This window comes from Streptomyces afghaniensis, from assembly GCF_044327915.1.
In the GTDB taxonomy this organism is placed as follows: Bacteria; Actinomycetota; Actinomycetes; order Streptomycetales; family Streptomycetaceae; genus Streptomyces; species Streptomyces afghaniensis.
This window is the reverse complement of sequence record NZ_JBIRGJ010000010.1, coordinates 133,666-191,336: the sequence shown is the minus strand read 5'-3', so window position 1 is coordinate 191,336 and position 57,671 is coordinate 133,666. Positions and strand designations below refer to the sequence as shown.

Below are 57,671 nucleotides of genomic sequence, written 5' to 3'. Positions count from 1 at the left end.
AGAACGCCTGCGCCTTCTGGTCGGGCATCTTCATGCTCAGGTAGTACGGCGGAACCGCGTTGCCCGACCGGTTCGTCGGGTCGTCCGGCACCTGCCACACCTCGCTGCCGCTGAGGAACGTCGTCGCGTCCCTCACGTGGTAGCGCGTGAGCAGCTCCCGCTGGACCTTGAACAGGTCCTGCGGGTAGCGCAGGTGGTCCATCAGGTCCTTGGAGATCTCGCCCTTGGGCTTCACCGTGTCCGGGAAGGCCTTCATCCAGGTCTTCAGGACCGGGTCCTTGGTGTCCCACTGGTAGAGCTTGACCTCGCCGGTGTACGCGTCGACGGTCGCCTTCACCGAGTTGCGGATGTAGTTGACCTGGTTCTGCTGGGCCACCACCGCGCGGTTGTCGTTGGTCGCGGTCAGCGAGTCGGCCGTGGTGTCACCGAGGGTCGTACGCGAGGAGTACGGGTATCCGTTGGTCGTCGTGTACGCGTCGACGATCCACTGGATACGGCCGTTCACCACCGCCGGGTAGGCGTCGCCGTCGATGGTCAGCCAGGGGGCGACCGCCTCGACGCGCTCCTTGGGCGTGCGGTTGTACAGGATCCGCGAACCCTCGCCGATGGCCCCGGAGTACAGGATCTGCGGCTCGCCGAACGCCACCGCGTACGCGGCCCGGTTGACCGGGTTGGAGAGGTTGACCCCGCTGTCGCCCTTGTAGCTGGTGGTCTTCTCGCCGTTGTCGTCGGAGTAGTCGATCTCCTTCTGGGGACCGCCGACGATCGAATACGTGGTGGTCTTCTCGCCGTAGTAGACCCGCTGCTCGTACGTGCCGAGGTTGCCCTCGGAGGGCAGGTCGGACTCCGTGAAGACCGGGCGTCCCTGCGCGTCGGCGTTGGTGCCCTCGGCGGCGACCACTCCGTAGCCGTGGGTGTAACGGAAGTGGTTGTTGATCCAGTTCTTCTTCGGGATGCCCGCCAGGTTCAGCTCGCGCAGGCCGATGACCGTGTCCTGGTCCTTGCCGTCCTTGGTGTACCGGTCGACGTCCAGGTTGTTCGGGAACGCGTAGTAGTTCCTGATCTGCTGGAGCTGCTGGAACGTCGGCGAGACGATGTTCGGGTCCATGATCCGGATGCTCGCCGTGGAACCGACGTCGTCGCGGAGCGTGGTCTTGTCCTCGGTCTTGCTCGTGCCCGAGTAGTCGGTGACCTTGGTGCCGTCGATGCCGTAGGCCTTGCGCGTCGCTTCGAGGTTCTTCTCGACGTACGGCGCTTCCTTGGCCTGCTCGTTCGGCTGGACCTGGAACTTCTGCACGATCGCCGGGTAGAGGCCTCCGATGAGGATCGCGGAGAGGACCATCAGGCCGAAGCCGATCACGGGCAGCTGCCAGGTGCGCCGCCACAGGGTGGCGAAGAACAGCAGCGCGCAGATGACGGCGATGCAGAACAGGATCGTCTTGGCAGGCAGGTAGGCGTTGGCGTCGACGTACCTCAGGCCCGTCCAGTTGTCGGTCGCCCTGAAGTCGCTGGACTTCACGGCGAGTCCGTACCGGTCGAGCCAGTAGGCGACCGCCTTCAGGGCCACGAAGACGCCGATGAGCACCGACAGGTGCCCGGTGGCCGCCGCCGTGGCACGGGCGCCGGGGCTGGTGACGCGCAGCCCGCCGTACAGGTAGTGCGTGAGCGCGGCGGCGATCACGGACAGGATCGCGGCGGCGAAGCCGAAGCCGAGCAGGAAGCGGTACCAGGGCAGGTCGAAGGCGTAGAAGGAGACGTCCAGCTTGAACTGGGGGTCCTTCTGCCCGAAGGGCACGCCGTTGACCCACATCAGCCACGTCCGCCACTGGCCGGACGCGGAGGCGCCGGCGATCAGGCCCACCAGGGCGGTGATCCCGAGCAGCAGCCACTTCTTGTAGGGCGCGATGCCCATCCGGTAGCGGTCGAGGTTCTGCTGCTCCATGGACATCGCGCTCAGCGGCGGCCGCAGCCGGTGCGCCAGCCAGATGTTGACCCCGACCGCGAGGGCCATGAGCAGGCCGAAGACGAAGAAGAGCCCGATCTTGGTCCACAGGGTGGTGGTGAAGACCGACGAGTAGTTCACCGACCGGTACCAGAGCCAGTCCGTCCAAAAGCCCGCGAACATGGTGAACACCATGCCGAGGACGGCCAGGACGCCCAATGTCATGAGCAAGGTCCGGACACGCCGGGACGGGCGGCCCACTCTGATCCGCGGCCCTGTCGGGCCTCCGCCGCGGTCCGGCATCTGGAAAGCCAAGGTGCGCACCTCGAAGTTCGCTGTTGATTCGTAAGGCCCGCGTCTTCACGGACCGTCCGTGGCCCCCGTGATCGCGGGCCCCCACCTATGCAACTTACTCACCGTTTACTCGGTTCCCGATTCCGGCCGGGAACGAGGCAGGATTGTGACCATGTCCAACACTCCCATGGCGGCGAGCCCGCTCACCCGGGCCGTACTCGAGATCGACGAGTACGTCTCCGGCCTCGGCTGGGACCAGTCCGCCCGCCTCTTCGCACTCGTCGACACCGCCCGCCTCCGGGCCGAACAGCCCTCGCTCGCGGACCGGCTCGGTCTGGACGACGCATCGGAGAACACCGGCCTCACCCCGATCGAGCAGGACGAAGTTCCAACGGGCAAGCCGCTGGACGAGTTCCTGGCCACCATCGCCTGGCCCGACGCGGTGACCGGCTGCGCCCTCGCCGTGGAGCGCCTGATGCTGCCACCGTCCGCGGAGGCCCAGGTTCCGCAGGGTCTGGACGAGGCCGCGCTCACGAAGTGGGTGGCGGAGCACCCGGACCGTCAGGAGGTCCGTATGACGGTCGCGGTCCTGCGGGACGGCACCCGTGAGTCGGCCCTGCGCCTGCGCGAGAAGGACTCCCCGACGGAGGTCCTCACCGGATCCGACCTGGTACCGGGGCTGGCGGAGGCGCTGGCGGCGACGTTCGAGGAGTAGCCGGGCGGCTGCGCGGCCCGGGCCGGTCTTCCGGCCCGGCGGACTACTTACCGCACTTCGGCAGATCGGCCGTGTCGCCGCTGCGGACGTCCTTGAGAGCGCCGAGGGCGTCCTCGATGGTCTTCACCTTGATGAGGGTGAGGCCCTCGGGGGTGTCCTTGGCGGCGGCCGCGCAGTTGTCCGCGGGCGTCAGGAAGTACTGCGCGCCCTTGGCCCGCGCGCCCACGGTCTTCATCTCGATGCCGCCGATGGGGCCGACCTTGCCCTCGTCGTCGATCGTCCCCGTACCGGCCACGAACCTGCCTCCGGTCAGGCTGCCGGGCGTGAGCTTGTCGTAGATGCCGAGCGCGAACATCAGACCGGCGCTCGGCCCGCCGACGTCGGCCAGCTTGATGTCGATGGTGAACGGGAACGTGTGGTCGGTCCCCGCGGAGATCCCCACGATGGCCCGCTTCTCGCCGGTGTCGTCCGACGTCGTCGTGGTGATGGTGACGTCCTGCGTCTTCGTCGGCGTCCGCTTCTCCTTCTCCGCGGCGGCCTGCTCCTTGGCGGGCACGATCGTGAAGCGGACGTCCTGGCCCGGCTTGTGCTTCGTGACGAGCTTCGCGACGTCGGCCGGCTCCTTCACCGCCGTACCGTCGACGGCCTTGATCACGTCTCCGGCGTGCAGTTCGCCCTCGGCCGGGGATCCCTTGACGACCGTCGAGACAATGACCCACGACTTCACCGGGACGTCGAGTTCCTTCAGCGCGGCGACCTTGGCGCTCTCCTGGGACTGGCTGAACTCCTCGGCGTTCTCCTGCGTGGACTGCTCCTCGGTCTTGCCGTCCGGGTAGAGCGTCTCGTGCGGCACCACCTTGTTGTCGTGCGCGAGCCAGCCGTAGACGGCCTCGACCAGGTTCATCCGGTAGTCGGCGCTGGTGACCCGGACCGTCGTCATGTTCAGATGGCCACTGGTCGCATATGTCTTGCGCCCGGAGATCTGGAGCACCGGCTCGCCGCCGTGATCGCCCAGCGTGTTCACCGTCGGCCCCGGGGACATCTCCGAATACGGCACGGGGATGAACACTCCCGCGCAAAGGAGCGCGATCAGCATCAGGGTGGAGGCGAGCATCGTCGCGGTGCGGCGTGGCATGACTCGACAGTACGGGACGGTCCTGTCAGCGCACCGTCAGGGCCGCCCGTCCGGGGCGGCCCTGTGGTCTCACACGCTTGTGACCTGCTCTTTTCCTGGCCGTCAGCTACCCTGCCGAGGCCTCTCCATGGCCTCGCAGAAGCGGGCGTAACCGATGAGCTCCGGGCCGTCGCCACGGACCTTGCGAGTCCGGTTGGCCCAACTGCCCCAGAGCCCCGCGCCGATCGCAGCCACAAGCGGAATCAGCAACCAGGCGAGCGCCGCCATGCCGACCTCCAACCCCTTGAGTGTCCGCAACTGACTGATCAGCAGATTAACCATCCGCAGTGACAACGCTCACGCCAGGGGTCCGGTTACGCAACCGGAAGACGAGGCCCCGGATTCAGCAGGCGCCCACCCACTCCTCGGTGCCGTCGGAGAACTTCTGGTGCTTCCAGATGGGCACTTCGTGCTTGAGGTCGTCGATCAGCTTCCGGCAGGCCTCGAAGGCCTCGCCTCGGTGCGGACACGAGACGGCGACGACCACGGCGAGGTCACCGACCCTGAGATCCCCCACCCGGTGCACGGCCGCCAGCGCCCGCACCGGGAACCCGGCGACGACCTTCTCGGCGATCCGCCTCATCTCGGCCTCCGCACTGGGGTGGCAGGAATACCCCAGCTCCGCCACGTCGGCACCCCCGTCGTGGTTCCGCACGGTGCCCACGAAGAGCGCGGTGCCGCCGGCCGCGTCGTCCCCGACGGCCCGGAACACCTCGTCCACGGACAGGGCCGTGTCCCGGATACCGATCAGCCTGATCGGATCCTGTGCGGCCTGCTCACCCGGGTGATCGATCGTGGATGCCATGCCTCCATCGTGCCGTACGCGACCGACAGCGCGGAATAGAGCTATCGACCGGCACGCGCGCGTACGCGTTGGACTCTCCTACGACGGGAGCGGAGAGGCCGGGCCGGCGGGGCGGGTCAGATGCGCCGCCGGGCCTTCCGTGCCCGCCGCACCACCGCGGCCGCGCCCAGCAGCGCCACCGTCGCTCCCGCGGCACCCGCGGCCGTCGCGTCCTTGCGGCCCAGTCGCCGCCCGGCCACCGTGTGCCGGCCGGAGACCTCTTCCAGGAGCTCCGCCAGCACCTCCTCGTTGGTGTACCGCGGCCGCCACCCCGCGTCGTGCAGCCGGCTGCCGCTGACCACCCAGGGGTACATCGTGTACGCCAGGTCCCCGGCCGGAGACGGCGTGAGCCCGATGCGGTGCAGGCGCGCCGCCGCGCCCAGCGCGACCGCCGACGGCAGCTCCATCCGCCGGATGCCGCTGAGCTCCTCGACCTCCTCCTGCTCCAGCCACCCGTCGCACCCGACGGTCAGTTCCCCGTCGACCTTCTCCAGGACGGCGTACTCCAGCGCACTGCACAGGTCCTCGACATGGCAGAACTGCCACGCGGGCCGCGACCCGGCGACGACGAGCAGCCGGGGAGACTCGAAGTACCTGGTCAGCGCGGTGTCCGTGCCTCCGACCAGGATCGCCGGCCGCACCACGGTGACGTTCAGCCCCGGGTGCGCCCGCGGCGCCCGCCGCGCCAGCCGCTCGATCTCCAGCAGGTCGCCGACGCCCGTCGCCTCGGCCGTGGCCCGCAGCTCCGCGTCCTCGGAGAGCGGCAGCTCGTTGTCCGGCAGCGCCCCGTAGACCATCGCCGAGGTGCACAGCACGACCCGGTGCACCCCGGCCGCCGCGGCCGCCGTCAGGACGGTCTGCGTCCCCCGTACGTTGTAGGCCGTTCGGGCGGCGGCGTCGGTCTCCAGGTCGAGGTCCAGCGCCAGGTGCACCACCACGTCGGCGCCCCGCAGCTTCTCCGCGATGGCCGGATCCCGTACGTCCAGGATGTGCCACTGCGCCGTGGCGCACTCGCCGCGCCGCTCGTCGATGGCGACGACCTGCTTGACCTCGTCGGACGCGGCGAGCTGCTCGGTGAGCAGGGCGCCGACGCCGTACGCGGCACCGGTGACCGCGACGACGGGTCCGCGTGCCGCGGGGCTCGCGGAACTGGTTGACTGGTTTCGCGCTGCGCGAACCTGCGGATCTGGGGAACTCACCGGGCGTCTCCAGCGGTTGTCTTCAGTACGAGCGCGAGCGACGCGTGCGTACCAGGTGGCATCCATCCTGCCGCAGGCTGTCAGTCGGCGAAGCACCGAGGCCCGATCCGCCCCAGGTGTCTACGCTGGGTGGTGTTGTCGGGCAGCCGTGCCGCCGGAAAGAACCGGCGGCCCTACCAGCCGAGGAATCCCGTGAGTGACACCCCATTCGGATTCGGCCTTCCGCCGGAGGAGCCGGACGACGGCGACGAGGGCAAGAAGAAGGACCAGGAGAGCGGTGGTGGTCAGGGACCGGCCAATCCGTTCGGTTTCGGCGGCCTGCCCGGAGCCGGAGGATTTGGCGGCGGCCCCGGCGGCCCCGGTGCGGACAATCCGTTCGCAGCCATGTTCGGCTCCCTGAACCCCAACGACCTGGGCGCCGCGTTCCAGCAGCTGGGCCAGATGCTCTCCTACGAGGGCGGCCCGGTGAACTGGGACATGGCCAAGCAGATCGCCCGCCAGACGGTCTCCCAGGGCAGTCCCGACGGCACCAAGGACACCAGCGTCGGCCCCGCCGAGCGCAAGGCCGTCGAGGAGGCCGTCCGCCTCGCCGACCTGTGGCTCGACGACGCCACGTCGCTGCCGTCCGGTGCCGGCTCGGCCGTGGCCTGGAGCCGCGCCGAGTGGGTCGAGGCGACCCTGCCCGCCTGGAAGGAGCTCGTCGACCCGGTCGCCGAGCGCGTCGGCACCGCCATGGGCGACGTCCTGCCGGAGGAGATGCAGGCCATGGCCGGCCCGCTGATCGGCATGATGCGTTCGATGGGCGGCGCCATGTTCGGTACGCAGATCGGGCAGGCCGTCGGCGTGCTCGCCGGCGAGGTCGTCGGCTCGTCCGACATCGGCCTGCCGCTGGGCCCGGCCGGCAAGGCCGCGCTGCTGCCGGTGAACATCGAGACGTTCGGCAAGGACCTGAGCGTCCCGCAGGAGGAGGTGCGGCTGTATCTCGCCCTGCGCGAGGCCGCCCACCAGCGGCTCTTCGCGCACGTGCCGTGGCTGCGCTCGCATCTGTTCGGAGCGGTCGACGGCTACGCCCGCGGGATCAAGGTCGACACGGCCAAGCTGGAGGACGTCGTCGGCCAGTTCGACCCGCAGAACCCGGAGCAGCTCCAGGAGGCCCTCCAGCAGGGCATGTTCCAGCCCGAGGACACGCCCGAGCAGAAGGCCGCCCTGGCGCGTCTGGAGACGGCTCTGGCGCTCGTGGAGGGCTGGGTCGACGCGGTGGTCCACGCCGCCGCGAAGCCCCGTCTGTCGTCCGCCGACGCCCTGCGCGAGACGCTGCGCCGCCGCCGCGCCTCGGGCGGCCCGGCCGAGCAGACGTTCGCCACGCTGATCGGCCTGGAGCTGCGCCCGCGCCGCCTGCGTGACGCCTCCCGTCTGTGGGCCTCGCTCACCGACGCGCGCGGTGTCGACGGCAGGGACGCCCTGTGGCACCACCCGGACATGCTGCCGACGGCCACCGACCTGGACGACCCGGACGGCTTCGTGCACCGCGAGCAGATCGACTTCTCCGAGCTGGACAAGATGCTCGGCGAGGCGGCGGACAAGCCCGACCTGAACAAGCCCGACCTGAAGAAGGACGAGGGCGAGGGCGACAACAAGGGCGACGACGCCGAGTGAGCCTGTACGACGACGCGGTCCTCGTGCTCAAGGAGTACGAGGACCAGCCGGACCTTCGCCAGGCCTACCTCGACCATCTGGCGCAGCACCCGGACGGCCTCTGGAAGGCCTGCCATGCCGGCCACATCACGGCGAGCGCCCTGGTGATCGACCCCGAGGCCGGGCGGGTCCTGCTGACCCTGCACAGAAAGCTGCGGATGTGGCTCCAGATGGGCGGCCACTGCGAACCGGGCGACAGCTCCCTCGCGGCCGCGGCCCTGCGTGAGGCGACGGAGGAGTCCGGCGTCTCGGGGCTCTCGCTGCTGCCGGGCGGCCCGGTGCGCCTGGACCGGCACCCGATCCCGCCGCCGTGCCACTGCCACTTCGATGTCCAGTACGCGGTCCTGGCGCCCCCGGACGCCGCGCACGCGGTCAGCGACGAGTCGCTCGACGTGCGCTGGTTCGGGTACGACGAGGTGGCGGAGGTGGCCGACGAGTCGGTCGTGCGCCTGCTGGAGGCGACCCGCGCGAGGCTCGCGGCCTGAGACACGCGTGAGGGGCGACCGCCTGGGCGGTCGCCCCTCACACCTTGCCTGGTCCGTGGTTGCTCAGTTCCAGACGTTGCCCTGGTTCTGACCGCGTGCTCCCTGCTGGCCCATGCCGTACTGCGCGGCGAGGCCCGAGCCGATCTGGGCGTTCTGCGGCGGCAGCAGTTCGCTGGGCTGGACGAGCGCGAAGCCGGTGCCCATGAAGCTCAGCTCCCAGCCCTCGCCGGTGCTGCCGCGGCGCCGCCACACCCCGGAGGAGTGCGTCTGGGCCTGCATCTGCACCCGCAGGCTCGTCGACCAGGCGACGATCGCGTCGGCGTCGCAGTTGACGTACTTGTCGGGCGTCACCTGCATCAGCAGCGGCATGCCCGAGGTCATCAGGGCGATCTTGCCCTGGCCGGTGATGTTGAGCTGGTACTTCCCGGAGCCGGAGATGCCGTAGAGGCTGTCGACGGCGATGACCTCGTGGTGCAGGGAGGAGTCCATCGCCAGCACGTAGCTGCTGTCGACGGTGAGGCCGTCCTGCTCCACCTCCATGACGTGGACGTGCTGCTTGAGGTTGGCCAGGTAGACCGTGCCCTGCCCGTGGCAGCGCATCAGGTCGAGTCCCTCACCGGTGTGCGCACGCGAGCGTGCCTGGTTGTTGCTCTGGTACTCGGCGTCGAACTCGACGAGGCCCTGGTAGGCGACCATGGTGCCCTTGCGGGCCAGGATGTCGTCGTGGCCCTCCAGGGCGACGCGCAGCATCTGCTTGTTCTGCAGACTCCAGCGGTCCTGGGTCTGCTGCTCGTTGTAGGCGAAAATCGGGCTCTGCATGGCTGGTTGTTCCCCCTCAGCCCCGGACCCGGAGGCGGTCGGTGCTGTCCTCGCTGGGCTGGACGACGACGATGCCCTGACCGGAGAAGGCCATCTGGTAGGCCTCGCCGCTGCCGCGGCCGATCAGCGACTGTGCCCGGAAGCTGCGCTTGCCCTTCACCTTGAGGTTCGGGGACCAGGCGACCAGGGCGTCGGGGTCGACGTACGTCTCGTCCTCGCCGCCTCCGCAGTCGACGACGATGGGCTTGCCCCGGGAGGTCAGCGCGACCCAGCCCTGCCCGGAGATCCTGGTGTTCCACAGGCCCTGTCCGGCGAACTTCGCCAGGCCCTTGACCCGCTCGACGCCCCACGTGAGGTGTGCGTCGAAGGCGAGCAGGTTGGTGGCGTTGACGGAGATGCCGTCGCCGTTGAGGTTGATCACGACGACGTTCGCCCCGTAGTCGGAGAGGTAGAGCAGGCCGTCGCCGGAGCACTTCATCAGGGGCGCGCCCTCGCCGGTCATCCAGTCCTTGGCGATCTGGCGCACGGCCGGCGGGTTGGGCTCGTACTGCACGAACCCTTCGTAGGCGACCATCGACCCCACGCGCGCGAGGAGGTCGTTCCCGGTCTGCATGGCGACCTTCAGCATGTGGTTGCCGTGGTTCTCCATGCGGGCGGTGACGGGTGCGGGGGCGTGGCCCGCGAGTTGCTGTGTCATGACGGGCTCCCTCAGACCTCGTACGGCTGGACGACGATGAAGTTCCCTGGCGCTGCCCGGAACTGGAGGTTGACGCTCTCCCCGGTGTCACCCGGGTAGGCGTTGCGGCGCATCCGCACCTGGCTGGAGACGACGACCTGGGCGGCGGCCGACCAGGCGACCACGGCGTTGCAGTCGGCGAACGTGGTGGGCGTGACCGGCAGGACCACGGGCGTGCCGTGGGTCTTCACGACGATCGTGCCGGTGCCCGTGAACTGCATGGTGAACAGCGCGCCCCCGGGGATGCCGTGCCCCTCGATGCGGCGCACTTCGTACTGGAGGCTCTCGTCGAAGGCGAGGACGTTCTCGGCGGAGACGCAGATGCCGTCGCCCTGGAGCTCGATGGGGTGCAGCATCGTGGAGTCCTCGGCGAGGAACACCTGTCCCTGGCCGGTGCAGCGCATCAGCTGCATCTCCTGACCGGTCGCGTTGCCCACGATCCGGCCGGCGAAGCCGGCGCCCTTGTAGCTGAAGTCGACCTTGCCCTGGTAGAGGACCATGCTGCCCTGCCGGGCCAGCACGGGCTGCCCTCCGATGCCGAGGTCGACGCGGACGAGCTTCTTGTTCTGCTGCGTCCAGCGCTGCCCGGTGGGGGTCTCCTTGAACTTCTGCAGCGCGGCGGCGACACCGGGGCCCTGCGGTGCTCCTTGAGGCGCCCCCTGCGGCGCCCCGTAGGGGGCTTGCCCGGGCTGCTGCCCGAAGGGCGGCTGCTGGCCGTAGCCCGGGGGCGGGGTGGGCTGGCCGTAGCCCGGGGGCGGTGTGGGCTGGCCGTAGCCCGGGGGCGGCGCGGGGGCATGGGGCGCCTGGGGTGCTGCCTGGGGCTGGCCGTAGCCGGGCGGCGGCGGGGCCGTCTGGCCCGGGACCTGGCCGTACGGCGGCTGCTGCTGGCCCGGCTGACCGTACGGCGCGGGCGCCGGGGCCGGGGGCGGGGGCGGCACCGGTGCGCCGCCGGGCGGGGTGTTCATGGGCGCGACGATGGTCGGGGCGGCGTGCACCTGGGGTGCGGGCGCCGGGGCCGGAGTGGGGGCCGGGGGCGCTGCCGGTGCGGGGGCGGCTTCCGGAGTGCCGGGGACGCCGAACGCGGGCGGTGCGAAGCCCGGTGCGCTACCGGCCTGCGGCTGCTGCGCGGCGGGTGCGGGCGGCTCGGGCGTCTCCTCCTCGGCCACCTCTCCGCCGAAGTTCTGCAGCAGCGCGTCGAGACCACCGTCGAAGCCCTGTCCGACGGCGGCGAACCGCCAGACGTCCTTCAGGTAGAAGTCGCCGAGCATCACGGCACGTTCGGTGGAGAACTCCGAGCCGTCGAAGGGGTAGCGGGCCACTTCCTCGCCACCCGCGACGATGCGGATGTAGCCGGGGGCGATCTGCGACATCTGCCCGGCGCCGTCGATCGTCGCCGTGAAGGACAGTTTCTGGATCTGGGGCGGGATCCGGTCGAGCGTCACCCGGAAGGACTCCGTGTCGCCCGCCTGGGCGCCCAGGAGCTGAATCGACTCCTCCGGGGTCTTCGGCTGGTTGTAGAAGACGAAGTACCGGTCGTCCGAGAGCCGTTCGTCGGCGTCGAGGCCGAAGCAGCTGATGTCGAAGCTCAGCCCGGGGCCGGAGATCTGCACGCCTACGTACAGATCCGTGCCCGCGGTGAGGTCACTGATCCTGGCCTTGTGGCCGCGTTGGAATTCCCTGGCCATGCGTAACGACCGTCCCCCATCCAGAACGTGATTGCGTCGCGCCAGGCTAACGGCAAAACCGGACACCGGACGAGGTCGGTACAGACCCGGTACAGAACCCGTGCCCGGCCGTATCGGCTGCTCTCTCGCGGAAAGCGGTCACTTACCCCGGAGCTCGCCGTGGGTGCTCAGCGCAGGTGCCGGCGCAGCCGCTCAGCCCGTCGCTCGGCCCGCGTGACACTCAGTCCGCGGGGCGCTCACCCCGCGCACCGGGCACATGGGGCAACCGCTCGGCCGCGACCACGCCTTCGAGGTAGCCCCGGGCCCGCTCCGTGCGCGGATAGGCCTCCAGCAACTCCCAGAAGCGGGGTCCGTGTCCGGGGACGAGCAGATGGGCGAGTTCGTGGAGGAGGACGTAGTCGACGACGTACTCAGGCATGCCCTGGAGACGGTGGGACAGGCGGATGCTGCCCTCGGACGGGGTGCAGGATCCCCAGCGCGTGTTCTGGTTGGTCACCCAGCGCACGGAAGCGGGCCGGGCCCGCCCGCCGAAGTACTGGTCCGATAGGCGTCGGGCCCGCTCGGCCAGCTGGGTGTCGCCGAAGGCCCGCTTGCTCTCCTGGGCGGCCAGCTTGTCGAGCATGACGTTCACCCAGCGCTGCTCCTCCGCCTCGGACATCCGGGCGGGGATGAGCACAACGGTGCGGTCGCCCTCGCGGTACGCGGAGACCGTTCTGCGTCGGCGGGCGCTCCTGCGGACCTCGATCGCGCTCGCCCCCGAGCCGCTCGGCGGCTGGCTCGTCGTGCTGCGCTGTGAAGTTCCGGCGCGGTGCAGTGGGTCGGCGGGCACGCCCCGACGTTACCCGCTGTACCCGGGGAAGTCCCGGCTCCGAGACGGTTCGATGCCCCTACACCCCCACCTGTCGCCGGATTTGTACGACGAATGCCCGCACCTGTGGACAACTTTCTGCAGACGACGACGGGTTTGGGCATGCTGGCTCTTGTCGGCGAAGCGACGGACAGGCACGGCCCGGGACCAGGCCGGCCTGTGACCGGGTTCGGCGCGCGACATACGGGGACGATCCAAGGCATACGGGGGCCTGTCATGCATCCGATGGTGAAACCCGCGCTCAGGCGCGGCTGGCGCGACCTCAACACCGTGCAGTTCGGGATGACACCGGCGCATGCGATGACGCTCGGCCCGATGGACCTGGCGACGGGCAGCTTCCTGGATCTGCTGAACGGCACACGGGGGCTGGAGCTGCTGCGTGAGGAGGGACGCCGGATGGATCTGCCCGACGGCCATGTCGACGGGCTGGTGCGGCGGCTCGCCGAGGCCGGTCTCCTCGACGACGCACGGGGCGGCGGGCCGGCTGCCGACGCCCTGCGTCAGAAGAAGGAGGTCCTCGACCGGCTGCGTCCCGACCTTGCTTCTCTGTCCCTGACCACCTCGGCACCGGGCGACGCCATGCGCCGGCTGGCTGCCCGGCGCTCGCAGCGCGTGCAGGTGCAGGGCGCGGGCCGGGTCGGTGCCGTGCTGGCGGCGCTGCTGTCGGGGGCGGGTGTGGGAGAGGTCGACGTGCGCGACGGCGGCCGTGTGGAACCGTGGGACGTCGCGCCGGGCGGGCTGCCCGCGGAGGCCGTCGGCGACCGCAGGGACGAGTCGGCCCGCCGGGCCGTGCGCAGGGCGGCCCCGGACCGGCCGCCGCGCCGCGCGGCATCCCGGACGGTCCCGGAGGACGGCGCCCCGGGCTTTTCGCTGGTGATCGTCGCCCCGCGCGACGATGTCGCCGTGCACGCGCCCGACCCCTCGGCCGCCGACCCGCTGATGTCCTCCGGGACACCTCATCTGTACGCCGGGGTCGTGGAGGGGACCGGGGTGGTCGGCCCGCTCGTCCTGCCCGGGGAGACGGGCTGCGCGAGGTGTCTGCACGAGAGCCGCACCGACCGGGATCCGACCTGGCCGCGGCTGGTCGCCCAGTGGCGCTCCGGCAGGCAGCGGCAGGTGCGGCCCTGCGACCTGACGCTGGCCACTACGGTGGCCGGACTGGCCGCCGCCCACGCGCTCGCCTTCCTGGACGGCCGGGTTCCGTCGAGCGCCGGGGCGCGCTGGGAGGTCTCCGTGCCCGGTCTCCACTGGCATGCGCGGCCGGTCTGGGCACATCCGGCATGCCCGTGCGGGGCGGCGGAGAGAGGAGCGGAGAGAGGAAAGGGGGAGCACCCCTCGGAGGATGGGGAGTCACACGAGACAATGGCGGTGCAACGGCCGTCGGCGCAGTGCCGTAAGGCAGCGGCGAAGCGGCCGGCTGGGACTTGGAGGGCGCATGTCTGATCTTCCCCGGAAGGCGGTCACCCGGACCGCCAAGCTCGCCGCGCTCCCGCTCGGCATCGCCGGGCGGGCGACCTGGGGATTCGGCAAGCGGATCGTCGGCGAGTCCGCGGAGCTCGTCGGCCGCGAACTCCAACAGCGCACCGCTGACCAGCTGTTCAAGGTGCTCGGCGAGCTCAAGGGCGGCGCGATGAAGTTCGGCCAGGCCCTGTCCGTCTTCGAGTCCGCGCTGCCCGAGGAGGTGGCCGGCCCCTACCGGGCCGCGCTGACCAAGCTCCAGGAGTCGGCGCCGCCGATGCCGACGCGCACTGTGCACGCGGTGCTCGAGGAGCGGCTGGGCGAGGGCTGGCACGAGCTGTTCCTGGAGTTCGAGGACAAGCCCGCCGCGGCGGCCTCGATCGGCCAGGTGCACCGGGGGGTGTGGCATGACGGCCGCGAGGTGGCGGTCAAGGTGCAGTACCCGGGCGCCGGCGAGGCCCTGCTGTCCGATTTGAACCAGCTGAGCCGCTTCTCCCGCCTGCTCGGCCCGCTGATCCCCGGCATGGACATCAAGCCGCTGATCACGGAGCTGAAGGACCGCGTCTCGGAGGAGCTGGACTACGGCCTGGAGGCCCAGGCCCAGCAGGCCCACGCCGAGGAGTTCGCGGACGACCCGGACGTGGTCGTGCCGCAGGTGGTGCACCAGTCCGACCAGGTCCTGATCACGGAGTGGATAGACGGCATCCCCCTGTCGGAGATCATCTCGGACGGCTCCCAGGAGCAGCGCGACCGGGCCGGCCAGCTCCTGGCCCGCTTCCTGTTCTCCGGCCCCGCCCGCACCGGCCTGCTGCACGCCGATCCGCACCCGGGCAACTTCCGGCTGCTGCCCGGCGGCCCGGACGGTGAGGACGACTGGCGCCTGGGCGTCCTGGACTTCGGCACGGTCGACCGTCTCCCGGGCGGTCTGCCGGCCACCATCGGCGAGTCCCTGCGGATGACCCTCGACGGGGAGGCCGAGGCGGTCTACGAGCTCCTGTGCGCGGAGGGGTTCGTGAAGGAGACCATAGAGCTGGATCCCGACGCGGTCCTGGACTATCTGCTGCCGATCATCGAACCGGCCGAGGTCGAGGAGTTCACGTTCACGCGCGGCTGGATGCGCAGCCAGGCGGCCCGCATCGCAGACCCGCGCTCCCCCGCCTACCAGCTGGGCAAGCAGCTCAACCTGCCGCCGGCGTACCTGCTGATCCACCGGGTGACGCTGAGCACGATCGGCGTGCTGTGTCAGCTGGGGGCGACGGTGCGGCTGCGCGAGGAGTTGGAGGAGTGGCTGCCGGGGTTCCTCCCGGAGGACCCGGCGGACGGCGAGGCGTCGGTGGCGGAGGCATGAGCCTCAGCGGGCACCAAGGGTGACCGGTGCCCGCGCCTCACCACCAGTCCGAGTCCAGGCGTCCCTCGATCGACCTGAGGTTCTCCCGGGAGCAGGTCTCACAGAAGTAGCGACGGACACCGTTCTCGACGGAGTGGGTCCAGGTGAGTGGTGGGCCGTCGGCCAGGGAGCCGGCCGACGTGCCGCAGCGGTCGCACACGAGCGGCTGGGGCCCCGCGGCGGAGCCGTCGTCACCGCTTCCGGGATGACTCGTCACCCGGCGACGATATCGCCGTGCCCGACGGCCGCGCTGCGTGACGCGGGGCTCATCCGCCGTCCGCGCACGGCCCGGCCGGTTCGCGGGACACAACGCACCGCGGGGGCCGGTCCGTTCGGACGGACCAGCCCCCGCGGGGAGAGCGCGGCCTCCCGGAATCGGGAGGCCACCGCTTCAGCTGAGGTCGGTTACTGCATGACCGCCATGGCCAGCGCCCGGCGGGCACGCCGGGAAGCGCGCTCCGCCCTGCGCTGCATCCGGCGGGCGGTCGCCAGGCGCACGGCCGGGCGTTCCCGCTCCGCCTCTTGCAGTCGCTCGCGCATATGCGCACGAGCCATGGCTTCTGGGATGAGTTGCATCTCTCGGGTCCTGTTCTGACGCGAGTCCTTCGCGCCGGTGGTGGTGAAGTCTTGGGTCGCGGAGCCTGCGGGCTCGTCAGTGGACGGCTTCATCGGGGCCTGCTTCTGGGGGTCGTGCGTGAGGGGACGGTCGATGGTTCCTGCGGTGTTCATGCCGTAACCGGGTTCTTGCGCGGGCGGCCACGCGGCCGCTTCCGGGCGACGACGACACCCTGCACGAACAGCTCGCCACCCCAGACGCCCCAGGGCTCACGCCGCTCCTTGGCGCCGGCGAGGCAGGCCTCGACCAACGGGCAGGTGCGGCAGAGGGACTTGGCGTACTCGACGTCCGCGGGCGACTCGGCGAAGAAGACCTCCGGGTCGTAGGAACGGCACGGGACGGGTACGCCGAGGTTCTCGATGGCGTCGTCGAGCGCGGTGAGCGCGGTGAGCGGGGTCAAGGCGGAGTCCTCCGTGGAGCCGGGCTTGGGGATCGTTTCGGAAGGCGGTACGGACGGGGCGTGCGCTTCGAGTTGCACGGTTCGTCTTCCTCGTCTGGTCGTTCCGGCCTGTTGGCCGGGGGGCGGCTGGTACCGGGTTCTTTTCTTGTCCCGAGGCTCCTTCGGTCCGTCGTCCCTGTTCAGGGACAAACAGAAGGGCCGCGGATCCCGGATGGGGTTCCGCGGCCCTGAAGGCGCCGGCCTGATCGGCGATCAGGCTGGATCACTCCAGGGTTCTGGCCCACGGAAGGCCCACATCTGGTGGTGCTGCGTCGTCTGCTTCCGGAATCCGGCACCGGTCGCCGTAAAGGCATAGGCCTGCGCCTGTGCCACTACTGCCGCTTCCAGTGCCTTGGTCGGTCGCTCATTGCGCTCACGGACGGGAAGGCCCGCGGGAGCAACGGAGGAGGACGCCGGACGCGCGGCACGAATGCCGGACAGACCGGTGCCCAGGTTCGAAACGCCGAGCATGCACGCGGAGACGGCCGAGCGATCGGTCATTTTCACGATGCTGACGGAGCTGGTGTTGATGCTGATCACTGGACTCGCCTCCTCTCGGCGTCTCGGGGGACTGGGTGAACCAGTCCTGCGGATATGCAAGTACAACACGGAATCAGGGCCTCCGAGAAGGCCGCTGCTCTCGTGCCTAAGAACCTATGGGGATTGCTGGGGCATGCGCAAACTATTTTTTCGACGAGTTCGCGTCAGTCCTGATCTGTGTCCCCTCCTGCGTACTGGCCTGCGCAGATGGCCAGTACGTCGGCTCCGTAGCGATTGAGCTTGCGCATTCCCACGCCGGGGATGCGCGCCAGCTCGTGCTCGTCGTCGGGCGAGGTCTCGGCGATCGCCATCAGGGTCCTGTCGGTGAAGACGCAGAAGGCGGGCTGACCACTGCGTAGCGCCTGGTCGGCACGCCACTCGCGCAGCTGCTCGTAGAGACCCTCGTTCATGTCGGAGGGGCAGTCGTCGCAGCGCATCAGCTTCATCTCGCCCGCGTCGGTCAGCGTGCGGCCGCAGACTCGGCAGCGGGCGGGCGTTCGCTGGACTCGTCTCGGGGCGGAACCCCTGGTTCCGGGGATTCCGCGCTCGATGCCACCCCTGCTGCCGGCGGCGGTACGTGCCGTGGTGGCCGTCGAACCGGGGCGCAGCCCGTCGAGGAAGCGGCTGGGGCGGCGGTTGGGGCGGCCGCCGGGGGAACGGGAGAGGGCCCAGGAGACGTGGAGGCGTTCCCGCGCGCGGGTGACTCCGACGTACAGGAGGCGGCGCTCCTCCTCGATCTGTTCGTCGGTCTTGGCGTAGGTGATCGGCATCATGCCCTCGGCGACGCCGACCAGGAAGACGACGTCCCACTCCAGGCCCTTGGCCGAGTGCAGGGAGGCGAGGGTGACGCCCTGAACGGTGGGGGCGTGCTGGGCGTTCGCCCGTTCGTCGAGCTCGGCGACGAGGTCCGCCAGCGTGGCGCCGGGTTTGGCGGCGGCGAAGTCCTGGGCGAGGTTCACCAGGGCGGCCAGGGACTCCCAGCGTTCTCTCACGGCGCCCGAGCCGGCCGGTGGCTGCGGTGTCCAGCCCTCCCCCGACAGCACGGCACGCACCTGGGAAGGCAGGTCTACGGCGTCGTCCAGAAGGGAGTCGTTGCCGCCGAAGCGGGCCGCGCCGCGCAGGGCGACGCTCGCCTTGCGCACCTCCGGGCGGTCGAAGAACCGCTCGGCGCCGCGCAGCTGGTAGGGCACCGCGGCGTCGGCGAGGGCCTGCTCGTAGGTCTCGGACTGCGCGTTGGTCCGGAAGAGGACGGCGATCTCGGCGGCCGGGACGCCCGCGTCGATGAGCTCGCGGATGCGCCGGGCCGCGCCCTCCGCCTCGGCCGGCTCGTCCGTGTACTCGGCGTACACCGGCTCGGGCCCTGGGGCGCGCTGGGAGACGAGCTCCAGGCGATGGTCGGCGGCGCGGCCCTTCGCCTGGGCGAGCAGGCCGTTGGCGAGGTGGACGACCTGGGGGGTGGAGCGGTAGTCGCGGACCAGCTTGACGACCGTGGCGCCGGGGTGGCGGGTGCGGAAGTCGAGCAGATGGTCCGGTGTCGCGCCCGTGAAGGAGTAGATCGTCTGGCTGGCGTCGCCGACGACGCAGAGGCTGTCCCGGTCGCCCAGCCACAGTTCCAGCAGGCGCTGCTGGAGGGGGCTGACGTCCTGGTACTCGTCCACGACGAAGTGCTGGTACTGGGCGCGGACCTGCTCCGCGATGTCGTGCCGGTCCTGGAGGACGGCCACGGTCAGCAGCAGCACGTCCTCGAAGTCGATGACGGAGCGCTCGCGCTTGACGTCCTCGTAGGCGGCGTAGAGCTGGGCGATCTCGGCGGGGGCGCGGGGGGTCTCGCGGCCGGCCTTGGCGGCGGCGGGCGCGTAGTCGGCGGGGACGGTCTGGGTGACCTTGGACCACTCGATCTCGGCGGTGACGTCCCGCAGCTCTCCACGGTCGAGGCGGATGCGGCAGGCGGCGGCCGCGTCGGCGACGAGCTGGATCTTGCGGTCGACAAGCCGGGGCATGGAGCCGCCGATCGCTTTCGGCCAGAAATACTGGAGCTGTCGCAGCGCGGCCGAGTGGAACGTACGCGCCTGGACGCCGGCGGCGCCGAGCTGGCGCAGCCGACCCCGCATCTCCCCGGCGGCGCGGTTGGTGAAGGTGACGGCGAGCACGCTGGAGGGCTGGAGGAGACCGGCGCGCACTCCGTAGGCGATGCGGTGGGTGATCGCCCGGGTCTTGCCCGTGCCGGCGCCCGCCAGGACGCACACCGGACCGTGCAGGGCCGTGGCCACCTCGCGCTGCTCGGGGTCGAGCCCTTCGAGAACCGCGTCGGGGGTCTCCGGTACCTGCGGGAACAGGGTGGAGTGCGTTGCTGCTGTCACACAGCCATGCTGCCAGGTCTCGCGAAACGGCTGTGCCGGTTGTCCACAGGCAGGCACTGATAGTCGTACTAATGCGGCAGGCGTCACGTGCGGCGGCGGGCGGGGCCGGGGAATGGTGGACCTTTCACATACGTTCCACCACTGCGAGCACCCGCCTCCGAGCCACCGAAGGAGCACGACAGACATGCTGGGCACTGTCACGATGTACAGCACCACCTGGTGCGGTTACTGCCGCCGGCTGAAGAGCCAGATGGACCGCGAGGGCATCGCGTACACCGAGATCAACATCGAGCAGGACCCGGAGTCCGCCGCGTTCGTGGAGAAGGCGAATGGCGGAAACCAGACGGTGCCCACCGTTCTGTTCCCGGACGGCTCCACCCTCACCAACCCGTCCCTGGCTCAGGTGAAGCAGAAGATCGGCGCGTAGTCGCCGCGTGCGGTTGTGCGGGGAAGGCGGCTCCTGAGACAGCTCAGGAGCCGCCTTCTCGTGGTGCACGTCCTCCATGGGCGTGCCGGCCGGGCCTCTCTTGCCGCCGGTCAGCCGTTCAGCCGTTCACCGGGCGTACGTAGGGGTCGGACAGGCGGGCGGCCCCCGTCAGATGGCGCTCCTCGTCGGGAGCGGCTTGCCGTACCAGAGCTCGATCAGGCGGGCCGCGATCGATATGCCGTACGGCGGGAGCACCTCGCCGGACTCGAAGGCGGCGCGCAGTTCCTCACGCGAGAACCAGCGGGCCTCGTGGATCTCGTCGCCGTCGACGTCGATCTCGGTCGAGGTGGCGCGGGCCAGGAAGCCCAGCATGAGGCTGGACGGGAACGGCCAGGGCTGGCTGGCGACGTACTCGACCTGGCCGACGGTGATGCCGACCTCCTCGTGGACCTCGCGGCGCACCGACTGTTCGATGGACTCGCCGGGCTCGACGAAACCGGCGAGCGTCGAGAAGCGGCCCTCGGGCCAGTGCACCTGGCGGCCGAGCAGGATGCGGTCGTCCTCGTCGGTCACGGCCATGATCACTGCCGGGTCCGTACGCGGGTAGTGCTCCGCGCCGCAGGCCTGGCAGCGGCGGATGTGACCGGCTGCGGCGATGACGGTGCGCTCGCCGCAGCGCGAACAGAAACGGTGGGTGCGCTGCCAGTTCTCCAGGCCGACCGCGTGCACCATCAGGCCCACGTCCCGGGCCGACAGGAGCAGGCCCGCCTCGCGCAGCCCCGCCGGCCGCGCGGACTGGTCCATGCGCCCGGGCAGGGAGTCCTTCTGGAGGGCGAAGTAGCTCACGCCGTCCTCGTCGATGCCGAGGAAGTAGCGGTGGGCCTCGGTGAGGGGGGCCTCGAAGGAGGGCGTCATGACGAGTTCGGTGCGCCCGTCCGCCGTCTCGTCGATGAGGACCTGGCCGCCGGAGACCACGAAACAGCGCGTGGAGGGGTGGCTCCACGCCGCCGCGAGCCAGGCCTCGTCGAGCCGGTGGTGCGCGGCCCGGTCGATGCCGCTCGGTGCGGTGAGCGAGATGGGTCGGTCGGCGTTCTGGTCGGTCCAGGTGGTCACGGGTGCTTCCAACTCCCCGGTGGAACGGTCGGGTTCGGCGGGCTGATCAGCGGAACGTACGGCGGGAGGCGACCGGGTCCGGCGGGGCGGTACGGGGCAGCCCTTCCAGTGTGCCCCGCGCGCGCTGCCGGTCCGGACGGCGCGGGACGCTCAGGGCGCATGGCGCCAGTGCTGGGCGAGGTCGCCCCACAGGTACGCGGTGGTCTCGACGCCCTTGAGGAGCAGGTCGAGTTCCACTTTCTCGTTCGGGGCGTGCCAGCCGTCGGACGGGACGGAGATGCCGAGGAAGAGCACCGGCGCCCCGAGCACGTCCTGGAGGTCCGCCGCCGGTCCGGAGCCGCCCTCGCGTGTGAAGCGGACCGGCTTCTCGAAGGCCCGGCCCATCGCGCGGGCGACCGACTGCAGAGCCGGGTGGTCCAGCGGCGTCAGGCACGGGCGCGTGGCCCCGCCGAAGGTGATCTCACAGCGGATCCCGGCGGGCACCTGCTGCTCGGCCCAGGCGCGGACGGCCTTCTCCACGTGGTCCGGGTCCTGTCCCGCCACCAGCCGGAAGGACAGCTTCACCAGGGCGGAGGACGGCACGATGGTCTTGCTGCCGGGGCCCTGGTAGCCGCCGGCGATGCCGTTGACCTCCGCGGTCGGGCGGGCCCAGACGCGCTCCAGGGTGGTGTACCCGGCCTCGCCCTGGGTGGCGTACGACTTGGCCGCCCGCAGCCACTGCCGCTCGTCGAAGGGCAGTTCGGCGAAGAGTTCCCGCTCGCGGTCGGTGAGTTCGATCACGCCGTCGTAGAAGTCGGGTATCGCCACGCGCGCGTGCTCGTCGTGCAGGGCGGCGACGAGGCGGGCGGCGGCGGTCGCCGGGTTGGGCACCGCACCGCCGAAGGAGCCGGAATGGATGTCCTGGTCGGGGCCGTGCAGCCGTATCTCGCACTCGGCGAGGCCGCGCATGCCGGTGCACACCGTGGGGGTGTCCTCGGACCACATGCCGGTGTCGGAGACGATCACCGCGTCGGCGGCGAGCCGCTCGGCGTGCTGCTCGACGAGGGCCCGGAAGTGCGGCGAGCCGGACTCCTCCTCGCCCTCGACCAGCAGCTTCAGATGCACCGCCGGGGTAGTCCTGCCGGTGGCGGCGAGGTGGGCGCGGACACCGAGGGTGTGGAAGAACACCTGGCCCTTGTCGTCGGCCGCCCCGCGCGCGTAGAGGCGGTTCTCGCGGACGACCGGCTCGAAGGGCTCGCTGTCCCAGCCGTCCTCCCGGGCGGCGGGCTGCACGTCGTGGTGGCCGTAGACCAGCACCGTGGGCGCCTGGGGGTCGTCACAGGGCCACTCGGCGAACACGGCGGGCGCGCCCGGGGTCTGCCAGACCTCGACCGCCGGGAACCCGGTCTCCTTCAGCTTGGCGGCGAGCCAGTCGGCGCTGCGTCGTACGTCGGGCGCATGGTCCGGCTGGGCCGACACCGACGGGATCCGCAGCCACTCGGCGAGGTCGTCGAGGAAGGCGGCGCGGTGTTGCTCGATATACGTACGGACGACACTGTCCGGGGTCTGGCTCATGGTCACGAGCCTATCCGCCCGCACTGACGTCCTCGGAGTGCGGTTCCTCACCGGGCCGCTCACCGGGCCGCTCACCGGACGTGGAGTCACCGGACGGCTCCTCCAGCAGCAGCCGCTCCAGCGCCGCGCGGTCCGGCAGCCGGTCCGGGCGTACGACCTCCCCGCTGCGCACGTACAGGAACGCGGCCGTGACCGACTCCAGCGGCACGCCCTGCTGCTCCGCCCAGGCGAGGCGGTAGACGGCCAGCTGGAGCGGGTCGGCGGTGCGGGTGCGGTTCGTCTTCCAGTCGACGATCTCGTACGTCGTCTCCTGTCCGTCGCCCTCCTTGTAGACGGCGTCGATGCGGCCCCGTACGACGCGGCCGGCGATCTCGAGCTGGAAGGGGGCCTCCACCCGGTAGGGCGTGCGGTGTGCGTACCGGGTGCGTTCGAAGGCGTCCTTGAGGGCGTCCAGGTCCTGTTCGTCGGCGATCTCGGCGTCGCTTCCGGGCAGTTCCCCGGGCTCCAGGAACGGCAGCGTCAGCGCTTCGAAGCGCGCCTCGACCCAGGCGTGGAAGCGGGTGCCGCGGCGTGCGGCGGGCTGCGGCGGGCGGGGCATGGGGCGGGCCAGTTCCTGCGCGAAGCCGTCCGGGTCGGCAGCCAGGCGCAGCAGCTGGGACGCGGTGAGCGAAGCGGGCAGGCGGACCTCGGTGACGCTGTCGCGGGCGCGCAGGAGCTCTCCGGTGAGGGCGTCGAGGTCGCGGTCCCATGAGGCGACGGTGCGGGCTTCCTCGGGGGTGAGGTGGAGGTGTTCCGGCGCCGTGGAGTGCGGGCCCGCAACGGGGAGGTCCGGTGGAGCCGCCTGGTGCGGGATGGCGGGGCGCTCCACCGGCCGCTCCCCCGGGTCGGCCGGGTCTTCCGGGACGGCGTCGTCCTCGAAGCGATCGACGGTGTCGCCCTCGAAGCGATCGACGGTGTCGCCCCCGAAGGGGTCGTCGTCGAACGGGTCCGGTTCGTCGTACGGAGGCTCGTCGTCCTCCGGAGGCGGCGGCCACTCCGGGTCGTCGACCCTGTCCAGGTCGTGCACGGCGGCGGGGGGCCCGTCGTCGTGGGACGCGAGGTCCTCCAGGTGCGCCAGGACGGTCGCGGCGGCCGCGCGACGGCGGGCCAGGGCCGTCTCGTCCAGCGGCAAAGGCCACACCTGGTCGGCGGTGGCCTGGTGCAGGGCCGGGTTCTCCTCGTCCTCTGCGGGTTCGTCCGCCCAGGCCTCGATCTCGCCGTGACCGGCCGCGCAGTGCTCGTGGAGGGCCTGGAGGAACGCGGACGGTCCCCGGCGCTTCTTCTGGGTGGGTCCCCACCAGTGGCCGGAGCCCAGGAGCAGGGAGCGCGGGCGCGTGAAGGTGACGTAGCCGAGGCGGAGTTCCTCCGTGTGCTGGTGGTCCTTCATGGCCTCGTGGAAGGCTCTCAGGCCCCTGGCGTCCCAGGACTCCACGTCGGGCAGGGTGTCGGCGTCGCCGCGCAGTTCGTGCGGCAGGACCTTGCCCTGGGAGGTCCACTTCTCGCGGCCCTGGCTGCTGGGGAAGGTGCCGGTGACCAGTCCGGGGACGACCACGACGTCCCACTCCAGGCCCTTGGACTTGTGGGCGGTGAGCACCTTGACGGTGTTCTCGCCGCCGGGCAGGGCGTTGTCGAGGCCCTTCTCGTACTGGGCGGCGGTGCGCAGGAAGCCGAGGAAGGCGAGGAGGGTGGCCTCGTTGTCGCCGGCGGCGAAGGATGCGGCGACGTCGAGGAAGTTGGAGAGGGTCTCGCGGCGGCGCGCGGCCAGGGCGTGCGGGGACGCCGACAGCTCGACCTCCAGGCCGGTGACGGCGAGGACGCGGTGCAGGACGTCCATCAGCGGGTCGGCCAGGGAGCGGCGCAGTTCGCGCAGCTCGGTGGCCAGGCGGGCGAAGCGCACGCGCGCGTCCGGCGAGAAGGGCAATCCGTCGTCGTCCCCGTGGCCGTCGAGGGGCGTCTCCAGGAACGTGTCGAGGGCGTCCGCGAGCGAGATCACCTCGGAGGGGTCGACTCCCTCGACGGCCTCGGCGAGGCGCCGGTCCGGGTCGTCGTCGCCCTCCACGCGCGCGTGGGACACGAGGAGCCGGGCGCGCCGCCCCAGCAGGGCGAGGTCGCGCGGGCCGATGCGCCAGCGCGGGCCGGTCAGCAGGCGCACCAGGGAGGCGTTGGCGCCGGGGTCCTGGAGGACCTCGCAGACGGCGACGAGGTCGGCGATCTCGGGCAGGTGCAGCAGCCCGGACAGGCCGACGACCTCGACCGGGATGTCCCGGGCGACCAGGGCGCCCTGGATCTCGGCGAAATCGGTCGCCGTGCGGCACAGAACGGCGATCTCGCCGGGTGCCGTCCCGGTCCGTACGAGGTGGGCGACGGAGTCGGCGGCCCAGTCGATCTCCTCGGCGTGGGTGCGCAGCAGGGCACAGCGGACCATGCCGTCGCGTTCGGCGCCGGGGGCCGGGCGGAGGGCCTCCACGCCGGCGTGCAGGGCCCGCAGGGGCTCCGCGAGTCCGTTCGCCAGGTCGAGGAGGCGGCCGCCGCTGCGGCGGTTCTCGCTGAGCGCCTGCCGGGTGGCGGGGCGGCCGTCGGCGCGGGCGAAGTGCTCGGGGAAGTCGTCGAGGTTGGCGACGGAGGCGCCGCGCCAGCCGTAGATGGCCTGGCAGGGGTCGCCGACGGCGGTGACGGGGTGGCCGGTGCCCTCGCCGAACAGGCCGGCCAGGAGGACGCGTTGGGCGACCGATGTGTCCTGGTACTCGTCGAGCAGGACCACCCGGAACTCGTCGCGCAGCGCGCGGCCCACCTCGGGGATGTTCGCGAGCCGGGCCGACAGGGCGATCTGGTCGCCGAAGTCGAGCAGGTCCCGCTCGCGCTTGGCGGCCCGGTAGCGGGTGACCAGTCCGGCAAGTTCACGGCGGGCGGCGGCCGCTTCGGGCACCTTGCGAAGGTCGGCGTTGGTGAGCTTGGCGCCGCGCAAGGTCAGCAGCAGTTCGGCGTCGTACGCGCGCAGTGCTTCCGGGCGGACGAGGTGCTCGGCGAGTTCGGCGTCGAGGGCGAGGAGGTCGCCGACCAGGTCCGGGAAGGAACGGGTAAGGGCCGGGTAGGTCCCAGGCGCCTCGCGCAGCACGCGCGCGGCGAGCTGGAAGCGGGTCGCGTCGGCGAGCAGCCGGGACGTCGGCTCCAGACCGAGGCGCAGGCCGTGGTCGGTGAGCAGGCGGCCCGCGAAGGCGTGGTACGTGGAGATCACCGGCTCGCCCGGCGGGTTGTCCGGGTCGATGGCGTCCGGGTCGGTGACGCCGGCCTTGACGAGCGCCTTGCGGACGCGCTCGGCGAGTTCGGCGGCGGCCTTGTTGGTGAAGGTGAGGCCGAGCACCTGCTCGGGGGCGACCTGGCCGGTGCCGACCAGCCACACCACGCGTGCCGCCATCACCGTCGTCTTGCCCGAGCCGGCTCCGGCCACGATCACCTGCGGGGCGGGCGGCGCGGTGATGCAGGCCATCTGCTCAGGGGTGAACGGGATGCCGAGGAGCTCCTTGAGCTGCTCGGGGTCAGTGATACGGGCGGGCACGTCACAGAGGCTAGCGGCGGCCACTGACAGTGGCGGCCGGATCGGCTTCCGGGACAGAAGAAGCGCAGGTCAGCACATGTGGTGCGATAGATCACTCGACGACGTGACGGCCCTCCTGCCGCGCACTGCACGAGGCCCGGAACGCGCAGTGCGTGCAGTGCTGGCCGGCGGTCGGTGTGAACCGTTCGTCGAGGACCTTGCCGGCCGCGGTGGCCAGCAGGTCACCGACCCACTCCCCCTCCAGCGGCTCCTGGGCCTGCACCTTGGGCAGGATCTCGCCGCCGTCGCGCTGGGCGGCGCCCTGACGCAGGTGGACCAGTTCGGCACCGCCGGGCTCGGGGCGCACGCCGTCGAAGACGTCGTCGACGGCGCCCTCGCGGACGGCCAGCTGGTAGACGGCGAGCTGCGGGTGGCGCTCCACCTCCTTGCCGGTGGGCGCCTGTTTGCCGGTCTTGAAGTCGACGACGTAGGCACGGCCCTCGCCGTCCGCCTCCACGCGGTCCATCTGGCCGCGGATGCGGACCTGGTAGTCACCGGCTTCGAGGGTGACGTCGAAGTCGTGCTCGCTGGCCACCGGGGTACGCCCGGTGCGGTCCATGACGTGCCACTTCAGGAACCGTTCGAGCGCCACGCGCGCGTTGTCCTTCTCCTGGTCCGACTTCCACGGCGCGTCGAAGGCCAGGGCGTTCCACACGGAGTCGAGCCGTTCCATGAGGACGGAGAGGTCGGCCGGGGTGCGCCCGGAGGCGACCTCGTCGGCGAGGACGTGCACCACGTTGCCGAAGCCCTGGGCGGCGGTCGCGGGCGCGTCGGCCTTCACCTCGCGGCCCAGGAACCATTGCAGGGCGCACGTGTTGGCGAGCTGGTCGAGGGCGCTGCCCGAGAGGACGACCGGCTGGTCGCGGTCGCGCAGCGGCACCTTGGACTCGGTCGGCTCGAACATGCCCCACCAGCGGTAGGGGTGCGCGGACGGCACCAAGGGGCGGCCGTCTTCGTCGGCGAGGGCGGCGAGCCGGGCGAGGCGGCGGGCGGCGGCCTCCCGGAGGGCGTCGGAGACACGCGGGTCGACCGTGGTGGCGCGCAGTTCGGCGACGAGTGCCGCGACGGACAACGGGCGGCGCGGGCGTCCCGTGACGTCCTTGGGTTCGACGCCGAGTTCGGTCAGGAAGCGGGAGGGCTGGTCGCCGTCGTCCGCCGGGGCCTTGACCGCGGTCACGACGAGCCGTTCACGCGCGCGCGTGGCGGCCACGTAGAACAGGCGGCGCTCCTCGGCGAGCAGCGCGCCGGGGGTGAGGGGTTCGGCGAGTCCGTCGCGGCCGATGCGGTCGGCCTCCAGCAGGGAGCCGCGGCGGCGCAGATCCGGCCACAGTCCCTCCTGGACGCCCGCGACGACCACGAGGCGCCATTCCAGGCCCTTGGAGCGGTGCGCGGTCATGAGGCGGACGGCGTCGGGGCGTACGGAGCGGCGCGTGAGGGTGTCGGCGGCGATGTCCTCGGCCTCGATCTCCTCCAGGAAGTTCAGGGCGCCCCGGCCGCCGGTGCGCTCCTCGGCACGGGCCGCCGTCGCGAACAGCGCGCAGACCGCGTCCAGATCGCGGTCCGCGTTGCGCCCGGCCGCGCCGCCCCGGCGTGCGGCCCGCTCCAGCCGTGTGGGCCAGGGCGTGCCCTCCCACAGGTCCCACAGCGCCTCCTCGGCCGTACCACCGCCCGCCAGCCGCTCACGGGCCTTGCGCAGCAGCGCGCCGAGGCGCTGGGCGCCACGCGCGTACGTGGGGTCGTGTACGGCGAGGCGCTCCGGCTCGGCGAGTGCCTGCGCGAGCAGCACGTCGGAGGGCGGCGGCAGCGGGTTGCCCGCGGCCCGCTCCTCGTCGCGCAGGGCCCGGCCGAGGCGGCGCAGGTCGGCGGCGTCCATGCTGGCGAGCGGGGAGGTGAGGAGGGTGAGGGCGGTCTCGGTGTCGAGCCAGCAGGTGTCCGGCTGCGGGGAAGGGGCGTCCTCGGTGGAGGTGCCACTCTCGGGGTCCTGAGGCTCGGCAGGTCCGGGGTCCTGAGGCTCGGCCGGTCCGGGGTCCTGAGGCTCGGCCGGTCCGGGGTCCTGAGGCTCGGCAGGTCCCCTCTCGGAATCTGCTGTCTCCGCCGTGGCCACCGCCCGCAGCGCCGTCAGCAGTGGTGCCACCGCCGGTTCGTGACGCAGAGGCACGTCGTCTCCGTCGACGTCCACGGGTACGCCGGCCGCCGTCAGGGCGCGGCGGACCGTCGGGATGGTGCGGGAGCCGGCACGCACCAGGACGGCCATCTCGCTCCAGGGGACGCCGTCCTCCAGGTGCGCCCTGCGGAGGATGTCGGCGATGTTGTCCAGCTCCGTCCCGGACGTCGGGTACGTGTACGCCTCGACGCGGCCGCCGTCCCGTACGGGCGCGAGGTCGCGGTGGGTGCGCACCTTCTCGGCGGGCAGGCGGGTCAGCGGCATGCGCTGGGTCAGCAGCCGCGTGGCGGCCAGCAGGGCGGCGCCGGAGCGGCGGGAGGTGCGCAGCACCGCGACGGGGGCCGGGCGGCCATCCGCGCGCGGGAAGGCGTGCGGGAAGTCGAGGATGCCGTTCACGTCCGCTCCGCGGAACGCGTAGATCGACTGGTCGGGGTCACCGAACGCGACGAGCGTGCGGCCGCCGCCGGCCAGGGCGTGCAGCAGTCGTACCTGAGCGGGATCGGTGTCCTGGTACTCGTCGACGTAGACGGCGTCGTAGCGGGCGGCGAGCCACGCGGCGACCTCGGGCCGGCGGGCGAGGAGCACCGCGCGGTGGACGAGTTCCGCGTAGTCGATCACGCCCTGGAGGTCGAGCACGTCGAGGTACTCGGCGAGGAAGGCGGCGGCGGCGCGCCAGTCGGGGCGTCCCGTGCGGCGGGCGAAGGCGTCCAGGGCGTCCGGCCCGAGACCCAGTTCACGGGTGCGGGCCAGGACCGCGCGGACCTCGTCGGCGAAACCACGGGTGGTCAGGCAGGCGCGCAGTTCGTCCGGCCAGCGCACGTGAGCGAGCCCGAGCCGCTCCAGGTCCACCTGACCGGCGAGCAGCTCCCGGACCGAGACGTCCTGCTCGGGACCGGACAGCAGGCGGAGCGGCTCCACGAACAGGTCGCTGTCCTGGTGGGCGCGGACCAGGGCGTAGCAGAACGAGTGGAAGGTGGTCGCCTGGGGCGCGTGGGCCGCGCCGCTGCGCAGGGCCATGCGGTCGCGCAGCTCGACGGCGGCCCGGCGGCTGAAGGTGAGCACGAGGATGCGCTCGGGGTCCTGGCCCCGGGCGATGCGCTCGGCCACGGACTCGACGAGCGTGGTGGTCTTGCCGGTGCCCGGACCTGCGAGGACGAGCAGCGGGCCGGTGGCGTGGTCAACCACGGAGCGCTGCGAGGCGTCCAAACGAGGGGGGTCCAGCCGTTCAGGAGGGGTACGTACCAGTCGGTAAGCGCCACGGCTCCCCCACCGCACCCGGGGGTGCGACAGGCCGCTGGTGGAGAAAGAGGAGCTCACGTGGTTCGCCGGTCCTGGTGGAAGTACTGGTTGGCGGGCCACCGCGCGTGGCGGGCGGTGACCGCGGGGTGACGGGGACGAGTGCAGCCGACGCTACGCCGACGGGTGAGGCGGAAGCAGGGCTTCCCCTTCTTCCCGCCAATCACTCATGGCCCTCACAGCGCTGCCGGCCCCAGAGGCGCTCCTGGCACTCATGTCCCTCATCTCACGAACGTACGTCATGGCGGCGGAGTGCCCCGATTCCCCCGTCCGGATCACGGGTCACACAGGAGGGCGTCCGATGCCCGAAGCTGTCAGGTGTGACCCTCCGCGCGTTCGCCGCCGTCCCAGCGCGCCCGTCTCATGTCGAGGCGCGGCAGGTGGCCCTCGGCGGCCCTGCTCGCCTGCCTCAGGGGCGTGCCCTCCGCGCGGTAATGGCCGAGCGCCCGCTGCTCGTGCCCCGGCAGCAGGACGCCGTCCGCGCGGACGACACGCCACCACGGGACGGCTCCGCCGTAGAGAGCCATCACGCGGCCGACCTGACGCGGACCGCCCTCCTCCAGCCACTCGGCGACGTCCCCGTAGGTCATGACACGGCCCGGCGGGATCAGTTCGGCGACGTCCAGGACCCGCTCGGCGTACGCGGGCAGCGCTTCCCCGGGTTCCTCACGGGTGTCGCCGTACCCCGTGCGGGCGTCCTGCGCGCCGGCGTCCTGCGGAAGGCTTTCCTCGCTCATCCGCCCCATCCTGCCGCACCCCACCGACAACGGGACGGGCGTGCTCCGGAGCGTTTCCCTCGCCCGGCGGCAGCGCGTCGGGCAGACTGTCCGCCCCCGCATGTGCACCCTGATGCCCCCGTGTGTCGGTGCGGCATGCCACCATCGTGCGGGCGGTGACCGGTGATACGAGACCAAGAAGAGACGATGAAGCAGCAGGGTGCGCACCCCGAGGACCCGGAGGGCACCTCTGACGCTTCGTCGCGCCCGGGCACTCCGGACGACGGCCCGACGGCCGCCGAGAAGTCCCGTAAGAAGGCCCCGGCGTCCGCCGAGGACGAGGAGACCGTGCACATCGACGAGGTGGAGGGCGACGAACCGCTGCTCCCCGCGCGCGTGCACCGCCCGTCCGACCTGATGCGGCTCCTGGTGGGCGTGCTCGCCGTGGCGCTGCTGATCGGAATCGCCGCGTTCGCGCACGGCACGACCTCGGGCCTGGAACAGGACATCAACAAGGGCACGGGCCGGGCGCCCGACCTGCTCATCAAGATCGCGGGACTGGCCTCCAGCATCGCGATCCTGCTGGTGCCGGTCGCCTTCGCCATCGAGCGGCTGATCAAGCGGGACGGGCTCAGAATCGCCGACGGCGTGCTCGCGGCCGTCCTCGCCCACGGTGTGACTCTCGCCACCGACCTGTGGGTCGCCCGCGCCGCCCCGGATTCGATCCAGGAGGCGCTCACCCAGCCCTCCCCCGGCGACATCCACGCGCTGACCGACCCCGTGCACGGCTATCTGGCGCCGGTCATCGCATACATGACCGCCGTCGGCATGTCGCGCAGACCCCGATGGCGCGCGGTGCTGTGGGTCGTGCTGCTCCTCGACGCCTTCTCGATGCTCGTCACCGGGTACACGACACCGTTCTCGATCATCCTGACGGTGCTGATCGGCTGGACCGTGGCCTACGGCACGCTCTACGCGGTCGGTTCGCCCAACGTCCGGCCCACCGGACAGACCCTGATGGCGGGCCTGCGGACCGTCGGCTTCCGCCCGGTCAGCGCGTCCCGCGAGGACATCTCGGACAACCCGGACACCGGCGACCGGGGCCGCCGCTACTTCGTCACGCTCGAGGACGGCCCACCGCTGGACGTGACGGTGGTCGACCGGGAGCAGCAGGCCCAGGGCTTCTTCTACCGCGCGTGGCGCAACCTGACCCTGCGCGGCTTCGCCACCCGCAGCAGCCTCCAGTCGCTGCGCCAGGCCCTGGAGCAGGAAGCGCTGCTGGCGTACGCGGCGATCGCGGCCGGCGCCAACGCGCCCAAGCTGATCGCGACGTCCGAGCTGGGTCCCGACGCGGTGATGCTCGTCTACGAGCACAGCGGCGGCCGCACCCTGGACTCGCTGCCGGACGAGGAGATCACCGACGACCTGCTGAGCGACACCTGGCACCAGGTGAAGGCCCTTCAGTCCCGGCGCATCGCGCACCGCAGGCTGGTCGGCGACGCGATTCTGGTGGATCGTTCCGGCACGGTGATCCTCACCGACCTGCGTGTCGGCGAGATCGCGGCCGGCGACCTGCTGCTGCGCATGGACACGTCCCAGCTGCTGGTGACCCTCGGCCTCCGGGTGGGCGCCGAGCGGGCGGTCGCCTCGGCGGTGGAGGTGCTCGGCCCCGACGCGGTGGCGGACTGCCTGCCGATGCTCCAGCCCATCGCGCTCAGCCGCTCCACGCGCGCGACGCTGCGCAGGCTGGCCCGGGAGCGGGCACAGCGCGAGCGCGAGGCCGTCCTGGAGGCGTCCCGGCAGGCCAAGCAGGCGCGTCTGGAGGATGCCTCGGACGAGGCGGTGCCGGTTCTGGAGAAACCCGACAAGAAGGCCGTGCGGGCGGAACAGCGGGCCGAGAAGCGGGCCATCGACGAGGCCCTGGAGGAGGCGCGCGAAGAGGACCTGCTCACGCAGATCCGGCACGAGGTGCTGCGGATCAGGCCGCAGGCGCCCGTCGAGCCGGCCCGTCTGGAGCGGGTGCGGCCGCGCACGCTGCTCAGTTTCATGGCCGGCGCGATCGGCGCGTACTTCCTGCTGACGCAGCTCACGCACATCGAGTTCGGGCCGCTCATCGCGAACGCCGAGTGGGGCTGGGTCGCCGCGGCCGTGCTGTTCTCGATGGGCAGCTACATCGCGGCGGCGATGGCTCTGCTGGGGTTCGTGCCCGAGCGGGTGCCGTTCGTGCGGACCGTGGCAGCGCAGGTCGCCGGGTCGTTCGTGAAGATCGTCGCCCCGGCGGCGGTGGGCGGTGTCGCCCTCAACACGCGTTTCCTCCAGCGCGCCGGAGTGCGGCCGGGGCTCGCGGTGGCGAGCGTCGGAGCGTCGCAGCTGTTCGGGCTCGGCTGTCACATCCTGATGCTGCTGTCGTTCGGCTATCTGACCGGCACCGAGAAGACGCCGTCGCTGTCGCCGTCCCGAACGGTCATCGCCGGCCTGCTGACGGTGGCGGTGCTGGTGCTCGTGGTGACCTCGGTGCCGTTCCTGCGGAAGTTCGTCGTCACGCGCGTGAGGTCGCTGTTCGCAGGTGTCGTGCCGCGCATGCTGGACGTGCTCCAGCGGCCGCAGAAGCTGGTCACCGGCATCGGCGGCATGCTGCTGCTGACCGCCTGCTTCGTGATGTGCCTGGACGCCTCGATCCGCGCGTTCGGTGACGAGTCCACGTCGATCAGCCTTGCCAGCGTCGCCGTCGTCTTCCTCGCGGGCAACGCCCTGGGGTCCGCGGCGCCGACACCGGGAGGTGTGGGCGCGGTCGAGGCGACGCTGACCGTCGGTCTGATCGCCGTCGGGCTGCCGAAGGAGGTCGCGGCACCGGCGGTCCTGCTGTTCCGCCTGCTGACGCTGTGGCTGCCCGTGCTGCCGGGCTGGCTGGCCTTCAACCACCTCACGCGCAAGCAGGCCCTCTGACCCCGGCCTGCCCGAGCCCTTCGGCACCACCGGAGCGCCACCAGCCCCTCTTACCTCGTACGGCACGCGTCCCGCGCGGGCTGCCCTCAGCCGCCGCAGGATGGAACCATGCCCGCGCTCCTCCGGCTGCGTGCCGCCGCCCTGACCGCCACCGCCGTGCTGCTGTCCGCCGTGCTGGCGGGCTGCGGTGACGACGCCAAGGACGAGGACCTGACGCAGCAGGAGCTGAGCTGGAAGGACTGCCCGACCCCGTCCGACGCACAGGGAGGAGGCGCCGCCCCCTCACCACTGCCGGACGGCGGCGACTGGCAGTGCGCGACCATGAAGGCCCCGCTCGACTGGGACGACCCCAAGGGCGACACGATCGGCCTCGAACTGATCCGCGCCAGGAGCAGCGGGGACGAGAGCGCCCGCATCGGCTCGCTCATCTTCAACTTCGGCGGCCCCGGCGGCTCGGGCGTCACCTCGCTGCCGTCCTTCGCGGAGGACTACGGCACTCTGCGCACCCGCTACGACCTGGTCAGCTTCGACCCTCGCGGAGTCGGTCGCAGCGCGCCCGTGATCTGTGCGAACGACCAGCAGCTCGACGCGTACTTCCAGCAGGACGCCACCCCCGACGACCCCGCCGAACGCACCGAACTCCTGGACAGCACCAAGGAGTTCAACGACGCGTGCGAGCAGAACTCCGAGAAGATCCTGCCGCATGTGCGCACCACCGACGCGGCCCGCGACCTGGACCTGATGCGCCAGGTGCTGGGCGACGAGAAACTGCACTACTTCGGCATCTCCTACGGCACCGAACTCGGCGGCGTCTACGCCCACCTGTTCCCCGAGCGGGTCGGCCGCGCCGTGTTCGACGCCGTCGTCGACCCCACGCAGAACGCCGAGCAGGGCTCGCTCGGGCAGGCCAAGGGCTTCCAGCTCGCGCTGGACAACTTCGCCGAGGACTGCGTGTCGAAGACCGAGGAGTGCCCTCTCGGCGACAGCGCGCAGGATGTGAAGGACCGTATCGCCGGACTGCTGGAGGACCTCGACCGCACACCGATCCCGGGTGTCTTCCCGCGCCAGCTGACCCAGTCCGCAGCCACCAGCGGCATCCTCCAGGCGCTGTACTCGAAGGACTTCTGGGAGTACCTCACCGAGGGCCTGCAACAGGCGTACGACGGCGACGGCAGCATCCTGATGCTGCTGTCCGACACGATGAACGGGCGCGAGCAGAACGGCGAGTACGACAACAGCACCGCCGCCAACGTGGCCATCAACTGCGCGGACGACAAACCCCGCTACGACACCGCCTTCGTGGAGCGGAAACTGCCCGAATTCCGGGCGGCCTCCGACCTGTTCGGCGACTCGCTGGCCTGGGGCATGATCAGCTGCACCGACTGGGCCGTGCCGGGCGCCGCCGACCACCCGGACGTGAGCGCTCCGGGCTCGGCGCCGATCCTGGTCGTCGGCAACACGGGCGACCCGGCCACCCCGTACGAGGGCGCAGGGAAGATGGCGGAGGCGCTGGGCAAGGGCGTCGGGGTCGAGCTGACGTACCGGGGGCAGGGGCACGGCGCGTACGACAGCAAGAACAAGTGCGTGCAGGGCGCGGTGAACGGCTATCTGCTGGACGGAAAGGTGCCGCGGGCGGGGACCGTTTGCACCTGAGATCAGGACCGGCTTGACGAATATGCAGGTCAGAGGGTTATCCACAGGCTGCAACGGCCGGCGCGGGATCTGCCTACCATGGCCTGACCGCCATCCGCGGCACGGTGCGGACGGCCTGCGAGGGGGGATGGGCCCATGACGCGTTTCGCACGGTGGACGGCTTTGGCGGTCGCCTCGGCACTGCTCGCCGCGGGATGCAGCGGCGGCTCGCCGGACGACGACAGGGGCGGGCTCTCCTGGGGCCGCTGCAAGGCCACCGGCGACGCCCCCGCACCGAGCAGCGACTGGCAGTGCGCGACGCTGAAGGTGCCCCTGGACTGGTCGAAACCGGACGGCGAGACGATCGGGCTGGCGCTGATCCGCGCCAAGGCCCGCGGTGACGACCGCGCGGGCTCACTGCTGTTCAACTTCGGCGGCCCCGGCGCCTCGGGCGTGTCCATGATGCCGTCGTACGCCCCGACCGTCTCCCGACTCCGCGAGCGGTACGACCTGGTGAGCTGGGACCCGCGCGGGGTCGGCGCGAGCGAGGGCGTACGCTGCCGCGGCGACAAGGAGATCCAGGCGGCCGAGTCGGTGGACGTCACCCCGGACACACCCGCGGAGGAAAAGGCGTTCTTCCAGGACGCCGCCGACTTCGGCAAGGGCTGCCAGAAGGACGCCGGGAAGCTGATGGCGCACGTGTCGACCGCCGACTCGGCCCGCGACATGGACCGCATCCGGGAGGTCCTCGGCGACGAGAAGATGCACTACTTCGGCATCTCCTACGGCACCGAACTTGGCGGCACGTATGCGCACCTGTTCCCGAAGAACGTGGGGCGGATGACCCTGGACGCGGTCGTCGACCCAGGGGCCGACGCGGTGGGGCATGCCCGCAACCAGGCGAGGGGCTTCCAGCGCGCGCTGGACGGCTACCTGAAGTCCACGGGCCAGGACCCGGCGGAAGGCTCGCGGAAGATCGCGGACCTGCTGCGACGGATCGACGCCCGGCCCCTGCCCGCGGGCACGCCCGAGCGGAAGCTGACACAGACGCTCGCGGTCACCGGCATCATCCTGCCGCTCTACAGCAAGGACAGCTGGCCCACGCTGACCAGCGCCCTCGACGCGGCCCAGCGGGGCGACGGCTCGGAGCTGCTGACCCTCGCCGACGGCTACAACGAACGCGACCCGTCGGGACGCTACGGCACGACGACCCACGCCCAACGGGTCATATCGTGCCTGGACGACAGGCAGCGGCCGACCGCGGCGACCACCAGGAAGCTGCTGCCCCAGTTCGAGAAGATCTCCCCGGTCTTCGGAACGTTCCTCGGCTGGGACACGGCCGGCTGGTGCCACGACTGGCCGGTGCCCGGGCAGCACGACACCCCGGAGGTGAGCGCCCCGGGCGCGGCACCGGTCCTGGTGGTCGGCAACACCGGCGACCCGGCCACCCCGTACGAGGGTGCCCGGAGGATGGCCGACGAGCTGGGCAAGGGCGTCGGAGTGATGCTCACCTGGCGGGGCGAGGGACATGGCGCGTACGGCAGCGGCAGCGACTGTGTCGACTCCACGGTGGACGCGTATCTGCTGGACGGTTCGGTGCCGAAGGACGGCAAGGTCTGCTCATGACGACGGCGGGGGCTCCGGGCACCCGTGGTGCGCGGAGCCCCCGCCGCTCGCGAGGGTGGGCCGGATACGGCTCGGTATGCCGGCGCGTCCGGTCAGTACACCGGCTTGTCCGGCTCGATCTGGTTGACCCAGCCGATCACGCCGCCGCCGACGTGGACCGCGTCCGAGAAGCCCGCGGACTTCAGGACCGCGAGGACTTCCGCACTGCGGACACCCGTCTTGCAGTGCAGGACGATCTTCTTGTCCTGCGGGAGGCTCTCCAGGGCGGTGCCCATGAGGAACTCGTTCTTCGGGATCAGCCGGGCGCCCGGGATGGAGACGATCTCGTACTCGTTCGGCTCGCGGACGTCGATGATGTCGATGCTCTCGCCGTCGTCGATCCACTCCTTGAGCTGCTTGGGAGTGATCGTGGAGTCGGCGGCCGCCGCCTGGGCCTCCTCGGACACGACGCCGCAGAAGGCCTCGTAGTCGATGAGTTCGGTGACGGTCGGGTTCTCGCCGCAGACCGCGCAGTCCGGGTCCTTGCGGACCTTGACCTGGCGGTACTGCATCTCCAGGGCGTCGTAGATCATCAGCCGGCCGACCAGCGGCTCACCGATGCCGGCGAGCAGCTTGATGGCCTCGTTGACCTGGATGGAGCCGATGGACGCGCACAGCACGCCCAGGACGCCGCCCTCGGCGCAGGAGGGAACCATGCCGGGGGGCGGGGGCTCCGGGTACAGGCAGCGGTAGCAGGGGCCGTGCTCGGACCAGAAGACGGAGGCCTGGCCGTCGAAGCGGTAGATCGAGCCCCAGACGTACGGCTTGTTCAGCAGCACGCAGGCGTCGTTGACCAGGTAGCGGGTCGCGAAGTTGTCCGTGCCGTCGACGATCAGGTCGTACTGGCTGAAGATCTCCATCACGTTGTCGGCCTCGAGCCGCTCCTCGTGAAGGATCACGTTCACGTACGGGTTGATGCCCTTGACGCTGTCACGGGCGGACTCCGCCTTGGGGCGGCCGATGTCGGCCTGGCTGTGGATGATCTGGCGCTGCAGGTTCGACTCGTCGACCTCGTCGAACTCCACGATGCCGAGGGTTCCGACGCCCGCGGCGGCCAGGTACATGAGCGCCGGCGAGCCCAGGCCGCCGGCGCCCACACACAGCACCTTGGCGTTCTTCAGCCGCTTCTGCCCGTCCATCCCGACGTCGGGGATGATCAGGTGGCGGGAGTACCTGCGGACCTCGTCTACGGTGAGCTCGGAAGCCGGCTCGACCAGGGGTGGCAGCGACACGGGGACTCCGTTGGTCGGTCAATCACTACGGTTGTTCTCCCCGTAACAGTGCCATGCGCTTTTTCATTCCGAGACACCTGTTCCGACCAGCGAGACGATGTCGTCCCAGTAGCCGGGCATGGTCTCCCAGGGGTCCGTGCGGCCGCCCTGGTCCGTGTGGTCGGTGAACCAGATCGTCGCGGCGCCCGCCCAGCGGGCGATGCGCAGCGCCTCCCCCAGGTGCGGGCGGGGCACTCCGTGGACGAAGTGGCAGAAGCGCTCGGGCGGATGGTCGGCGGTCCACTCGGCCACCTGCGACCAGCGGTAGTCGCTCCACGGGCCGGAGAAGGTGACCAGCTGGTCGGCGAGCCGGGCGTAGCCCGGGTGCGGGTGGATGCCGTGACCGAGGACGATGTGGGCCTCGTCACGGATCACGCGGAGCGTGGCGACCGTGCGGCGTACCTCGGGCAACCCGGCGTGGTCGGCCGGACAGCGGTCCAGGAGGAAGCCGTCGACCTGGTACCAGTCGACGAACCGGTGGGCGTCGGAGATCAGCTCTCCGAAGTTCCGGGTGCCGTACCGGGTCTCGAGATGGCCCAGGACGCGGACACCGGCGTTGCGCAGGCGGCCGGCCGCCTCCAGGCAGTGCGGGTCGGGGCGGGCGCCGGGGCCGTCGGCCACGTTCAGGACCACCCAGTGCAGCGGGGTGCCGGGACGGGTGAGTTCGCCCCACTCGGTGGGGGCGAGGAGGGGGTGCGCGTAGCCGGGGACGCCGACGCCGGGGCGGAGTTCCGTGCCGGACGTGCGTGGCCGGGTGCTGGTCAGATGCGGCATGCCGCCTCCATCCAGATATCGGCGAGGGACTCCTCGAGGCCGATCCGGGGGCGCCAGCCGAGCCGGTCGCGGGCGGTGCGCACATCGGCCTGCTGCCAGCTGCCGCAGCCGTCCGGGTACGGGTACGCGACCGGAGGCGCGTGGTCCGGATCGGGTCGGGGGTGGCCGATGGCTTGGCGCAGGGCGCCGGGAGGGCCGTCGAGTTCGTGGAGCGCGCCGCCGTATCCGGCCACGCGGGCGAGGACCGCGGCGGCGTCGCGCAGGCGGACGGCACGGCCGGAGCCGATGTTGATGACGCCCTGCGCGGCGGAGAGCGAGGCGGCGTGGACGGCCCGGGCCACGTCCCGGACGTCGACGAAGTCGCGCTGCGCGCCGAGGCCGCCGAGTTTCAGTTCGCCGTCGCCGGACTGCATGGCGCGGCGCATGGCCTCGGCGAGCCGGCCCAGCGGGGAGCCGGCGGGGGTGCCGGGCCCGGCCGGTGAGAAGACGCGCAGGACGACGGCGTCCAGGCCGGAGCCAAGGACGAGTTCGGTGGCGGCGAGTTTGCTGACGCCGTACGGGCCGCCGGGCCGGGGGACGGCGTCCTCCGCCGTGGAGGAGCCGGGCTGGCTGGGGCCGTACTCGGCGCTGCACCCGATCTGCACCAGCCGGGCACCGCAGCCGCTGCGGCGCAGGGCTTCGCAGACGGTGGCCACGGCGACGGTGTTGTGGCGGGTGAGCTCGCGGGCACCTCCCCTGGTGGCGCCGGCGCAGTTGACGACGACGCCGGGGTGGACGGCGTCGAGGAAGCGGGTGAGGGCGCCGGGGCTGCCGGATGCGAGGTCGAAGCGGACGTCGGCGTCGTCGCCCCGGCCGAGGGCGGTGAGCTGCACGGCCGGGTCGGCGAGCAGGCGGTCGGCGACGAAGCGCCCGATGTAGCCGTTGGCTCCGATCAGCAGGACTCTCATCGCGCGGCTCCCGGGGCGGCCGGGGCTGCTGGGCGGGTGGTCATGCGGGTTCTCCTTGAGGCGGGAAGGGAGGGACGTGAGGGGTGCTGCCGGTGGCGACGGGGCCGGTGGCGGCGGGTCACCGGGAGGGCTCCGGCGGTGCGTGGGCCGAGGCCCTGGTCAGCTTGCGGGTCGCGTGGACCAAGAGGGCCAGGGCCGCCGTACCGCAGGCGAGGGCGGGGACGCTGCCGGCACCCCAGGTGGTGACGAGGGTTTCGACGGGGGTGGCCAGGAAGCCGCAGCCGGGGAGGCGGGAGGTGAAGACCGCGGCGAGGGCGGCCGCCTGGAGCGTGGCCGTGGCGGTGAGGACCACGGCCGGGGCGTAGGCGAATCCGTGGGTGGTGAGGAGGCGGGCCAGGAAGAGGAGGGCGCCCAGGGTGAGCGTCTCGGCGTGGGCCGCGGGCTCGTCGAGGACTGCGGCGCAGAGGGTTTGCAGGGCCGCCAGGGCGCCCAGGAACAGGGCGAACGTGCCGAGCAGGAGCGGTCGTACGGCGGCGGCGAAGTCCTCCAGGCCGCGGCTGGCCGCGAGTTTGCGGCGGGCACGCGCGGTGAAGAGGTGGGCGGTCCAGGCGGCGGGCGCGCAGGCCAGGGCGAGGGCCAGGACGGGGGCGGTGGTGAGGGGCCAGGGGCCGTCGGCCGTACCGGTGGGCAGGCTGTCGGGGCCTCCGGCGATGGCGCCGTCGAGCAGGCCGTTGCCCAGGAGGGCATAGGCCACGAGCCAGCTGGTCCGGGTCGTGGACCTGCCGGGGACTGTGCGGTCGGGTCTGCTCAGAGGGCCTCGGTGCAGGGCCGCGCGGATGGCCAGGGCCACGGCGAGGGTGCCGGCCGCCGCAGCGAACAGGCGCGACCGGCCGTGGGTGAGGTGCACGGCGGCCACGGCGGCGGCGCACAGCGTGCCCGGGAGGAGGGTCAGCAGGGCCCAGTCGGCGCGTGCCCGTGAAGCGGCGGGCGCTTCGGGCGGGGGTGCGTCCCCGTCCCGGGAGACCCGCGCGTACATCTCCTCCGCCAGGGAGAAGACGTCCCGGTGGCGAAAGCGGGCGGCGGTCCGGTCGGTGATGCCGTGCGCCTCCAGGCCCGCCGCGATCTCCAGGGGGTCCACCGCGCGTGCGCAGAGCTGCTGGTGACGGTGCATCAGCGCCTTCACGGGGTCGGCGGCACCACGGCGCGGGGTGGCGGGTTTGCGGTCGGCGGCCGTCTCGGGGGCGGGTGCGGGCGTGGTCGCGGGGCTCGGTGCCTGCTCCGAGCGGGCGGACCCCCGCGCCCCGGGTGCCTCCGGGCCGGTGGGGGTCTCCGGGCCGGTGGGGGTCTCCGGGCGGTCCAGTTCGCCCAAGCCGCTCATCGTGCTCCCTCCGGGGCGGCAGTGGTGGCGCGTACCGGTCTGGCCGTCGCCCAGCCGGGGCCGCCGCGGACGGCGAGGCTGGGTGACGGGGCGGCCCAGCGGAGCGGGACGTGGGCCTCGGCGGGTACGGCGAAGGGCAGCGGCGCCCCCGCTTCGTCGAGGACCACACGGCGGATCGGCGCGCGCGAGACCATCTCCAGGTAAATGCTGTGAAATGCCTCGATGTTCTGCTCGACCGTGAAGAGTTCGAGGGCACGGGCGCGGGCGGCGGCGCCCAGGCGGGCACGGCGCGCGGGGTCGCGCAGCAGCGCCACGCACGCCTCGGCGAGCGCCCGCGGGTTGCGCGGGGGTACGACGAGCCCGGTGCCGCCGATGACCTCCACGACCGCGCCCACGTCCGTCGACACCGTCACGCGTCCGCAGAGCATGGCCTCGACGAGGCTGACCGGGAAGCCCTCGACCACGCTGGAGAGGACGGTCACGGCCCCCGAGGCGTAGGCGTCGGCGAGGGAGGGGAGTTCGGGCCCGCCGATCTCCTCGAAGGACACCGGGTTGTCGCCGGTGGCGTGCGGACCGTCGGCCTCGTCGGGGAAGAGCTGGGCGGCCAGGGTCCGGCAGTGGCCGAGGTAGGCCGTGCCCTCGGAACCGGCCGGCGCTCCCACGATGCGCAGGCGTGTCTTCGGCTGCCGCTTGCGGATCTCCGCGAAGGCGTGCAGCAGCGAGACCAGGTCCTTGGCGGGCTCGACGCGTCCGACCCAGACGAGCGTGTCCGGGTCGGCGCACTCGGAGGACTCGCCGACCTCGGCGAAGGGCCGGGCGTCCATGCCGGGGTAGACCGTGCGGAGCTTCTCGCGGTCGGCGCCGCAGCGCTCCTGCCAGCGGCGGGCGTGCGTGTTGCCGGCTGTGACCACCTCGGCCCGGGCGTAGGCCTCGGCCGCGAGCCTGCCGTGGAAGGCCGCCAGCAGGGACCGTACGGCGGGTGGGGCGTCCGGGGCGGTGAGGTAGTGGGTGCGCAGGCGCACGCCGTACTCGGAGACCAGCAGGGGGACGCCGGTGAAGTGGCGGGCGAGCAGGCCCGGCAGGGCGGCCGGGCCGCCGGACGCGGCATGGCAGAGGTCGACCGCGCCGAGTCCGTCGTCCTCGTACCAGTCGAGGGAGAGGGGGCGCAGGGCGCGTTCCAGGTGTCCGGCCACGGCGAGCAGATCCGGTACGCGCGCCTCGCGCGCCGCGCGGTGGGCGCCGGGCGCACGACAGGCGCGTTCCAGTGTGCGCACGGCGGTCTCGGAGCGGATGACCCCCACCAGGCCACCCGCCTCGCGGGCGAGTTCGGCGAGCCCGTACAGAGCGTTGGCGAAACGGTCCGCCTCGTGGGTCGACACACCCTCGGAAGGCCTCTCGGAGGCGCCCGGTGTTCCCGCGGAAGCCCCCGGAGAGACGGCCGGCGCACCCCCGGACACCCCGCTCAGCACGGCTGCCAGTTCGCCGAAGCACTCGGTGAACCGCCGGCGCGCGCGACGCCCCAGGACCACGTCGTCGTCCTCGGCCGTCCACATCGGCGCGGTGCGCACCCTGCGGACGTTCGGCGGCAGCGGGATCCAGCCCTCGTCCTCCTGGTGCCGGCTGCGGCTGAGCGCGTGGACGTCGAACTCGTGCTGTCCGAGCCCGCGCACCAGCCGGTCGCACCAGAGCCTGGCGTCACCGCTCACATACGGATACCCACCCTCCGTAAGCAGTCCGATGCGCACGAGTGCACCCCCGATCTCCCGTATCAGGAGCCGCCATCGCCCGGCGGCTCGCAGCGGGACGAACGTATGCGGACAAGGCGGTGGCGGGGGGGGGCGGGGGGGGGGGCGGCCCCCCCAACCGGGGTCGGTGGGGACATTAACGAGGGGGGCGGGGTGAGGGGGGGCGCGGGCGGCGGGGGGCACCCCCTCCCAAGCCCGCGCACGCGCCCCCCCCCCGCCGGGGGGGGCGGCCGCGGCCCCGCGGCGGGGGCCGGGGGGGGGGGGGGGCGGGGGGGGGCCCCCCCCCCCCACCAAAAGGGGTGAACGGTCGTAACTTTCCCGTGCGGATCGCGTTCCGTCGCGCTAGGAGATCATTCGGACACGGATCGTCATGCCGCGGCCAACTCCCGTCGCTCCGCCCGGCGTCGCGCGGCGGCCTCCGGGTCGAGCGCCGGTACGGCGGCCAGCAGCTGCCTCGTGTACGGGTCCTGCGGCGACCCGTACACCTCGTCGACGGGCCCCTCCTCGACGATCCTGCCCTGCCGCATCACCGCGACCCGGTCGCTGACCTGGCGTACGACGGCCAGGTCGTGCGCGATGAAGACCAGCGCGAGGCCGAGTTCGCGTTGCAGCTCCCCGAGCAGGGCGACCACGTGCGCCTGAGTGGTGACGTCGAGGGCCGACACCGGCTCGTCACAGACGATGACGCGCGGGTCGGCCGCGAGGGCCCGGGCGATACCGACGCGTTGGCGCTGCCCGCCGCTGAACTCGTGCGGATAGCGGTCGTGGTGGGCCTTTTCGAGACCCACGCGCTCCAGCAGTTCCGCCACGCGCTCCCGGATGCGCCCCTCATCCCGCTCACCCCGCGCGCGCAGCGGGTCGGCGATGGACTCGCCCACGCTGCGGCGGGAGTTGAGGGAGGAGACGGGGTCCTGGAAGACCATCTGCACAGCAGGGTTCACGCCCGTGTGCGGGCGGCCTTCGTACCGGACCTCCCCCGCCGTCGGCTCCAGCAGCCCGACGAGCATGCGCCCCAGGGTGGTCTTGCCGCTGCCGCTCTCGCCGACGATGCCAAGGGTCTCGCCGCGGTGCAGGGTCAGCGACACGTCACGTACGGCCGTGAACGCCCGCTTCCCCCGCCCGAACTCGCGCCTGAGGCCGGTCGCCTCCAGGACGGCCTCCTCCGGGACGGCCTCCTCCCGGGCGGTCGCGCCGGCCCTTGGCGCGTCCAGCCGCGGCACCGCGGCCAGCAGCTCCCGGGTGTACGGCTGGGCCGGCGCGCCCAGCACGCTCGACACCGGGCCGTGCTCGACCGCCCGCCCGTGCCGCATCACCAGCACCTCGTCGACGCTCTCGGCGGCGACCCCCACGTCGTGCGTGACGAGCAGCAGGCCCATGCCGGTCTCCTCGCGCAGCGTGTGCAGCAGGTCGAGGACCTGGGCCTGGACGGTGACGTCGAGGGCGGTCGTCGGCTCGTCGGCGATCAGCAGACGGGGCTCGCAGGCCAGCGCCATGGCGATCAGGGCGCGCTGGCGCATGCCGCCGCTGAACTCGTGCGGCCGGGAGCGCGACCGCCGCGCCGCGTCCGCGATGCCGACCCGGTCGAGGACGTCGACCGCACGCGCGCGTGCCGCCCGCCGGGACACGCGCGCGTGGACGCGGTACACCTCGGCGATCTGGTCCCCGATCGCGTAGTAGGGATCGAGGGAGGACAGCGGATCCTGGAACACCATCGCGGCCTGCCCGCCGCGCAGCCGCCGCAACTCCTCGTCGGAGGCCCGCTGTACGTCGGTGCCGGCCACCTCGACCGAGCCCCCGACCCGCGCTCCCGTGCCGCGGTGCAGGCCGAGCAGGGCGGACGCCACGGTCGACTTGCCGGAGCCGGACTCGCCGACCAGGGCCAGGGCGGCGCCCTGTTCCAGCCGGAAGGAGAGGCCGTCGACGGCACGCAGCTCGCCGAAATCCACGCAGAGGCCGGTCACTTCGACCAGGCTCATGTCAGCACCACCCGTCGGTCGGCCACCGCGTACAGCACGTCCGCGACGGCGTTGGCGAGGACCACGAAGAATCCGATGACCAGGACCATGCCGACCACGACCGGCAGGTCGACCACGTTGATGGCATGGACGAGTTCCTGTCCGATGCCGGGCAGGCCGAACAGCGTCTCGGTGAGCACCGCGCCGCCGATCGCCGAGCCGACGTTGTTGGCGTTCAGCGCGATGACCGGCGCGAACGCCCCGCGCAGCGCGTGCCGCCCGACGATCGACCGTTCTCCGACGCCGTACGCACGAAAGGTGCGGATGTGATCCTCGGCCAGGGTCTCCAGCATCGACGCCCGGGTCAGCCGGGCGAACGCGGCGGCCTCGATGAGGGCCAGCGACAGCCAGGGCAGCAGCAGGTTCCACGCCCACTGTTCGGGGTCGTCGGTGAGGGCGACGTACTGCGGGAAGGGCAGCAGCCGCAGTTCCCCGCAGACGACGATCATCAGGACCAGCCCGATCACGAAGACCGGGGTGGCGGTGCCGGCGAGGGTGACGCCGGTCAGCACCCGCTCGGAGAACCGCCCGCGCTGCCATGCGGAGAGCACGCCGGTCCCGACGCCGAGGAGCAGCCAGAGCACCATCGCGCCCGACACCAGGGACAGACTGACCGGGAGCTTCGCCCAGATCAGCCGCGTGACCTGCTGGTCGCTCTGGTACGACAGGCCGAGGCAGGGCGCGGAGCAGTGCTGCACGGACGTACCCGTCGAGTAGTCCTGGCCGGCGACGAGGCCCTGGAGGAAGTGCCAGTACCGCAGGAACAGCGGGTCGTCGAGGTTCAGTTGACGGGCGACCTGGTGGACCTGTTCCGGTGAGCAGCGCGGGCCGCAGGTGATCTGGGCGACGTTGCCGGGAGTGGCGTAGAAGACGATGTAGACGATCACCGAGATGGCGAGCAGGGTGACCGCGGCGCCGACGGTCCGGCGCAGGACGAAACCGGTGAAGCCGTTCATGCCCTGCCTCCCTCGGCCACCTTGGACTCCCTCCTGCGTCCCGTCCCGACGCGCAGTCGGGAGGCCGCGCGGGGGTCCAGGGCGATGCGGACCCCGTCGCCGAGGACCGTGAGGGCGAACACCGTGACGAACAGCGCGCCCGCGGGCAGCAGCAGGTACTGCGGGGCGGCCTGGTACCAGACGTCGGCGGCGGTGAGCATCTGCCCCCAGGAGGGCGTCGGCGGCTTCACGCCGACGCCGAGGAAGGACAGCGCGGCCTCGACGGTGATGTTCGACGGGACGAGCAGCGCGGCGTAGGTGATGACGGGAGCGGCGATCCCGGGCAGCAGCTCGCGGCGGGCGATGCTCCAGGTGCCCCAGCCGCTGAGCCGGGCCGCAAAGACGTGGTCGAGCTCCTTGAGGGTGAGCGTCTGGGCGCGCACGATCCGGGCGATGTTGCCCCAGCCGATGAGGCCGACGACGAGCGCGACCAGGACGGGCCGCGGAAAGCTCGACGGCACGATCGCGAGCAGCGCCAACGACATGATCATGAGCGGCATGGCGACGATGATGTCCGTGAACCGGCTCAACAGTTGATCAACCCATCGCTTCCCGAGCGCCGCCGCGACACCGAGGGTGATCCCGATGGCGACCTGCACGACGGTCGCCGCCAGCGCGACACCCAGCGACACGCGCGCGCCGTACGTCAGCCGTGCGAACAGGTCTCGCCCGGTCTGCGGTTCGACGCCGAGCCAGTGGTCGCCGCTGATGCCGCCGAGCGGCCCGACGGGCACGCCCCCGCGCGCGGAGTCCACCAAGGAGGGGTGGTAGGTGGTCGGGTCCTGGCCCTCGAGGGCGGTGAGCAGCGGCGCGGCGAGCGCGACCAGGACGAGCAGCGCGACGACTGCGGCCGCGACGAGGGCGGCGCGCTGGGTGCGCAGCCGCCGCCAGAACTGACGGGCCCCCGAGGCGACGGGGACGGAGGTGTCCGTCCCGGTCGCCCCGGTGGCGAGAAGTACCTCACTCACGGCGTCACTTCACCGCGACCTGCGAAATGTCCAGCACACCGGTCCAGTCGCTGATCACGATGTTCTTGACGTCCTCGCCGTACAGGCGCTTGTAGACGGGGTGGAACAGCGGGACGGTCAGGGCCTTCTCGCCGATCTTCTTGTCCAGCACCCCCCACCTCTTGGCGGCCTGGTCAAGATCCGTCAACTTGTTGATCGCGTCAATCTCGGCATTGACCGACTTGTCATTCAGCAGGCCGGTGTTGAAGTTCGCGCCGTCCCTGACGATCTGGCGGCCGTCGAAGATCGGGGCGAGGAAGGGACCGCCGGAGGGCCAGTCGGCGCCCCAGTGGGCGAGGAAGAAGCCCGGCTCGGTCTTCACGTCGTGGATCTTGTCGGAGTAGTCGTTCTCCTCCAGGCCCTGGAGCTTGACCGTGATGCCGGCCTTCTTCAGCGCGTCCTGGACGGCGGTCGCGATCTCCGGGCTGGTCTCGAAGTCCTTGGCGTTGGAGTGCGTCAGCGTGACGGTGAGCCCGTTCGGGTGGCCGGCCTCCTTCAGCAGCTGCCTGGCCTTGGCCGGGTCACCGGCCTTGCCCGCCGGGAAGAGGTCGTACGGCGTGTACCCGAAGGACTTCTGGTCCGGCAGGAAGGTGGTGGCGGGCTCGGCCAGCGCGGACCCGCCCGCGGCGTTGACCACGGACGACCGGTCGATGGCGTACGAGATCGCCTGCCGCACCCTGACGTCGTTGAACGGCTTGACGGACGGATTGAACGCGAGGTAGTTCGTGTAACCGAAGTGTCCCGTGCCGACACGCGAGGCGAGGTCCTTGTCGCCGCTGACCTTCGCCAGCTCGGCCGGGCCGAGGTTGGTGTCCGTGGTGACGGCGGCGGCGTCCGCTCCCTGGGACGCGGACAGCCGCTGGTTGATCACGGACGAGTCGAGCCCGGACCGTACGTCGATCCTGTCCGGGTAGGCCTTGCGTTCGATGTCGGTCGAGGCGGACCAGTGCGGGTTGCGCTCCAGGACCAGCCGCTCACCGTCGTTCTCGTTCCGCACCACCCGGTACGGCCCGGACGAGACCGGGTGCTCCTCGTACTTCGTGCCCGTGTCCTTGCTCTTCGGGACGGGCGCGAACTGCGTCTGCGTGGCGAGGTACGGGAACTCGCCCTCGGGCTTGTTCAGGTGGAAGACGATGGTCCGGTCGTCCGGCGTCTCGATCGCGTCGAGGCCCTTCTTGTCCTTGTACGGGCCCTGGTAGTCGGCGGCACCGACCAGCCAGTCCCGCAGGTAGGGGGCGCCGCCGGAGAGCTCGGGGGCGAAGGAGCGCTCGATGCCGTACTTGATGTCGGCCGAGGTGATCGGCGTGCCGTCCTCGTACGTGAGCCCCTTCTTCAGGGTGTACGTCCACACCGTCGCGTTCTTGCTGGGGCGCCCGGTGTCGGTGGCGAGGTCGGGGACGACCTTCGCGCCGGCCGCGCCGTTCTCGCGGTTGCGGGTGGTGAGCGTACGGAAGACCAGGGACGGGACGTTGCCGCCGCCGGAGGTGTACAGGCGCGCCGGGTCGAAGTCCTGCTGGGCGTTGGCGTTCAGGACGGTGAGGGTGCCGCCCTTGTGAGGCGTGGAGTCGCCGCCGACGCCCCTGGCATCGTTGTCCTCCGGGCCGCAGGCGGCGGCACCCGCTGCCAGGACCAGGCTGACGGATGCCGCGGCCACGCGGCGCGCTGTGACGGACGGTTGGCGCATCGGAATGACGACCTCTCGGATGATGTCTCGGATCACGAGACGAATTGACGAAGGGTGAGACGAAGTTGGACACACGTCTGCCCGGGCGCCGGGTCGTCGAAGAAGCCGTGTCAGGGCCACGGATAACGTGACAGGCCACGGAGAACGTGACAGGTCACGGAGAAGGTGCGATTTCGCGACGCGCGCCTGGGGCGGGCGTCAGCAACAGTGGATGTCGGCCACGCAGAGCGGGGTCACGCCGATGAGCGCCAGCTCGATGGCGGCGCGAACGGAGACGTGACGGGACGACATGCGAGAAATATGAACGAACTTCCTGCGCATGTCAACGCGGTACGTGGGCCGGCCCCTGTGGCGCCTGTCAACTCCCGGGGTATGGCCAGGGGTTGGCGCGGCAGTGGATGCCGTCGTGGTCGAGGAACTTGGTCTGCTGCTGCATGACCGGGGCGAGGCCGCCGTCCTTGTCGCAGGTGACGTGGCCGTAGCCGAGGCGGTGGCCGACCTCGTGGTTGATCAGCATCTGCCGGTAGGCGTGGATCTCGTCGCCGTACGTCTCCGAGCCCTGCGCCCACCGGTAGGTGTTGATCATCACGCGCTCGGTGGCGGCCGAGTCGCAGGAGACGTTGTCCACGGTGGTGTCCAGACCGGACTTGGCGCACCAGTCGGCGGTCGTGCCCGGGCTGGCGAGCGTGATCACGAAGTCGGGCCTGCCGGAGTAGATCCGCTCGAAGGTACGCGCGCCGTTGTGGGCCCAGCTGCGCTGGTCGTTGAGCGTCTTCTGCACGGCCTCGGCGAACAGTTCGGCGTCGAGCCCGAGCCCCTGCTCCACGTCCACGCGATAGGTGAACTTCTGCCCCGTACCCGGCCCCTGGGCGATGCCGGGCACGGCGTCGAACTTCCCCGAGCCCTTGAGCTTGGCACCGAGCGGGTACGTCCTGCCCATCTTCTCGTCGTACGTCAGCGGCTTCGCGCCGGGGTCCGGCACGGGCGCCCGACCGTCCGCGCGGGACGAGGAGTCCCGGAGGTCGCGGGCCCGGTCGGTGGCGGACTGCGACTGCACGCCGGAGCCGCCGGGGTCGTCGGTGACCTGACCGGCGACGATCACGGCCAGCACGGTGGTGACGGCGGCGGCCGCGATGCCGGTGAAGGTACGGCCCTTGGCGCCCTTGACCGGGGCGGGCGTGCCCGTGGGCGCCACGTCGTCGTCATCATCGTCATCGTCGGAGCGGATTCCGGCCGGGGCGCCGGCGTTCCAGTCCGAGACGGAGGCGTAGGCGTCCGCCGCGTGTGCGGAGGCGGGCGTACGGGGTCCGAAGACGTCGTCCTCCTCGTCGAAGGCGTCGAGATACTCCTGCCGCGGCCCGGGCCCGGAAGCCCGTCGCTGCCGCGGTATGGGAGCACCGCCACCGCCACCGCCCCTCAACTCGCCCCATCCACCCCCGGATTCGCGCTGCTCGGGATGCCCTCCCCGGGCTTGGGGGAACCCGTGCGCGGGCGTGCCGCCGGGAACCCTGGGCACCCCGCTCGCGGGGGTACCGTCCGGGAGCCGGGGAACACCATGCGCGGGAGTCCCGTCGGGAAACATCGGAATGCCGCGTGCCGGGGTCCCGTCGGGCAGCCGCGGAACACCATGCGCCGGCGTACCGTCCGGAAGCCGTCCACCTTGCCGGGGAGTCCCGTCGGGAAACCTCGGAACACCATGCGCCGGGGTCCCGTCGGGCAGCCGGGGAACACCCCGCGCCGGCGTACCGTCAGGAAAACGCGGCAGCCCGCGCGCCGGTGTGCCGTCGGGCAGGCGCGGAGCGCCGTGCACGGGCGTGCCGTCCGGCAACCAGCCGTCCGGAAGACGCGGCATCCCCTGCACAGGCGTGCCGTGCGCGGGCGTCCCGTACGCCGGCGTCCCGTCCACCGTCGCGGGCCGAGGCCCCGGCACCCGGCGCGGACCCGCACCCGGCTGCGGCCGGCCGCCCTGCGACGCGGCCCGGGGCGGGGCCGGCCGGCCGCCCGTGCGCGGGCTCGTGTCCGCTGCCTGGCCCTGACCCGGCTCCTGTCCCGGCCCGGTCCGGCCGTCCCGTACTGCGGTTGTGTCCGCGGTGTCGCCCTTGGCGACCGGCCCACGGCGGCTGTGGCGTCCCACGTCGCGCCTCAGCCCCCCATGCTCTCGTCGGTGCCTGCTTCGTCGACTGCCTTGTCCGTGCGAGCCCGCTCGGCTCGCCGTTCGCCCGACTCGCCCGCGTCTTCGAGGAGTTCACGGAACGCCATGGCCACCGTCTCCGGGTACTCCATCATGGCCACGTGCCCCGCGTCCGGCAACGTCACCAGCCGCGAGTCGCGATACGCCCGGGCCGCCTTCTGGGCCATCCGGAAGCCGACGAGTTGGTCACGCCCACCGTAGACGAGGAGGGTCGGCGCGAGCACGCGTTCGGCCTGGCGCCACAGTCCCTGCTGGCCACCCAGCGTGTACGCGTTGACGATCCCGCGCGCGGAACGCGTCATGGCGTCCCAGAAGTACGGCAGCCGCAGCCGCCGCTCCATCTCGTGCACGGCGTTGCTGAATCCTTCCGGCGTCACCCGCCCCGGATCCCCGTAACACAGCGCCATCACACCACGGACGCGCTGCTCCGCCGTCCACTCGCGGGTCAGCCGGGTGAAGAGCGGCGCGACACCGGGCACCGCCAGCAGCGCTGTGGGCACGGCGGTGCGCTGCACTCGGATTTCGGGCAGAGCGGGCGACACGAGCGTGAGCGTACGGACCAGATCGGGCCGTACCGCGGCGACACGGGTGGTGATGGCGCCACCGAGCGAGTTCCCGAACAGGTGCACGGGGCCGCGGCCGGTGGCGTCGAGGTAACGGATGACCGCGCGCGCGTGCCCCGTGACCGAGTAGTCGCCGTCGTCCGGCGGCGGGGAGTCGCCGAAGCCCGGCAGGTCGAGGGCCTCGCTGTCGACGACGTCGTCGAGCAGCGGCATCAGCGCCGACCAGTTCTGCGAGGAACCCCCGAGTCCGTGCACGTACAGCGCGGGAGCCAGCCCCTGGCGCGCGGGGGGCCTCGACCGCACCGTCAGCGTGACCCCGGGCAGCTCGACCGACCTGAGCCGCTCGCCCTCGGCGACCCTGACGGCCGCCACCTTCGGCAGCACATTGGCGGGCGGCACGAACGGCAGCTCGGTCGAAGACATGCGGCAATGTTACGAGACGATCACGTTATGGCTCATGTGTTCGCCGTCACAGGAATCGGCCATGTGGGGCGGGCACATGAGGCCGAGACGGGGAAGCCGCGGGGAAGGAAAGGCATCCGAGAACGGGGAGGCGCCTGGGAAAGGCAGGGCGGATGAGAAGCAGTCAACGGGATGCGCACTGCGTCACGTCCCGGACGCGGATCGCATAGCGTCCGGATCGGGTGTCTCCTAGGCTCGTAGAGAGGGCACCCGCGTGTGGCCCCTGCATTCCCAGGGACGTTCGTAGGAAGGGAGCCCAGCATGGCCGTAGACCCCACCGACCCGGAGACCTTCGAGGCCGAGGAGGCGTCTCAGACGCCGGAGATCGACGTCGAGGCCCCCGAGGTCGACGCAGCCGAGCAGCACACGGACGTCGCTCCGAACCGCGACGATCCGCTGACCGGTGTCGACCCGGACCGCGCCAATGAGGCCGACCTGGTGGAGCAGGCCCGGATCGTCTCTCTCGACGAGGACGACTACCGGTGACGTACGCCGCCGGGTGGCGAACGAGGAGCAGTACCGAGCCGCCGAGCAGGAAAGGAGCCGCATCTTGCCCGCTCTGCACCTGTTTGAAACTTTCTCAACCGCTTTCATAACCGTCCGGTCCGTGAAATTCTGCGTTCTCACCGCGCACATGACGGTTACCGAAAAGTACGATGGCGACGCGGCCAGATCCGCACGTGGACGACTATGGGAGGCGGCGTGACAGCCATCGAGCAGACAGAGGCGGTTCGCCCGCGGGGTACACGCCTGCCACGCCGTGCCCGACGGAACCAGCTCCTGGGCGCCGCCCAGGAGGTCTTCGTGGCCCAGGGCTACCACGCGGCCGCGATGGACGACATCGCCGAGCGCGCAGGCGTCAGCAAGCCGGTGCTCTACCAGCACTTCCCGGGCAAGCTCGACCTGTATCTCGCGCTGCTGGACCAGCACTGCGAGTCGCTCATCCAGGCCGTACGGAACGCGCTGGCGTCGACGACCGACAACAAGCAGCGGGTCCGGGCGACGATGGACGCCTACTTCGCGTACGTCGAGGACGACGGCGGCGCCTTCCGTCTGGTCTTCGAGTCGGACCTGACGAACGAGCCCGCCGTGCGCGAGCGCGTCGACAAGGTCACCAACGAGTGCGCGGAGGCGATCTGCGACGTCATCGCCGAGGACACGGGTCTGTCGCGCGCGGAGTCGATGCTGCTCGCCTCGGGCCTGGGCGGCCTCGCCCAGGTGGTGGCCCGGTCCTGGCTGCACAGCGACCGCAGCGTGCCGCGCGACCAGGCCGTACAGCTGCTCGCCTCGCTGGCGTGGCGCGGCATCGCGGGCTTCCCGCTGCACGGAACCGACCAGCAGCACCACTGACGGCCGCTTTGTTCCCGCCCGCTGTTCGCTCGTGGCGTTCTCGGGCGGAGCATGCCGGTCCCCTCACCGGGCTAATGTGTGCTGCGTACGGCGCGGAAGGTCGCGCACATCACTGACCGTCGGAGGGACATAGCCGTGGAGGTCAAGATCGGCGTGCAGCACGCGCCCCGCGAGATCGTTCTGGAGAGCGGTCAGAGTGCCGAGGAGGTCGAGCGGGCGGTGTCCGAGGCGCTGGCCGGGAAGTCGCCGCTGCTGACCCTCGTGGACGAGCACGGCCGCAAGGTCCTGGTCCCGGCCGACCGTCTCGCGTACATCGAGATCGGCGAGCCGGCCCCCCGCAAGGTGGGCTTCGGCGCTCTGTAGGCGCATGCGTGGACGGGGCGGGGCGGCTGTCGGCCGGCCCGCCCCGTTCGCGTTCCCGTTCACGTACGGCACACGGGTTCCTCCACGGATGGAGCACTGTTCACCTACAGAAGTGGGTTGGATTCCGCAGGTCAGGGGTAAGACGGGCTACGACCGATTTGGGCAGCCGGCCATGTGGGAGGGACCTCGACATGCTCCTGGAAGCGCTGAGTTCCGCGATTCTCGGCCTGGCTCTGTCATGGGCGGCCACGCATCGCCTGGCGCACCGGCTCCCGGCCCGCCCCCTGGTCCTGTCGACCGGCGTCGCAGGCGCCCTCTTCGGGGCATTCGTCATGCACAGCGCGCTGGAAGCCGGGCACCTGCTGGTGGTGCTGCTCGGCGCGGCGATCGTCTCGGTGGCCTCGCTGTCACTGCTGCTGCGCCCCGCGGGCCGCCTGCGCCGACGATCAGCGACGGCGTAGCCGGAGCCGTCAGACGCGCGGGGACCCGCGCGCCCGGCCGGCACCGGCCCGCAGCCGCGACACAGCGGCGGCGAGGGCCCGGGCCACGTCCACCTGCTGCTGGGCCAGCATGCGCGAAGCGCGACGCGATACGAGCGGAACGGCCTGCGCGAGCGCCACGCGACCGAAACCAGGTGCGCGAAGCGTCAGGCAGCCGAACCTGCCTGGGCGGGGAGCGCCACGCAGCCGAAACTGCCCGGGCGGGGAGCGCCACGCAGCCGAAACTGCCCGGGCGAGGAGCGCCACGCAGCCGAAACTGCCCGGGCGAGGAGCGCCACGCAGCCGAAACTGCCCGGGCGAGGAGCGCCACGCAGCCGATGCCCGGCGCGAAGCGGCCACCCAGCCGAACCTGCGCGACGCGGAGCGGCCATCCAGCCGGAACCGCGTGCGCGCAGCGTCAGGCAGCCGAAGCCACCGGCGCGAAGCACCACCCGGCCGAACCCTGCCCGGCGCGAAGCACCACCCGGCCGAACCCTGCCCGGCGCGGAGCGCCACCCAGCCCAAACCCCGTGCGCCCAGCCTCAGGCAGCCGAAGCCACCGGCGCGAAGCGCCACCCAGCCGAAACCACCCGGCGCGAAGCACCACCCTGCCAAGCCCTCCTGCGCGGAGCGCTACGCGGCCAAGCCCAGCGCGGCCATCCGCTTGGTGTGCGCCTCGGTGATCCGGGAGAACATCTTGCCGACCTCGGCGAGGTCGAAGCCGTCCGCGACACCGCCCACCAGCATGGTCGACAGCGCGTCCCGGTCGGCGACCACCCGCTGGGACTGCGACAGGGCCTCGCCCATCAGCCGTCGTGCCCACAGCGCGAGTCGCCCGCCGACCCGCGGGTCCGCGTCGATCGCGGCACGCACCTTCTCCACGGCGAAGCCGCCGTGCCCGGTGTCGTCGAGCACGGCCAGCACCAGACCGCGGGAGTCGGAGTCCAGCCGGGCCGCGACCTCCCGGTAGAAGTCGCTGGCGATGGAGTCGCCGACGTAGGCCTTGACGAGGCCCTCCAGCCAGTCCGAGGGGGCCGTCTGCTTGTGGAACCCGTCGTAGGCCGCGACGAACGGCTCCATCGCCCGCGTCGGCTCCTCCCCGATCTCGGCGAGCCGGTCGCGCAGCCTCTCGAAGTGGTGGAACTCGGCCGACGCCATCTTCGCCAGCTCCGCCTTGTCCTCCAGCGTCGGCGCCAGCTTGGCGTCCTCCGCGAGCCGCTCGAACGCCGCCAGCTCGCCGTACGCGAGCGCACCGAGCAGGTCCACGACCGCGGCGCGGTACTGCGGGTCGGCGGAGGCCGTCGCCCAGTCCCGGGCGGCGACTCCGGTGTGTTCGGCCGGGGTGGCGGTGGTGTCCGAGGCGTTCTCAGGCTTGTCAGAGCTCGTCATGAAGCGCACAATAGCCCGCCCGCCGGAAGGCGTAAGGCCCTGGTCAATCAGTGTGACGACGACTACGTGACCAAATCGGCCGTCGCGTGTGCGGGATTCCGGGGTATGGTGGTAATGCGCCTGCTGGTACGTCGACGTACCTCGACAGGCCGCACGTATGAGGATGCCCGGTCGGTGGCCCGATCGGCTCCGACCCGACAGCCTCCCCCGGCCGTCCGCCACAGTGCGTACGAGACCCGGAGGGGGACACCCTCAGCGGCATGAGCGCTAGAGCGTCGGCGCGGTCCCGTGCTCTACGGCCCGCCCGTAGGCAGCCGACGTCCCCGGCACGGTCCGACAAGACCCCCGCGCTCGCCTCGCGCCGCCCACACAGAAGAGGCAGCACCCTGACTACGACGTTCCGAGAGCTCGGAATCCTCCCCGAGACCGCCGAGGCCCTGGAGGCCGTCGGCATCACCACCGCCTTCCCCATCCAGGAGATGACGCTCCCCGTGGCCCTTTCGGGCTCGGACGTCATCGGCCAGGCCAAGACCGGCACCGGCAAGACGCTGGGCTTCGGCCTCCCGCTCCTCGAGCGCGTCACCGTCCCCGCCGACGTCGAGGCCGGACGCGCCAAGCCCGAGGACCTCACCGACGCCCCGCAGGCGCTCGTCGTCGTCCCCACGCGCGAGCTGTGCACGCAGGTCACCAACGACCTGCTGACCGCGGGCAAGGTGCGCAACGTGCGGGTCCTCGCGATCTACGGCGGCCGGGCCTACGAGCCGCAGGTCGAGGCCCTGAAGAAGGGCGTCGACGTGGTCGTCGGCACCCCGGGCCGGCTGCTCGACCTCGCCGGGCAGAAGAAGCTGAACCTGAAGCACGTCAGGTGTCTGGTCCTCGACGAGGCCGACGAAATGCTCGACCTGGGCTTCCTGCCCGACGTCGAGAAGATCATCAACATGCTGCCGGTCCGGCGCCAGACGATGCTGTTCTCGGCGACCATGCCGGGCGCGGTCATCGGACTGGCCCGCCGCTACATGTCGCAGCCCACGCACATCAGCGCCACGGCGCCGGACGACGCGGGCAAGACGGTCGCGAACACCGAGCAGTTCATCTACCGCGCGCACAACATGGACAAGCCCGAGATGGTCGCGCGCATCCTGCAGGCCGAGGGCCGCGGGCTGGTCATGGTCTTCTGCCGCACCAAGCGCACGGCGGCCGACCTCGCCGACCAGCTCAAGCAGCGCGGCTTCGCCTCCGGCGCGGTCCACGGCGACCTGGGCCAAGGCGCCCGCGAGCAGGCCCTGCGTGCCTTCCGCAACGGCAAGGTGGACGTGCTCGTCTGCACCGATGTCGCCGCGCGCGGCATCGACGTCGAGGGCGTCACGCACGTCATCAACTATCAGTCGCCGGAAGAGGAGAAGACGTACCTGCACCGCATCGGCCGTACGGGCCGCGCGGGCGCCAAGGGCATCGCGATCACGCTCGTCGACTGGGACGACATCCCGCGCTGGCAGCTGATCAACAAGGCGCTGGACCTGGGCTTCAACGACCCGCCGGAGACGTACTCCACCTCCCCGCACCTCTTCACCGACCTCGGCATCCCCGAGGGCACGAAGGGCGTCCTGCCGCGCTCGGAGCGCAAGCGCGCCGGGCTGGACGCGGAGGAGCTGGAGGACCTGGGCGAGACGGGCGGCCGGGGGCCGCGCGGACGCGCCGGCCGCGGTCGCGGCGGCCGGGACGAGTCCCCGTCGGCCGACCGCGAGCGTTCGGCCCGTACGCCGCGACGCCGTCGCCGTATGCGCGGCGGAACGCCGCTGGACGGCGCGCCGGAGTCCGCCGGCACCGCCGCTCCGGACACGACGGCCGCGAGCGGTTCCGCCGAGGCGGAGACCGTGACGGCTCCTCGCACCCCGCGTCGCCGTCGCCGCACCCGCGGCGGCGCCTCGGCAGCCGAGTCGGCGCCGGTCACGGCGATCGAGTCCCCCGCGTCCGCACCGGCGGAGAACGCCGTGGCGACGGCGGAGGGCACGAGCACGGAGGCGTCGAAGCCGCGCCGGCGCCGTACGCGCAGGTCGGAGGCGCCGGTGGAGACGCCGGCCGTGGAGACCGCGGTGACGCCGTCGGCTGCCGCGCAGACCCCGGCGGACGCGGATGCCGCAGCGGTCGTGGCCGCTCCGGTGACCGAACAGCCCGAGGCGCCTGCGGCCGCGCCGCGCCGCCGCACCCGCAGGACCACGGCCGCCTCCGCGGCCGAGCAGGCGGTCGGCACGGCCGAGGGGACCACCGAGTCCGCACCGGAGCCGACGGAGACGAAGCCGCGCCGCACCCGCAAGACGGCTGCCAGGTCCGAGGCCGCGGCTGAGGACGCCGTCGACACGGCCGAGACCGCCGAGGCCAAGCCCAGGCGTACCCGCAAGGCCACGGCAGCGACCGAGGACACCGCAGGCGAAGCCCAGGCCACCGAGCCCAAGCCCCGCCGCACGCGGAAGACCACCGCAGCAGCCGAGACCGCCGCCGACACCGCCGAAGGCACGGAGACCAAGCCGCGCCGTACGCGCAAGGCGACCACCGTCGCGGAGGACGCCGTCGACACGGCCGAGACCGCCGAGGCCAAGCCCAGGCGTACCCGCAAGGCCACGGCAGCGACCGAGGACACCGCAGGCGAAGCCCAGG

At 71.8% G+C, this 57,671-nt stretch carries 46 protein-coding genes (1 of these 46 running past the window's edge); 14 read left to right on the top strand and 32 right to left on the bottom strand.

Annotation, left to right across the window (positions count from 1 at the left end; translation table 11 throughout):
• Positions 1-2,245, bottom strand: the 5' portion of a protein-coding gene (locus tag ACH4G3_RS35170; RefSeq protein WP_397628481.1) for a UPF0182 family membrane protein. The gene continues 704 nt to the left of window position 1, outside the view; 2,245 of the gene's 2,949 nt are visible here — the first part of the coding sequence; its start codon is at positions 2,243-2,245; the stop codon falls past the left edge of the window.
• A gap of 163 nt (positions 2,246-2,408) precedes the next feature.
• Between ACH4G3_RS35170 and ACH4G3_RS35165 the strand changes: the two genes are divergently transcribed.
• Positions 2,409-2,951 carry a PPA1309 family protein gene (locus ACH4G3_RS35165; RefSeq protein WP_397628282.1) on the top strand — a complete coding sequence of 181 codons (543 nt, stop codon included), beginning with the start codon at positions 2,409-2,411 and terminating at the stop codon, positions 2,949-2,951.
• Between the two features lie 43 nt (positions 2,952-2,994).
• Here the strand turns inward: ACH4G3_RS35165 and ACH4G3_RS35160 are convergent, their stop codons facing one another.
• The 4 genes from ACH4G3_RS35160 to ACH4G3_RS35145 form a co-directional block, all read right to left on the bottom strand.
• Positions 2,995-4,086 (bottom strand): YlbL family protein, encoded by a 1,092-nt coding sequence (locus ACH4G3_RS35160; RefSeq protein WP_397628281.1) that lies wholly within the window; start codon positions 4,084-4,086, stop codon positions 2,995-2,997.
• Positions 4,087-4,188: 102 nt separating this feature from the next.
• Positions 4,189-4,407 (bottom strand): hypothetical protein, encoded by a 219-nt coding sequence (locus ACH4G3_RS35155; protein ID WP_397628488.1) that lies wholly within the window; start codon positions 4,405-4,407, stop codon positions 4,189-4,191.
• A gap of 61 nt (positions 4,408-4,468) precedes the next feature.
• Positions 4,469-4,930 (bottom strand): molybdenum cofactor biosynthesis protein MoaE, encoded by a 462-nt coding sequence (locus tag ACH4G3_RS35150; RefSeq protein ID WP_397628280.1) that lies wholly within the window; start codon positions 4,928-4,930, stop codon positions 4,469-4,471.
• Positions 4,931-5,046: 116 nt separating this feature from the next.
• Positions 5,047-6,168 (bottom strand): SDR family oxidoreductase, encoded by a 1,122-nt coding sequence (locus ACH4G3_RS35145; RefSeq protein WP_397628279.1) that lies wholly within the window; start codon positions 6,166-6,168, stop codon positions 5,047-5,049.
• Positions 6,169-6,360: 192 nt separating this feature from the next.
• Between ACH4G3_RS35145 and ACH4G3_RS35140 the strand changes: the two genes are divergently transcribed.
• Positions 6,361-7,824: a zinc-dependent metalloprotease gene (locus tag ACH4G3_RS35140; RefSeq protein ID WP_397628278.1), complete on the top strand. Its 1,464-nt coding sequence runs from the start codon at positions 6,361-6,363 to the stop codon at positions 7,822-7,824.
• A complete protein-coding gene (locus tag ACH4G3_RS35135) occupies positions 7,821-8,348 on the top strand; it encodes an NUDIX hydrolase (RefSeq protein WP_397628277.1) in 528 nt (175 codons plus the stop codon). Before ACH4G3_RS35140 ends, ACH4G3_RS35135 begins: the two co-directional genes overlap by 4 nt.
• A gap of 63 nt (positions 8,349-8,411) precedes the next feature.
• Here the strand turns inward: ACH4G3_RS35135 and ACH4G3_RS35130 are convergent, their stop codons facing one another.
• The 4 genes from ACH4G3_RS35130 to ACH4G3_RS35115 form a co-directional block, all read right to left on the bottom strand.
• Positions 8,412-9,167: an AIM24 family protein gene (locus tag ACH4G3_RS35130; protein ID WP_397628276.1), complete on the bottom strand. Its 756-nt coding sequence runs from the start codon at positions 9,165-9,167 to the stop codon at positions 8,412-8,414.
• Between the two features lie 16 nt (positions 9,168-9,183).
• Positions 9,184-9,864, bottom strand: a complete 681-nt coding sequence (locus tag ACH4G3_RS35125; protein WP_397628275.1) for an AIM24 family protein — start codon at positions 9,862-9,864, stop codon at positions 9,184-9,186.
• An 11-nt stretch (positions 9,865-9,875) separates the two neighbouring features.
• Positions 9,876-11,588, bottom strand: a complete 1,713-nt coding sequence (locus tag ACH4G3_RS35120) for a TerD family protein (protein WP_397628274.1) — start codon at positions 11,586-11,588, stop codon at positions 9,876-9,878.
• 220 nt (positions 11,589-11,808) lie between these two features.
• Positions 11,809-12,417, bottom strand: a complete 609-nt coding sequence (locus ACH4G3_RS35115) for a M48 metallopeptidase family protein (RefSeq protein ID WP_397628273.1) — start codon at positions 12,415-12,417, stop codon at positions 11,809-11,811.
• 255 nt (positions 12,418-12,672) lie between these two features.
• Between ACH4G3_RS35115 and ACH4G3_RS35110 the strand changes: the two genes are divergently transcribed.
• Both ACH4G3_RS35110 and ACH4G3_RS35105 read left to right on the top strand, forming a co-directional pair.
• Positions 12,673-13,899: a TOMM precursor leader peptide-binding protein gene (locus tag ACH4G3_RS35110; RefSeq protein WP_397628272.1), complete on the top strand. Its 1,227-nt coding sequence runs from the start codon at positions 12,673-12,675 to the stop codon at positions 13,897-13,899.
• Positions 13,892-15,262, top strand: a complete 1,371-nt coding sequence (locus ACH4G3_RS35105; RefSeq protein WP_397628271.1) for an ABC1 kinase family protein — start codon at positions 13,892-13,894, stop codon at positions 15,260-15,262. The genes ACH4G3_RS35110 and ACH4G3_RS35105 overlap by 8 nt, the downstream gene beginning before the upstream one ends.
• Positions 15,263-15,299: 37 nt before the next feature.
• Here the strand turns inward: ACH4G3_RS35105 and ACH4G3_RS35100 are convergent, their stop codons facing one another.
• The 5 genes from ACH4G3_RS35100 to ACH4G3_RS35080 all read right to left on the bottom strand — a co-directional run bounded on the left by ACH4G3_RS35100 (position 15,300) and on the right by ACH4G3_RS35080 (position 19,256).
• Positions 15,300-15,518 carry a hypothetical protein gene (locus ACH4G3_RS35100; protein ID WP_397617446.1) on the bottom strand — a complete coding sequence of 73 codons (219 nt, stop codon included), beginning with the start codon at positions 15,516-15,518 and terminating at the stop codon, positions 15,300-15,302.
• A 188-nt stretch (positions 15,519-15,706) separates the two neighbouring features.
• Positions 15,707-16,030 carry a hypothetical protein gene (locus ACH4G3_RS35095; RefSeq protein WP_020270253.1) on the bottom strand — a complete coding sequence of 108 codons (324 nt, stop codon included), beginning with the start codon at positions 16,028-16,030 and terminating at the stop codon, positions 15,707-15,709.
• A complete protein-coding gene (locus ACH4G3_RS35090; protein ID WP_010047663.1) occupies positions 16,027-16,395 on the bottom strand; it encodes a WhiB family transcriptional regulator in 369 nt (122 codons plus the stop codon). Before ACH4G3_RS35090 ends, ACH4G3_RS35095 begins: the two co-directional genes overlap by 4 nt.
• Positions 16,396-16,569: 174 nt before the next feature.
• A complete protein-coding gene (locus ACH4G3_RS35085; protein ID WP_020270254.1) occupies positions 16,570-16,896 on the bottom strand; it encodes a hypothetical protein in 327 nt (108 codons plus the stop codon).
• A 164-nt stretch (positions 16,897-17,060) separates the two neighbouring features.
• Entirely contained in the window at positions 17,061-19,256 is a 2,196-nt protein-coding gene (locus ACH4G3_RS35080) for an ATP-dependent DNA helicase UvrD2 (protein ID WP_397628270.1), read from the bottom strand.
• Between the two features lie 184 nt (positions 19,257-19,440).
• Between ACH4G3_RS35080 and ACH4G3_RS35075 the strand changes: the two genes are divergently transcribed.
• Positions 19,441-19,683 (top strand): mycoredoxin, encoded by a 243-nt coding sequence (locus ACH4G3_RS35075; RefSeq protein ID WP_003992805.1) that lies wholly within the window; start codon positions 19,441-19,443, stop codon positions 19,681-19,683.
• A gap of 168 nt (positions 19,684-19,851) precedes the next feature.
• Here ACH4G3_RS35075 and nudC read toward each other — a convergent pair whose 3' ends face one another.
• The 5 genes from nudC to ACH4G3_RS35050 form a co-directional block, all read right to left on the bottom strand.
• Positions 19,852-20,796, bottom strand: coding sequence for an NAD(+) diphosphatase (gene nudC / locus ACH4G3_RS35070; protein WP_397628269.1), 945 nt, complete (start codon positions 20,794-20,796; stop codon positions 19,852-19,854).
• Positions 20,797-20,946: 150 nt separating this feature from the next.
• On the bottom strand, positions 20,947-22,350 hold the full coding sequence (locus ACH4G3_RS35065; RefSeq protein ID WP_397628268.1) for a dipeptidase: 1,404 nt from the start codon (positions 22,348-22,350) through the stop codon (positions 20,947-20,949).
• Positions 22,351-22,360: 10 nt separating this feature from the next.
• Positions 22,361-25,945, bottom strand: a complete 3,585-nt coding sequence (locus ACH4G3_RS35060) for a UvrD-helicase domain-containing protein (protein ID WP_397628267.1) — start codon at positions 25,943-25,945, stop codon at positions 22,361-22,363.
• Between the two features lie 91 nt (positions 25,946-26,036).
• A complete protein-coding gene (locus ACH4G3_RS35055) occupies positions 26,037-29,465 on the bottom strand; it encodes an ATP-dependent helicase (RefSeq protein WP_397628266.1) in 3,429 nt (1,142 codons plus the stop codon).
• A gap of 293 nt (positions 29,466-29,758) precedes the next feature.
• Entirely contained in the window at positions 29,759-30,181 is a 423-nt protein-coding gene (locus ACH4G3_RS35050; protein WP_397628265.1) for an MGMT family protein, read from the bottom strand.
• 186 nt (positions 30,182-30,367) lie between these two features.
• Here ACH4G3_RS35050 and ACH4G3_RS35045 point away from each other — a divergent pair, with 186 nt between their 5' ends.
• The 3 genes from ACH4G3_RS35045 to ACH4G3_RS35035 all read left to right on the top strand — a co-directional run bounded on the left by ACH4G3_RS35045 (position 30,368) and on the right by ACH4G3_RS35035 (position 36,364).
• Positions 30,368-33,106 carry a lysylphosphatidylglycerol synthase domain-containing protein gene (locus ACH4G3_RS35045; RefSeq protein WP_397628264.1) on the top strand — a complete coding sequence of 913 codons (2,739 nt, stop codon included), beginning with the start codon at positions 30,368-30,370 and terminating at the stop codon, positions 33,104-33,106.
• 108 nt (positions 33,107-33,214) lie between these two features.
• On the top strand, positions 33,215-34,759 hold the full coding sequence (locus ACH4G3_RS35040; protein ID WP_397628263.1) for an alpha/beta fold hydrolase: 1,545 nt from the start codon (positions 33,215-33,217) through the stop codon (positions 34,757-34,759).
• Between the two features lie 135 nt (positions 34,760-34,894).
• Positions 34,895-36,364 (top strand): alpha/beta fold hydrolase, encoded by a 1,470-nt coding sequence (locus ACH4G3_RS35035; protein WP_397628262.1) that lies wholly within the window; start codon positions 34,895-34,897, stop codon positions 36,362-36,364.
• A gap of 92 nt (positions 36,365-36,456) precedes the next feature.
• Here the strand turns inward: ACH4G3_RS35035 and moeZ are convergent, their stop codons facing one another.
• From moeZ to ACH4G3_RS34975, 12 genes are all read right to left on the bottom strand, one after another.
• Positions 36,457-37,635, bottom strand: coding sequence for an adenylyltransferase/sulfurtransferase MoeZ (gene moeZ / locus ACH4G3_RS35030; RefSeq protein WP_020269791.1), 1,179 nt, complete (start codon positions 37,633-37,635; stop codon positions 36,457-36,459).
• A 63-nt stretch (positions 37,636-37,698) separates the two neighbouring features.
• On the bottom strand, positions 37,699-38,448 hold the full coding sequence (locus ACH4G3_RS35025; protein WP_397628261.1) for a spherulation-specific family 4 protein: 750 nt from the start codon (positions 38,446-38,448) through the stop codon (positions 37,699-37,701).
• Positions 38,436-39,395 (bottom strand): NAD-dependent epimerase/dehydratase family protein, encoded by a 960-nt coding sequence (locus ACH4G3_RS35020; protein ID WP_354741611.1) that lies wholly within the window; start codon positions 39,393-39,395, stop codon positions 38,436-38,438. Before ACH4G3_RS35020 ends, ACH4G3_RS35025 begins: the two co-directional genes overlap by 13 nt.
• Before the next feature lie 118 nt (positions 39,396-39,513).
• Entirely contained in the window at positions 39,514-40,773 is a 1,260-nt protein-coding gene (locus tag ACH4G3_RS35015; protein ID WP_397628260.1) for a hypothetical protein, read from the bottom strand.
• The gene (locus tag ACH4G3_RS35010; protein WP_397628259.1) at positions 40,770-42,518 is read right to left on the bottom strand and encodes a DUF3492 domain-containing protein; all 1,749 of its coding nucleotides are present in this window, start codon (positions 42,516-42,518) and stop codon (positions 40,770-40,772) included. Before ACH4G3_RS35010 ends, ACH4G3_RS35015 begins: the two co-directional genes overlap by 4 nt.
• A 368-nt stretch (positions 42,519-42,886) precedes the next feature.
• Positions 42,887-44,494, bottom strand: coding sequence for a dipeptide ABC transporter ATP-binding protein (locus tag ACH4G3_RS35005; protein ID WP_397628258.1), 1,608 nt, complete (start codon positions 44,492-44,494; stop codon positions 42,887-42,889).
• Positions 44,491-45,489, bottom strand: coding sequence for an ABC transporter permease (locus tag ACH4G3_RS35000; protein ID WP_397628257.1), 999 nt, complete (start codon positions 45,487-45,489; stop codon positions 44,491-44,493). The genes ACH4G3_RS35005 and ACH4G3_RS35000 overlap by 4 nt, the downstream gene beginning before the upstream one ends.
• Complete coding sequence (locus ACH4G3_RS34995) at positions 45,486-46,496, bottom strand: ABC transporter permease (RefSeq protein WP_397628256.1); 1,011 nt, start codon at positions 46,494-46,496, stop codon at positions 45,486-45,488. Before ACH4G3_RS34995 ends, ACH4G3_RS35000 begins: the two co-directional genes overlap by 4 nt.
• 4 nt (positions 46,497-46,500) lie before the next feature.
• Positions 46,501-48,219, bottom strand: a complete 1,719-nt coding sequence (locus ACH4G3_RS34990) for an ABC transporter substrate-binding protein (RefSeq protein WP_397628480.1) — start codon at positions 48,217-48,219, stop codon at positions 46,501-46,503.
• Between the two features lie 198 nt (positions 48,220-48,417).
• Positions 48,418-48,510, bottom strand: a complete 93-nt coding sequence (locus ACH4G3_RS34985; protein WP_332836563.1) for an Ms4533A family Cys-rich leader peptide — start codon at positions 48,508-48,510, stop codon at positions 48,418-48,420.
• A 67-nt stretch (positions 48,511-48,577) separates the two neighbouring features.
• Entirely contained in the window at positions 48,578-50,353 is a 1,776-nt protein-coding gene (locus ACH4G3_RS34980; RefSeq protein WP_449657609.1) for a DUF3152 domain-containing protein, read from the bottom strand.
• An 8-nt stretch (positions 50,354-50,361) separates the two neighbouring features.
• Complete coding sequence (locus tag ACH4G3_RS34975) at positions 50,362-51,396, bottom strand: alpha/beta fold hydrolase (RefSeq protein ID WP_397628254.1); 1,035 nt, start codon at positions 51,394-51,396, stop codon at positions 50,362-50,364.
• Between the two features lie 300 nt (positions 51,397-51,696).
• On the opposite strand from ACH4G3_RS34975, the gene ACH4G3_RS34970 reads away from it, so the two are divergent.
• From ACH4G3_RS34970 to ACH4G3_RS34955, 4 genes are all read left to right on the top strand, one after another.
• Positions 51,697-51,921, top strand: coding sequence for a hypothetical protein (locus tag ACH4G3_RS34970; protein WP_397628253.1), 225 nt, complete (start codon positions 51,697-51,699; stop codon positions 51,919-51,921).
• Between the two features lie 216 nt (positions 51,922-52,137).
• A complete protein-coding gene (locus ACH4G3_RS34965; protein WP_020269805.1) occupies positions 52,138-52,785 on the top strand; it encodes a TetR/AcrR family transcriptional regulator in 648 nt (215 codons plus the stop codon).
• Positions 52,786-52,920: 135 nt separating this feature from the next.
• Positions 52,921-53,148, top strand: coding sequence for a DUF3107 domain-containing protein (locus ACH4G3_RS34960; protein WP_010047710.1), 228 nt, complete (start codon positions 52,921-52,923; stop codon positions 53,146-53,148).
• Between the two features lie 191 nt (positions 53,149-53,339).
• Positions 53,340-53,609 (top strand): hypothetical protein, encoded by a 270-nt coding sequence (locus ACH4G3_RS34955; RefSeq protein WP_397628252.1) that lies wholly within the window; start codon positions 53,340-53,342, stop codon positions 53,607-53,609.
• A gap of 651 nt (positions 53,610-54,260) precedes the next feature.
• Here the strand turns inward: ACH4G3_RS34955 and ACH4G3_RS34950 are convergent.
• Complete coding sequence (locus tag ACH4G3_RS34950) at positions 54,261-55,016, bottom strand: ferritin-like fold-containing protein (RefSeq protein WP_208641468.1); 756 nt, start codon at positions 55,014-55,016, stop codon at positions 54,261-54,263.
• 260 nt (positions 55,017-55,276) lie between these two features.
• Between ACH4G3_RS34950 and ACH4G3_RS34945 the strand changes: the two genes are divergently transcribed.
• Positions 55,277-57,671: DEAD/DEAH box helicase (locus tag ACH4G3_RS34945; protein ID WP_397628251.1), on the top strand; the 2,395-nt coding region annotated here is incomplete at its 3' end.

What these genes read in the sequence shown, in the direction of transcription:
- ACH4G3_RS35165 (WP_397628282.1), top strand. Translation starts at nt 2,409, where the DNA reads ATGTCCAACACTCCCATGGCGGCGAGCCCGCTCACCCGGGCCGTACTC.
- ACH4G3_RS35160 (WP_397628281.1), bottom strand. Translation starts at nt 4,086, where the DNA reads ATGCCACGCCGCACCGCGACGATGCTCGCCTCCACCCTGATGCTGATC.
- ACH4G3_RS35155 (WP_397628488.1), bottom strand. Translation starts at nt 4,407, where the DNA reads ATGGTTAATCTGCTGATCAGTCAGTTGCGGACACTCAAGGGGTTGGAG.
- ACH4G3_RS35150 (WP_397628280.1), bottom strand. Translation starts at nt 4,930, where the DNA reads ATGGCATCCACGATCGATCACCCGGGTGAGCAGGCCGCACAGGATCCG.
- ACH4G3_RS35130 (WP_397628276.1), bottom strand. Translation starts at nt 9,167, where the DNA reads ATGCAGAGCCCGATTTTCGCCTACAACGAGCAGCAGACCCAGGACCGC.
- ACH4G3_RS35125 (WP_397628275.1), bottom strand. Translation starts at nt 9,864, where the DNA reads ATGACACAGCAACTCGCGGGCCACGCCCCCGCACCCGTCACCGCCCGC.
- ACH4G3_RS35120 (WP_397628274.1), bottom strand. Translation starts at nt 11,588, where the DNA reads ATGGCCAGGGAATTCCAACGCGGCCACAAGGCCAGGATCAGTGACCTC.
- ACH4G3_RS35110 (WP_397628272.1), top strand. Translation starts at nt 12,673, where the DNA reads ATGCATCCGATGGTGAAACCCGCGCTCAGGCGCGGCTGGCGCGACCTC.
- ACH4G3_RS35105 (WP_397628271.1), top strand. Translation starts at nt 13,892, where the DNA reads ATGTCTGATCTTCCCCGGAAGGCGGTCACCCGGACCGCCAAGCTCGCC.
- ACH4G3_RS35095 (WP_020270253.1), bottom strand. Translation starts at nt 16,030, where the DNA reads ATGAACACCGCAGGAACCATCGACCGTCCCCTCACGCACGACCCCCAG.
- ACH4G3_RS35075 (WP_003992805.1), top strand. Translation starts at nt 19,441, where the DNA reads ATGCTGGGCACTGTCACGATGTACAGCACCACCTGGTGCGGTTACTGC.
- ACH4G3_RS35065 (WP_397628268.1), bottom strand. Translation starts at nt 22,350, where the DNA reads ATGAGCCAGACCCCGGACAGTGTCGTCCGTACGTATATCGAGCAACAC.
- ACH4G3_RS35050 (WP_397628265.1), bottom strand. Translation starts at nt 30,181, where the DNA reads ATGAGCGAGGAAAGCCTTCCGCAGGACGCCGGCGCGCAGGACGCCCGC.
- ACH4G3_RS35045 (WP_397628264.1), top strand. Translation starts at nt 30,368, where the DNA reads ATGAAGCAGCAGGGTGCGCACCCCGAGGACCCGGAGGGCACCTCTGAC.
- ACH4G3_RS35040 (WP_397628263.1), top strand. Translation starts at nt 33,215, where the DNA reads ATGCCCGCGCTCCTCCGGCTGCGTGCCGCCGCCCTGACCGCCACCGCC.
- ACH4G3_RS35035 (WP_397628262.1), top strand. Translation starts at nt 34,895, where the DNA reads ATGACGCGTTTCGCACGGTGGACGGCTTTGGCGGTCGCCTCGGCACTG.
- ACH4G3_RS35025 (WP_397628261.1), bottom strand. Translation starts at nt 38,448, where the DNA reads ATGCCGCATCTGACCAGCACCCGGCCACGCACGTCCGGCACGGAACTC.
- ACH4G3_RS35020 (WP_354741611.1), bottom strand. Translation starts at nt 39,395, where the DNA reads ATGAGAGTCCTGCTGATCGGAGCCAACGGCTACATCGGGCGCTTCGTC.
- ACH4G3_RS35015 (WP_397628260.1), bottom strand. Translation starts at nt 40,773, where the DNA reads ATGAGCGGCTTGGGCGAACTGGACCGCCCGGAGACCCCCACCGGCCCG.
- ACH4G3_RS35005 (WP_397628258.1), bottom strand. Translation starts at nt 44,494, where the DNA reads ATGAGCCTGGTCGAAGTGACCGGCCTCTGCGTGGATTTCGGCGAGCTG.
- ACH4G3_RS35000 (WP_397628257.1), bottom strand. Translation starts at nt 45,489, where the DNA reads ATGAACGGCTTCACCGGTTTCGTCCTGCGCCGGACCGTCGGCGCCGCG.
- ACH4G3_RS34990 (WP_397628480.1), bottom strand. Translation starts at nt 48,219, where the DNA reads ATGCGCCAACCGTCCGTCACAGCGCGCCGCGTGGCCGCGGCATCCGTC.
- ACH4G3_RS34985 (WP_332836563.1), bottom strand. Translation starts at nt 48,510, where the DNA reads ATGTCGTCCCGTCACGTCTCCGTTCGCGCCGCCATCGAGCTGGCGCTC.
- ACH4G3_RS34975 (WP_397628254.1), bottom strand. Translation starts at nt 51,396, where the DNA reads ATGTCTTCGACCGAGCTGCCGTTCGTGCCGCCCGCCAATGTGCTGCCG.
- ACH4G3_RS34970 (WP_397628253.1), top strand. Translation starts at nt 51,697, where the DNA reads ATGGCCGTAGACCCCACCGACCCGGAGACCTTCGAGGCCGAGGAGGCG.
- ACH4G3_RS34955 (WP_397628252.1), top strand. Translation starts at nt 53,340, where the DNA reads ATGCTCCTGGAAGCGCTGAGTTCCGCGATTCTCGGCCTGGCTCTGTCA.
- ACH4G3_RS34950 (WP_208641468.1), bottom strand. Translation starts at nt 55,016, where the DNA reads ATGACGAGCTCTGACAAGCCTGAGAACGCCTCGGACACCACCGCCACC.